Consider the following 55,956-nt stretch of genomic DNA (forward strand, 5'->3'; position numbering starts at 1 on the left):
GAGGTGGTACGGCGTCGGGCGTGGGGGTGCCGACAGGGGGTACGGCCGTGGACGTGTCATGAGGGGGTACGGCGCCCGCGTGGGCCGGAGACGAGACGGCACCCGTCTGCGGAGGTGGTGGCGCGGTGCCCGCGCTGGGGCGCTGAGTCGCGCTGTCGTGGCCCGAGTTGGGGCGCTGGGGAGTGCTGTTGTGCCCTCGGTCAGGTGTGGGTGGGAGTGCGCCGTCTGGTCCGGACTCAGCGGGCAGCGGTCCGTACGGGCCGGGCCCTGGCAGCGGTCTGTCGTGTTCGAGCCCCGCAGGGAGTGGACCCTCCGGGCCGAACCCCGGCGGGAGTGGGCCGAGTTGGTCGAAGATCTCGATCACATCGTCGTCGGGGCTGGGGTCCGGCAGGAGCTCCCTAGCCGCGGCGAGGGCCTTGCGCGCCCCCGTGGCGGTGCGGAATCGCGCTTGTGGGTCCGGCTGCACCAAGGCGGCCACGACCTGCCACAGCGGCTCGGGAACGCCCTCCGGGGCACCCGGGGTGCCATGATCCGCGAAGTACTCGATGAGCGCCTTGGCGTCGGGCTTGGCGCCTTCCAGCAGATAGAGCGCGACCAGACCCACGGCGAACAGGTCGGCGGGGAAGTCCGGCTCCTCGCCGAGCAGTTGCTCCGGTGCGAGGTAACCGGGCGTCCCCACTACGTAGTTGGTCTCCGTCAGCCGTGGCTCGCCCAGACGCATCGCGATGCCGAAGTCGGACAGCCGCAGCCGCGGACGGCCCGTTCCGGTCGCCTCCAGCAGGATGTTGGCAGGCTTGATGTCTCGGTGGACGACCCCCTCCGCGTGCACCGCGGCAAGCCCCGCCAGCAGCTGGTCGAGCAGAGTGCAGACGAACACCGGCGGCAAGGGACCGTAGTCCCCGATGAGATGGACCAGCGAGCCTCCGGCCACCAGATCCATCGTGAAGAGGACCTTGTCGTCGTCGGCCGCCCAGCTGGCGGGAGCGAGCACATGCGGGTGATCGATCCGCAGCGCCTGCTCCCGTACGAAGCGCAACAGCGCGTGCGCATCGCTCTGTTGCAGGACCTTGGCGGCCACATACCTGCGCCGACGGTGGTCCCAGGCGCGCCAGACCGCACCGACTCCCCCGCGTCCGATCGGATCGGCCAGCTCGTACCGGCCGGCGAAGACCTCACCCATGGTCGTGCGTCGCTCCCCCTTCGGCAGTCGGCACGGCTGCCTCATCGAGAGGCCCGGCTGCCTCGCTACCCGCAACCAGCAGGCTCAACAGACCTGCGGATACGGGACGTTCAGCGGCCGGGCCGTGGGCTCAGCTCTGGTGGGACTGGTAGTGCGCGACCGCGTCGGAGGTGCGGCCCGCCCCGTAGACCCGGAGGAACTCTGCCAGTTCCGGGTGGCTCGGGGCGAGGGTGTTCGCCGCCTCGATGATGTCCCCAGCAGCAGACACGGAGCGGAGCAGCGACTGTATCTCGCGTACCACGCGCTTGACCGTGGGAGCCCCCGAACTGCTCGACGACTGCGTGCTGTTGCTGAGCACCGAGCCCCCCTGCGACTTCTTTATCTCATCCATGCGCTCGGTGGCCTCGGCGGCGCTCACGCTGCCGTCGGCGACCTGACCGGCGAGGTCCTGCAGCAACTGCACTCGCTGCACCACCGCCGGGTTACCGATTTTGGCGCGCTGACCACTCATCAGCTGCGACAACATCGGTGCGGACAGTCCCAATACCCCCGCCAGACGAGCCTGGTTGAGCCCCAGGTCGTCTATGAGCCTACGGAAGAGCGCCCCCAGCGGCTCTCCGTACCAATTCCGCTGAAGCTCCCGCGCTCTGGCGGTTGCTTCCTGCTGTGCGGCGTCCATTCGCGTCTCCCCATCGCTTCGTACCGCGGTTCGCTGAAGCGAACCACGTCGAGCATCTTATGGAGAGTGGTCGTTCGCTGGGACCCCAATCCTTTTGCAGGATCCTGGGGGTAACCCGGTACTCTGGGCTGCGACGCTCTTCCGGGAGAAGATTCTCCCGGCGGACGCTTCCCATCCGGGGCCTTAGCTCAGTTGGTAGAGCGCTGTCTTTGCATGGCAGATGTCAGGGGTTCGACTCCCCTAGGCTCCACCCCCGGAAGGCCCCTCCGACCTGCGGAAACGCGGTTGGAGGGGCCTTTCTGTACCGGCTTTGCCTGATCCATGAGCGTCGGTCGCCTCGGCTGGTTCCACTGGTCCCCGGTTCCACGTGAAACATCGCTGTGGGCGGGAGACCTCAGCCTCCCGCCCACAGCGATATCGAAACCTGGCGATGTTGAAACCAGTGGGTGAAAGCCGCCACTAACCGCCACGAACCGGCTCCGTCAGCCGCGCTCGTCGCGCTCCGCCGCCTCCGCCTCTGCCTGCTTCGCCTGGACTTCCGGGTCGAGCGCGTCCTGGCCGCTGCCGTCGACCGAAGCCAGCTGACCGGTGTCCGGCACCTCCGTGGCGGCCGGCGGCTCCACCAGCCAGTCGGGATTGGCCTGCTTGTCCCACCACTTCCAGGCGGCGAAGGCACCGCCCGCCAGGACGCCCAGAACAGCCAGTCCCTTCGCGAGGCGACCGACCCTGGCCCGCCGCTGATGCTTACGGGCCAGCTTCTCGATCTCCTTCGGCGAGACCTGGCCGCGCAGCGCCGCCAGAGCCGCCGCACTACGGGCCGCGGCCTCCTCGCGTACAGGCCCGGCCGCCGTCCTGGCCTGCTCGATCCTCGGCCGGGAGTACTCGGCGGCCTGCCGGGCGGCGACGCGGGCGCGCAGCGCAGCCTCGTGGGCGGCGTAGTCGACCTTCGGCGGCACATGAGTGCGTGCCTGCTCCAGACGCGGCGCGAGATGGGCGTCGTATTGCGTACGAGCCTGATCGGCGGCCTGGTGAGCGGCGGCCGACACCTTCGGCGCGAGCCGTACGCGTGCTTCATGCGCGTAGTGCGTGGCTCGGTCCTTGGCCGTGTCGGCGTAAGGCGCCACCGCTTCCGCGGCGTGCAGCACGCTGCCCTTCGCCGAGCCGGTCGCGGCGCGCACGCTGTCGATGCGGGTCACGGGATCCTCCTCCTCGGTGGCGTACGGGGGGAAGTGCGGAGATCCCCCAGAAAGACACAGTTCACCTTTCCACCCTTATCGGGATCATGCCTGTCGGAGCGCTCCGGGGCATTCGCGAGCGGGCATCCGGGTCATGCTTACCGACTGCACGCGCACGCGGAGTAATAACTGATCAATACGGTGCAACAAGGGCTTGTCGACGACAATGCCACGGATTCACCGGCCCTGCGCCCCTTTGGTACGAAGCAGCTCAGAACGGTGGCGACGCACGACGGGCAGCGCCGACCGTGCGAGGATCGAGAGGTCACAGAGGACAACGGAAGGCAGATCGTGGCTGAGCAGCTCTACGCCACCCTGAAGACCAACCAAGGCGATATCGAAGTCCGGCTCCTGCCGAACCACGCGCCCAAGACGGTCCGGAACTTCGTCGAGCTCGCCAAGGGCGAGCGTGAGTGGACCAACCCCGAGACCGGGGAGAAGACCACGGACAGGCTCTACGACGGCACGGTCTTCCACCGGGTGATCAGCGGATTCATGATCCAGGGCGGTGACCCCCTGGGCAACGGCACAGGCGGCCCCGGCTACCAGTTCGAGGACGAGTTCCACCCCGACCTCGCCTTCGACAAGCCGTACCTGCTGGCCATGGCGAACGCCGGCCCGGGCACCAACGGCTCACAGTTCTTCATCACCGTCTCCCCGACGGCCTGGCTGACCCGCAAGCACACCATCTTCGGCGAGGTCACCGACGCGGCCAGCCAGAAGGTCGTCGACGCCATCGCCTCGACGCAGACCAACCCCCGCACCGACCGCCCCGTCAGCGACGTGGTCATCGAGTCGGTCGTCGTCGAGACCCGCTGAGACCCCGAACCTCAGCTCACAACCGCCAAGGCCAGGGAACCAATGTGCCCCGCCCGTCCGTAGAAGGAAGGGCGGGGCGGTGCATTGGGGTACGCGTCCCAGGGACACCGCCGTGTGCCCGTCGTACGGAGAATGAGGGGACCCCATGGACCAGGTGCCAGGCAGCCCGCAAGGACCGCAGGACGCCCAGAGCCTGCCCACCTGCTATCGGCACCCCGACCGGGAGACCGGCATCAGCTGCACCCGCTGCGAGCGCTCCATCTGCCCCGAGTGCATGATCAGCGCCTCGGTCGGCTTCCAGTGCCCCGAATGCGTACGAAGCGGATCCGGCACAGGCCACTCACCGACCGCCAGCCAGCCCCGCACCGTCGCAGGCGGCACGGTTACCGAGGACCCCCGGCTCATCACCAAGATCCTCGTCGGCCTCAACCTCGCCTTCTTCCTGGTCCAGCTCTCCGTCGGCAGCAGCTTCGAAGAGCGCTTCGAACTCCTCGGGCTCGCATACGTGCCAGGCCTCGGCAGCGTCGAAGGCGTCGCCGAAGGACAGTGGTACCGCCTCGTCACGGCCATGTTCCTGCACGGCAGCGTCATGCACATCGCCTTCAACATGCTCAGCCTGTGGTGGATCGGCGGCCCCCTCGAAGCAGCCCTCGGCCGCGCCCGCTACATCGCCCTCTACGCAATCTCCGGCCTCGCAGGCAGCGCCCTCACCTACCTGCTCGCCGAACCCAACCAGCCCTCACTCGGCGCCTCCGGCGCCATCTTCGGCCTCTTCGGCGCCACCGCCATACTCATGCGGCGCCTCAACTACGACATGCGCCCCGTCATCGCCCTGCTGGTGATCAACCTGATCTTCACCTTCGGGTGGAGCAACATCGCCTGGGAAGCCCACATCGGCGGTCTCGTCGGTGGCGTGGTCATCGGCTACGCGATGGTCCACGCACCGCGTGGACGGCGAGCTCTGATCCAGTACGGCGTCTGCACACTGGTGCTGGTCGCGGTTGTGGTCATGACACTCATCAGGACCGGCCAGCTCACCTGAAGGCCGATGTTGTCCACAGACTGTGCCGGATCTTGTGCATGCTGTGCGGGAACAGGTGTGCCCCTTGTCGCTGACCTGGGTTTTCCCAGGCAGGACAAGGGGCGAACAGACTGCCGGATCCCGGTAGGTCAGTCACACCGGTGTCAACGCCCGATGGGTTATCCACAGATCTTCGGATGTTTTCCACCGCCGCTGTGGACGGTTGTGGATGGCTGTGGATAACTCTCGTGGGCAGGGGAACCGGGACGTGCCGTACAGCTTCCCGACACCTTGGGGCCGCGTTACTTCCACTGCGTCGAAACGGCGAATCCCGCGGCGATGAACCCGAAGCCGACCACGATGTTCCAGTTGCCGAAGGCGTCGATCGGCAGTGAGCCGTCCGTCACATAGAAAACGACGATCCAGGCCAGGCCGATGAGGAACATGGCCAGCATGACCGGGGCGACCCAGCTGCGGCTGGTCAGCTTGATGTTGGTTGCCTGCTTCGCCGGGGGCGGCGTGTAGTCGGCCTTCTTGCGGATACGTGACTTCGGCACGAGGGTCTCTCCTGTCGATGCGCTGCGTGGCCGCGCAGGGAACGTTGGCTGGCTCCGGGGCAGCGTACAAGGGGACTCTTAGGGCTCCCCCGGGCGTCCGTTAGCGTAGTGCTTCCGCGGCGCCGAAGGAGATAAGGGTACGTTGAGCAATTCTGCCGACTCGCCCCAGGCGAGTTCCAGCCCTGCGCGTATGCGGCGATTTCGTCCGGTGCGTGTGCTGACGGCGGCTGTGTTCGCTCTCGCCGGGTTGATCTTCTTCACCAGTTTCAATACGGCCAAGGGCACCAATATCCGGACAGATGCCTCGTTGCTGAAGCTCTCTGATCTCATTCAGGAGCGCAGTCACAAGAACGGCCGGCTCGACGAGAGCAATGCGGCGTTGCGTGAGGACGTCGAGGCGCTGGCCGAGCGGGATGACGGCAGTACGAAGGCGGAGGACGACAGGCTCGCTGCTCTGGAGAAGAACGCGGGTACGCAGAAGCTCAAGGGCAAGGCGCTTACGGTCACGCTGAACGATGCGCCGCCGAACGCCACGGCCAAGCTCCCCGGCTATCCCGAGCCGCAGCCGGACTTCCTGGTCATTCACCAGCAGGATCTGCAGGCCGTGGTCAACGCGATGTGGCAGGGCGGTGCCAAGGGGATCAAGGTCATGGATCAGCGGTTGATCTCCACCAGTGCCGTTCGCTGCGTGGGCAACACCCTGATCCTTCAGGGTCGGGTCTACTCGCCCCCGTACAAGATCACGGCGATCGGTGACCCGGAGAAGCTGCAGAGGGCCCTGACCGGGTCGCCGGCGATCCAGAACTACATGGTGTACGTCAACGTCTATGGGCTCGGCTGGAAAGTCGAGGAGGAAGGGCCAGTGACTCTTCCCGGCTACTCGGGCACAGTGGATCTCCACTACGCGAAGCCTGTGGAGTAAGCGCGCCGGGAGCCGCCGATGCGAGTGATCATCAGGACGTTGAGCGAACTGTGTATCACCGTGGGCAGCGTGATCGTGCTGTTCGTCGCCTACGTGCTCTTATGGACGGGCGTGAAGGCCGACAGCGCGATGGACGACCAGATCGCCAGCCTGCAGGACCGGTGGTCGAAGGGGACGGTCGCGGCCGAGTCCGAGGAGCCCGGGGCCCCGACTCCCGAGAACCCCGAGCCGCCGGCGCCGTACCAGGACGGCGATTCCTTCGCCGTCATGTACATCCCGAGGCTTGGTTTCACGTGGAACAAGCCCGTGCTCGAAGGCACGAAGACCGACACCCTCAAGAAGGGCCTCGGCCACTACGCGAGCACCGCGCAGCTCGGCCAGGAGGGCAACTTCGCCGTCGCGGGCCATCGCCGCACCTATGGGGACCCGTTCAAGGACTTCCCCAAGCTCCGCTCCGGCGACGCGGTGGTGCTGACCGACGGCAGGACATGGTTCACGTACCGGATCGACAAGGGGCCCTACAAAACAGTGCCCACGGACATCGCGGTGATCGACCCTGTGCCACCCAAGTCCGGATACACACGCGAGGGCCGCTATCTGACGCTGACGACCTGTGAACCGGAATGGGGTCGCAGTCACCGGTTGATCGTCTGGGCGCACCTTGATGCCACACAGCCTGTGGAGGCTGGGAAACCTGAGGCACTGCGCCGTTAGTCTGGTGTGGTACGGCGACGGAAGGGACGGCATGTACGGCTGGATCTGGCGGCATCTGCCGGGAAACACCTTGTTGCGGGCGCTGATTTCGCTCGTGCTTGTGCTCGCGGTGGTCTATGTGCTGTTCCAGTACGTCTTCCCGTGGGCCGAACCGCTGCTTCCCTTCAACGATGTGACGGTGGACAACCAGTGAGCGCGCGGATTCTCGTCGTCGACAATTACGACAGCTTCGTCTTCAACCTGGTCCAGTACCTGTATCAGCTGGGCGCCGAATGCGAGGTGCTGCGCAACGACGAGGTGTCGACGGCGCATGCCCAGCACGGCTTCGCGGGTGTACTGCTGTCGCCCGGGCCCGGCACTCCGGAAGAGGCCGGTGTCTGCGTCGACATGGTGCGGCACTGTGCGGCGACCGGCGTCCCCGTCTTCGGGGTCTGCCTGGGCATGCAGTCGATGCAGGTGGCGTACGGCGGTGTCGTGGACCGAGCGCCCGAGCTGCTGCACGGCAAGACCTCGCTCGTCGAGCACGCGGAGCGGGGTGTCTTCGCGGGGCTGCCATCGCCCTTCACGGCGACGCGTTACCACTCGCTGGCTGCCGAGCCGGAGACCGTTCCGGCCGAGCTGGAGGTCACGGCCCGTACGCATGACGGGATCATCATGGGGCTGCGGCATCGTGAACTGCCCGTCGAGGGCGTGCAGTTCCATCCCGAGTCGGTGCTGACCGAGCACGGCCACCGCATGCTGGCCAACTGGCTGGCCGAGTGCGGTGACCCGGAGGCCGTGGCCAGGTCGACGGGGCTTGCCCCGGTGGTGGGCAGGGCCACGGCGTGACCGCCCTGCGCCCCGAGCGCGACAGTGCCGCCCCGTATGGTGAGGACACCGTGTACGGGGCCGCTGGCGCGTATGGAGGCGCTTCAGGGCCGGAGCAGGAGTGGTACGACCCGCAGGGGTACGCGCGGGACTGGTACGGGGAGGAGACGGCTTCGTCGTACGCGGAGCCGCAGTCCTCGCCGTCGTACGAGCCCTCGCACGAGCCTTCGTACGACGAACCCTCTCCGAGGATGCCTTCGCACGGGGAGCCGTCGTACGGGGAGCCGTCGTACGGGGAGGCGTGGCAGGAGGAGGCGTACTCCCAGCCGAATGAGCCCGCTGCGTCGCCCCCTCCCATGCCCCCGATCGATGAAGAGACTGTCGCACTGCGCGTGCCGGACAGCGAGTCCATGCGGGCGGCCAGGGCTGCCGCGCCCGCCCACGCCGATGCCGCCCCCGCCGTCGGTGGCCGTGCGGCCCGCCGTAAGGCCGCCAAGCGGCATGGGCGGCATAGCGGGGCCGATGGGCCGGTGCGGGAGCAGTCGGCGGCGGAGTCGGGCGCGACGCCGCTCTCGCGGATGGAGGCGCGGCGGGCGGCGCGGGCGCAGAAGCCTGGGGCGGCGGTGATGGCCAGCCGGGCGATCGGTGAGGTGTTCATCACCACGGGTGTGCTGATGCTGCTGTTCGTGACGTACCAGCTGTGGTGGACGAATATCCGGGCGGAGGCCCAGGCGGGCAGCGCGGCGAGCAGTCTGCAGAACGACTGGGCGAGCGGTAAGCGGAAGCCGGGGGCGTTCGAGCCGGGGCAGGGTTTCGCCCTTCTGCACATTCCGAAGCTGGACGTCGTCGTGCCGATCGCCGAGGGCATCGACAAGAAGCGGGTGCTGGACCGCGGCATGGTCGGTCACTACGCGGAGGACGATCTGAAGACGGCGATGCCGGAGGAGAAGGCGGGCAACTTCGGGCTTGCCGGGCATCGCAACACCCATGGCGAGCCGTTCCGGTACATCAACCGACTCCAGCCGGGCGATCCGATCGTCGTGGAGACGCAGGACCAGTACTTCGTCTACAAGATGGCGTCGATCCTGCCGGTGACGGCGCCGGGCAATACGGCCGTCCTGGACGCGATTCCCAAGGGGTCGGGTTTCACCACGGCGGGCCGCTACATCACTTTGACGACCTGCACTCCCGAGTTCACCAGCAAGTACCGGATGATCGTCTGGGGCAAGATGGTCGAGGAACGGCCGCGCAGCAAGGGCAAGCCGGATGCGCTCGTCAGTTAAGGACAGATGAAGAGTGGCAGCGACGACCGACCACGAAGAGCAGACCGCGACGTCGGCGCATTCGCCCGCGCCGCGCCGTCGCGGCCCCGGCCGGATCGCGATGGCGGTCAGCGTCTTCGGTGAACTGCTCATCACGGCCGGCCTGATCCTCGGCCTGTTCGTGGCCTACTCGCTGTGGTGGACGAACGTCGTCGCGGACCGTAAGGCCGACAAGCAGGGCGACAAGGTGCGCGACCACTGGGCCGAGGACCGCGGTCCGATCGGCCTGGACACCAAGGACGGCATCGGCTTCCTGCACGTACCCGGGATGAAGAACGGCGAGGTGCTGGTCAAGAAGGGCACCGCCGCCAAGTCCCTCAACGACGGCACCGCCGGCTACTACACCGGCCCGGTCAAGTCCGCGCTCCCGCAGGACAAGAAGGGCAACTTCTCGCTCGCCGCGCACCGCGACGGGCACGGCGCGAAGTTCCACAACATCGACAAGCTGAAGAAGGGCGACCCGATCGTCTTCGAGACCAAGGACGAGTGGTACGTCTACAAGGTCTACGAGATCCTCCCCGAGACCTCCAAGTACAACGTCGATGTCCTCGCCCCCGTCCCCAAGGAATCGGGCAAGAAGAAGCCGGGCCGCTACATCACACTGACGACCTGCACTCCGGTCTTCACCTCCACGTACCGGTACGTGGTGTGGGGGGAGCTGGACCGGGTGGAGAAGGTGGATGACGAGCGGACGCCGCCGGAGGAGTTGCGCTGAATTGTGACAGGCCCCCTTTGAGGAGGTCTGTCGCCTAACATGACGGAGGCCCGAAGCCGCAACTACGACTTGCGACTTCGGGCCCTTTCCGTGGGTGCCAGCTGGTCAGCGCAAGGCAGACAGTTCTGTCCCCCTGCTCCATGCCGCGAGCCGGCTTCGGTCCACCGGTGTGATGCCGCCATCAGCCGCGACGGTCATCGCATCGCGAGTGAAGGTGCATGTGGCCACGTAGAGCGCCACGTCCGCGTTGTACAGGACCTTGGCCGACCCGATGAACTTTTGGACGTGGGAGCTGGTCACAGATACGTAGGGCGCGAATCTCTTGCACTGGACGGCGATGTGTCGTCCGTCGGGGGTACGTCCCGTGATGTCTACGCCCCGGTCTCCACCTCCGCCTCGTACGACGACAGCGGTGCAGCCGTCACGGCGCAGCAGTTGAGCGACGTGCTCCTCGAACTCGCGCCCACTCATGGCGTCTATGAAGGCCATGAAACGGGCGAGGGGCCAGTGTCGGGGGCCTTCCAGCCGCTGCAGTCGGGCGTTGTGCTGTTGAAGCTTGCGCTCGATGCGTTGGACGCCGGTGCGCAGGGCGATCAGTTCCTGGCGGTGCTCGCTCGATGTCTCGATCAGGGCGTTGAACATCGGGACGACGGTTCTGCCGAGGACGTGGCCGATGCGTTGATCGATGCGGTCGTCGAGGGAGGGGGAGGCGGCGTCTCTGTGGACAGGGTTATCCACAGGCCGGGTGCGCGCCAGGTACTCCATGTCGAGGAGGTACTTACGCACCTGACGTGCGACTTCGCTGTCTCGGAGGAGCATGGCGACGTTGAGGACAGCGCGGCGGGAGAAGAGCGCGAGGGATCGTGTGCGTGACTGAAGACCACTGAGGTCCTTGAAGGACCTCAGTTCTTCACCCGTCAGAAGGCGGTAGCCGTTGTGTTCCAACTCCACTCTGTGGTCCTTGACGAGCGACTTGATTGCTTCGAGACCTACTTCGAAGTACGCCGCGACCATCGCCGTAGTCACATGCATGCCGTCCGGCAGCAGTGACAGCACCTTGACTCTGTCGAGCACGTCCGTGCGTTCCAGTGCGCTATCGCGCAGGGTCTTCGATTCCAGTAGAGCCGCTTCGTTGATCACGTTCTGTCCGTCTGCTCGTGGTCCGGCCATACGACCAGGGCAGAGCTCCGATGCCCCACCTCATCGATCAACGAGTCGTCACGTATGAAGACACGATCTACGTGCGAGCAGGTGTTCAGTGAGGGCTTTCGGTGACATGTCAGAGCCCCGGCACCCAAGCTGAACTTGGGTGCCGGGGCTCTGACGTGTGCGGTTGTACGCAGGACAGGGTGGGTGTCAGTCCTCGGTGCGGGCGGAGGCGCCGTTGACGCCGCCGAAGATGCCGCCGCCTCCGTTGTCTCCGCCTCCGTTGTCTCCGCCGCCGTTGTTGAAGCCGACGGTGTTGAGGGTGATCTTCGTGCCGGCGGGGTCGTCGACCTGCTGGCCCGGGTCCGGGTCCTGGTCCTGGACGAGCGCGGTGTCGCTTTGGTCAGCGCCCGGCTGGAACTGGATGTTCGTGAAGCCGGCCTGGTTCAGGATCTGCTTGGCCTGGCCCACGGTCTGGCCGACCACCTGCGGGACCTGGACCTGCTCCTCGTCCTCGGCCTCCTTGCCGATCTGGATGTTCACTGAAGAGTTCGGCTCGACCTGGGAGTTGGCCTCGGGGTCGGTGGCGATGACCTTGCCGATCAGGTTGTCGTCGTCTGTTTCCACGTCGACGCAGACGCCGGTGAGGTTGTTGGCCTCCATCTGTGCCTTGGCCTCGTCACAGGTCCTGCCCGTGACGTCCGGAACGGTTTCCTGCTCCTGCTCCTTGGCGACGGTCAGGGTGATGGTCGAGCCCTTCTCCTCCTCCGAGCCGCCTTCCGGATCCTGGGCGAGGACGAGGCCCGGATTCCGGTCCGACTCCTCGGTCTCCCTCTCGACCTTGAAGCCCTTGTCCTTGAGCTTGGTCTCGGCCTGCTCGAAGGGCAGATCCTCGACGTCCGGCACGGCGACCTTGGGCGCCCCCGTCGACACCGTCAGCGTGATCGTGTCGCCCTTGGTGACGGGGAGCTTCGCCTTCGGATCCTGTGCGCAGACGCTGCCCTTCGGTGTGTCGTCGCAGGGCTCTTTCTTCGTCGTCACGTTCAGGTCGACGTTCTTCGCCATGTCTCTGGCGTCGGCCTCGGTCCGGTTGATGAAGTTGGGTGCCGGGAACGACTCGTTGCCCGTGCCGCCCGTCTCGCTGAAGACCCACCGCCCGATCAGGACCGCGCCGACCAGGACCAGTACACCCGCGACGACCAGCAGGATCGTAGAGGTGTTGCTCTTCTTCGGGCGGCGGCGGTCGCCTCCGTCGAAGCCGTAGCCGCCGTCGTCCGGGTTCATCGGGGGGAGCATGGACGTCTGCTGGCCGCCGGGAGTGGGGCGCAGGGCTGTGGTGGGCCTGTCGTCGGGGTAGCCGCCGTAGCCGACGGAGCCCAGGGCGGCGGTGGCCGCTACGGGCTGGCCGTCGAGGCAGGCCTCGATGTCGACGCGCATCTCGTCGGCGGACTGGTAGCGGTAGTCCGGGTCCTTGACCAGAGCCTTGAGGACGATGGCGTCCATCTCGGACGTGATCTCGGGGTCGAAGTTGCTCGGCGGCTGCGGTTCCTCGCGTACGTGCTGGTACGCGACGGAGACCGGGGAGTCGCCGACGAAGGGCGGCCGGACCGTCAGCAGCTCGTAGAGCAGGCAGCCGGTGGAGTACAGGTCGGACCGGGCGTCGACCTGCTCGCCCTTGGCCTGCTCCGGCGAGAGGTACTGGGCGGTGCCGATGACCGCGGCGGTCTGCGTCATCGTCATGCCGGAGTCGCCCATGGCGCGGGCGATGCCGAAGTCCATGACCTTGACCTGGCCGTTGCGCGTCAGCATGACGTTCGCCGGCTTGATGTCGCGGTGGACGATCTGGTTGCGGTGTGAGTACTCGAGGGCCTGGAGGATGCCGATGGTCATCTCCATGGCGCGCTCGGGCAGCAGTTTGCGCCCGGAGTGCAGCAGCTCGCGCAGCGTGGACCCGTCGACGTACTCCATCACGATGTACGGGATGGAGATGCCCTCGATGTAGTCCTCACCCGTGTCGTACACGGCGACGATCGCGGGATGGTTGAGCGAGGCGGCCGACTGGGCCTCCCGGCGGAACCGGGCCTGGAAGGACGGGTCGCGCGCGAGATCCGCGCGCAGCGTCTTCACTGCCACGGTGCGGCCGAGCCGTGTGTCATGGGCGAGATGTACCTCCGCCATGCCACCACGGCCGAGCACCTGGCCCAGCTCGTACCGGCCGCCGAGGCGACGCGGCTCTTCCATAGCTACCTACCAGCCCTCTCCGTCGGTTCCGACCGCACCCAGTTGTGTGGTCCGGCGGTGTGCTGTCCGGGCATACCGTACCCGGCTCGCCTTTACTGACCTGGCCACAACCGTCACCCGATACAGGACCGGTATCGCAACGTGCACCGATGTGAAGGGGACGTGAGCGGGGTCACTTGCTGTCCAGTACTGCCTTCATCACGCCCTTCGCGATCGGTGCGGCTAGACCGCCGCCGGAGATGTCGTCACGTTCGGCCTGGCTGTCCTCGACGACGACGGCGACGGCGACCGGCGAGCTGCCGTCGTCGGCCTTCGCGTACGAGATGAACCAGGCGTAGGGCGCCAGCTCGTTCTTGACGCCGTGCTGGGCGGTACCGGTCTTGCCGCCGACCTTGACGTTCGGGATCTGCGCCTTGGTGCCGGTGCCCTCGTCGACGACCGTCTCCATCATCGACTGGAGTTTCTGGGCGTTGTCCGGGGAGAGCGGTTTGCTCATTTCCTTCGGTTCGGTCTGCTCGACGGCGTCCAGGCTCGGGGCCGTCAGGCGGTCGACCATGTACGGCTTCATGAGGGTGCCGTCGTTGGCGATGGCCGAGGCCACCATGGCCATCTGGAGCGGGGTCGTGGCGGTGTCGAACTGGCCGATGGAGCTCAGCGCGGTCTGCGGCCTGTCCATGGCGGTCGGGAAGACGGAGGCGCTGGAGCGGACCGGTACGAACTGCTCCTTGTTGAAGCCGAACTTCTCGGCGGTCTCCAGCATCTTGTCCTTGCCGAGGTCGGAGCCGACCTTGCCGAACACGGTGTTGCAGGAGAACTTCAGGGCGTTGCGAAGTGACGCGTCCTTACACGGGATGTTGCCCTCGTTCGGCAGCTCGGTGGTGGTGTCCGGCATGGTCCACGGGTCCGGCGAGTCGGTCTTCGCGTCGGGATCCGTGACCAGCTCGTGTTCGAGGGCCGCGGCCGCGGTGACCGCCTTGAAGGTGGAGCCGGGCGGGTAGGTCTCGCGCAGCGCCCGGTTGAGCATCGGGTCGTCGGGGTTCTGCTTCTTCTGAAGCTTGGTCCAGGCCTTGGTGTCGGTGTCCGTGGAGTTCCCGGCGAACGACGACGGGTCGTACGACGGCGTGGAGGCGAGCGCCAGGATCGCGCCGGTGGACGGGTCGATTGCGGCGACGGCGCCCTTCTTGTCGCCGAGGCCGTCGAAGGCCGCCTTCTGGGCGGCGCCGCTGAGGGTGGTGACGACGTTGCCGCCCTCCTGCTTCTTGCCGGTGATCATGTCGAGGGTGCGGCGGAAGAACAGCCGGTCGTCGTTGCCGGTGAGGATGCCGTCCTCGATGGACTCCAGCTGCGTTGCGCCGAAGGCCTGCGAGGCGTAGCCCGTGACGGGGGACCACATCTCGCCGTTCTTGTAGGTGCGCTTCCACTTGAAGTCGCTGCTCGAGGTCTCGGTGGAGCCGGTGATCGGCTTGCCGTCGACGATGATGTCTCCGCGCGGCTGGGCGTAGCGCTCGATGGAGACGCGGCGGTTGTGTTCGTGCTTCTGCAGCGTGTCCGCCTGGACGTACTGGATCCAGTTGTCGCGGATGAGCAGGGCCATCACGAGGAGCCCGCAGAAGATCGCGATGCGGCGCAGGGGCTTGTTCACGGGCGGACCACCTGGGTCATTTCGGCGTCGGGGTTGGAGGCGGGGGCCGGTGCCGGACGGCGTGCGGTGTCGCTGATGCGGAGCAGGATGCCGACCAGGGCCCAGTTGGCGATCACGGAGGAGCCGCCGGAGGCGAGGAACGGCATCGTCATGCCGGTGAGCGGGATCAGGCCCATGACGCCGCCTGCGACGACGAAGATCTGCAGGGCGAAGGCGCCGGAGAGTCCGGTGGCGAACAGCTTGCCGAACGGGTCGCGGGCGGCCAGCGCGGTGCGGATGCCCCGCTCGATGATGAGGGCGTACAGCAGCAGGAACGCCATGACTCCGGCCAGGCCCAGCTCCTCGCCGACGGTGGCGAAGATGAAGTCCGAGTTGGCGGCGAAGCCGATGAGGTCGGAGTTGCCCTGGCCGAGTCCGGTGCCGAGTACGCCGCCGGAGCCGAAGGACATGATCGACTGGCCGATCTGTTCGCAGGCCCCGGAGGTCTCGTAGCAGCCGAAGGGGTCCAGCCAGGCGGTGACACGGACCTTGACCTGGCTGGCGAAGGTGGAGACGACGACCGCCCCGCCGGCGGACATCAGCAGGCCGATGACGATCCAGCTCGTCCGCTCGGTGGCGACGTACAGCATGATCACGAACATGCCGAAGAACAGCAGCGATGTGCCGAGGTCGTTCTCGAAGATGAGGATGAGCAGGCTCACGGCCCAGAGCGTGAGGATCGGGCCGAGGTCGCGGCCTCGTGGCAGGTACAGGCCCATGAAGCGGCGGCTTGCGAGAGCCAGGGCGTCTCTCTTCACCATGAGATACCCGGAGAAGAAGACCGCGATGATGATCTTCGCGAACTCTCCCGGCTGGATGGAGAAGCCTCCGATGCTGATCCAGATCTTGGCGCCGTTGACGTTGGCGCCAAGGCCGGGAACGAGGGGCAGGAGCAGCAGGACGATGGCGGCGACCATGGAGATGTACGTGTAGCGCTGCAGGATGCGGTGGTCCTTGAGCAGCATCACGACCGCCACGAACAGCGCTATGCCGAGCGCCGAGTAGAGCAGTTGTTTGGGGGCGTCCGGACTGAAGGATCCGAACAGGGATTCGGCACGCTGCTGGAGTCTGGGCGACTGGTCCAAGCGCCAGATGAGCACCAGGCCCAGCCCGTTGAGCAGCGTAGCCACCGGCAGCAACAGGGGATCCGCATACGGCGCGAACTTCCGTACGACGAGGTGGCCGACCGCCGCGAGCAGGCCGAGCCCCAGGCCGTAGCCGAGCAGGCCCGAGGGGACCTGGTCGTTGACGGCCAGGCCCACGTTGACGTAGGCGAACACCGGGATGACGACGGCGAACACCAGCAGCGCCAGCTCGGTGTTGCGCCGGCTGGGCGCGCCGATGGCGCCGATCGTGGACGTATGGTGCGTCGATGGGTTCGTAGTACTGCTCATCGTGTAACGGGGCCTCTCACAGCGTGCGTTGCTTACTGCTTACCGCACAGCGAGACCAGCTTCTGCTCTTCCTCCGAGAGGCTGGGACCGGGTGTGGGAGTGGGTGCGGTGGGGGACGGGTCGGCGGACGGTGATGACTGCGAGGTCGGGCTCTGGGTCGGTGTTGGTGTCGCCTTCGACGCCACGGAGGTCCTTGTGGTTCCCGTGGTGCCGCCTGCTTCGCCTTCACCTGTCTGAGAGTTATTACGGCTCTCGGCCTGCCTGCGTTCGGCGTCCTTCTTGCAAGCTGACGCCTGCGTCGCCAAGTCCTCGATTTTCGACTTGGCGGCGGTGAGGCCGCCCTCGGCGATCGTGGCCTCGACCTGCTTCTGCTGAAACGGCGGCAGGTACTTGAGTTCGATCTCGGGGTGGTCCTTCTCCACCTTCGACAGCGAAACCCAGGCCAGATCCTGGCTGATGCCGCGGTACAGCGCGACGTGCTCGCCCTTGGTGCCGACGTAGTACTGCGTCTGCGTCCAGCGGTAACCGCCGTACAGCCCGCCGCCGATGACGGCGAGCGCGAGCACGCCGTACAGGGATCTCTTCAGCCACTTGCGTCCGCGGCGCGGTTTGACGAAGTCGTCTTCGGTGTAGTCGCCGAAGCCGTCCGTGGGCACGTATCCCGTCGTGTCGCCGCTGCCGGGCGGGCCGAACTCGCCACCGCCCCCTGAGGGCGTGGTGCGGCCGAGGCTGGAGGCGCGGCCAGCGGGCGTCTGCATCGTGCCGTCGTCGTGCAACAACTGCTGCTGCTGGTTCTCGGCGACCGCGCCGACGACGACCGGGGTGTCGGACATCTGGCCCGCGAGGGTGTCCCCGCCGTCGATGTCGAGTACGTCGGCCACGATCACCGTGATGTTGTCCGGGCCGCCGCCCCGCAGCGCGAGCTCGATCAGCTGCTGCACGGTCTCCTGCGGACCCTGGTAGCTGGCGAGGGTGTCCTCCATCGTCTGATGGCTGACCACTCCCGACAGGCCGTCGGAGCAGATCAAGTACCGGTCGCCGGCGCGGACTTCACGGATCGACAGATCCGGCTCGACATGGTCGCCGCTGCCCAGCGCACGCATCAGCAGCGAGCGCTGCGGGTGCGTCGTGGCCTCATCCTCGGTGATGCGTCCCTCGTCGACGAGGCGCTGCACCCAGGTGTGGTCCTGCGTGATCTGGGTCAGTACGCCGTCCCGCAGCAGGTACGCACGGGAGTCGCCGACATGCACGAGACCGAGCCGCTGCCCGGTCCACAGCAGTGCCGTCAGGGTCGTCCCCATGCCCTCGAGCTGGGGGTCCTCCTCGACCATCAGCCGAAGCTGGTCGTTGGCGCGCTGCACGGCCGTGCCCAGCGACGTCAGGATGTCGGAACCCGGCACGTCGTCGTCGAGCGCGACGATGGTGGAGATCACCTCGGAACTGGCGACCTCACCGGCGGCCTGGCCGCCCATCCCGTCGGCGATCGCGAGCAGGCGCGGACCGGCATAACCGGAGTCCTCATTGCCCTCGCGGATCATGCCTTTGTGCGATCCGGCGGCGAAGCGCAGTGACAGACTCATGCGCACCTCGCCCGTCGGCTCCGGGTACATCCGCACGGTGCCCACCCTCCGGTCGGGAGCGCGCCGGGGTCCACCCAGGGGACCGCCGCTGCGTGCTCGCTCCGCTCGCTCATTGTGTCGTACTACTTCCGCAGCTCGATGACGGTCTTGCCGATGCGGATCGGCGCGCCCAGCGGAATCGGCGTGGGGGTCGTCAGCCGGCTCCGGTCCAGATATGTGCCGTTGGTGGACCCGAGGTCCTCCACGATCCACTGGCCGTCACGGTCCGGGTAGATCCTGGCATGCCTGCTGGAGGCGTAGTCGTCATCCAGGACGATCGTGGAGTCGTGCGCACGCCCCAGCGTGATGGTCTGCCCCTGCAGCGCGACCGTCGTTCCCTCGAGGATGCCCTCGGAGACGACGAGCTTGGTGGGCGCGCCACGGCGTTGACGGCCGCCGCCGCTCGCCTGCTGGCGCTGCTGCGGCGGCGCGGCCTGCTGCCGGGCGGCCGCTTGAGGCCGTCCGCTCTCCCGGCGCGAGCCGCGCTGTGTGACACGCGTTCCGAACAGATCGCTGCGGATGACCTGCACGGCCACGATCACGAACAGCCACAGTACGGCCAGGAAACCCAGCCGCATGACCGTGAGGGTCAGCTCTGACATTGCCCCCGCTTCACCCTTCGGCTTGCCGGTAAATGATGGTGGTGCTGCCCACGACGATCCGCGAGCCGTCGCGGAGCGTAGCGCGGGTGGTGTGCTGCCCGTCCACCACGATGCCGTTGGTGGACCCGAGATCCTGGATCGTCGAGGGCGTTCCGGTCCGGATCTCACAGTGCCGGCGCGAGACGCCGGGGTCGTCGATCCGCACGTCGGCGTCGGTGCTGCGGCCCAGCACCAGCGTCGGGCGGGAGATCTGATGGCGAGTGCCGTTGATCTCGATCCAGTGCCGTACGCGCGCACCGGGCAGCGGGCCGGGCGCCGCGGCGCGGCCCTGGGCCATCGGCGACGCGGGGCCGCGACCACCGGGCGGCGGTGCGGGCGGCATGGGGGGAGCGCCCGCCGGCTGGGCGGCAGCCGGAGGCGGGTAGCCGTAACCCCCGGGGCGGGCGGCCGGGCCTCCCGCGGGAGCGCGCTCCGGAGCCTGCTGGTTGGCGGAGGAGGCGAGCGTACGACTGCGCACCCGGTACAGGCCGGTGTCGAGGTCGTCCGCCTTCTCCAGATGGACCTTGATGGGGCCCATGAAGGTGTAGCGCTGCTGCTTCGCGTAGTCGCGCACCATGCCGGCGAGCTCGTCGCCGAGCTGGCCGGAGTAGGGGCTGAGTCGCTCGAAGTCCGGCGTACTCAGCTCCACGATGAAGTCGTTGGGGACGACTGTCCGCTCACGGTTCCAGATCGTCGCGTTGTTGTCGCACTCGCGCTGGAGCGCGCCCGCGATCTCGACGGGCTGGACCTCGGACTTGAACACCTTGGCGAAGGTGCCGTTGACCAGACCTTCGATACGCTGCTCGAATTTCTTCAGGACTCCCATGGGGCACCTCCTCCTTCGTCGCTGTCCTGGTTTTGCTTACTGATCGTATCCACGCGCCGGGAAATCGGCTGGTTCCCCCTGTCGGCACCGTCGACGGGTGTCGGCGCCCACTGAAGTCCCCTCCCGAAGTTCCCTTCGGAGCTCCTCTTCGAACTCCCCCTGGGCACTCCCATGGGAAGGATCGTAGAGGTGGCTTCACCACAGTGTCCCGCACCCGACTGTGGACCCTGTCCGCCTCCTGGGGAGATGGCCGGGACCGGTACGAGGTTGATACGTGAACAGGTTCTGGCCGATACGTACGGGGTGGCAGCGGTGGGGCACAAGGCACCGTGAGGGGCGGCTGCGCAGGTGATGCCGGGGTCTGCCGCCTCGCCCTGCTTCGTTGCTGCCCCCGGAAAGGGATGTGAATCCACCCTTGGCAGCGTGCTAATCTTCTGCATGTCGCCAGGCGCTCCCACCCCTCGGTGAGAGACGGACGACACACCCAATGCGCGGGTGGCGGAATAGGCAGACGCGCTGGATTCAGGTTCCAGTGCCCGCAAGGGCGTGGGGGTTCAACTCCCCCCTCGCGCACAAGAGAAGCCCCGCAGGTCTTGGACCTGCGGGGCTTTCGCGTTGTCCGGGGGCCGGGCGGGCCCGGGTCGCCTCGGGCTCGTCCCGGTCGCGCCGGGGCGTCTCGGGTGAGGACAATCACAGGGCAGACCTGGGAGTTTTCCACAGGTTCGGAGTTGTCCACAGGGCCTCACGCGGATCGGCGCCCGGCGGTACCGTCGTGGCAAGTTGATGTTCGTGCACGGGGGAGGCGGTCCAAGTGAGCGAGAGCGGTGGCGCGGTGGCAGCGCGGGCTGAGCAGACGGGACAGACGGGACGGGCCAGAGTCGCCGATGTGCGCGGGTTCGCGCCGTGGCCGGCTCAGGGATCTCCCAAGGAAGAGGGCAAGGCCTTGCGGGAACAGGTCTCGCGGGCAGCGCACGCCTCCCTGGGCGGGAACGGTGACCGGCCGGGCGCCGTGACCGCCGTGGAGGAGTCCAACCGCGGCCGCATCCCCGAGCTCACGGCGATACGGGTCGGAAGAATGGCGGCCACGCCCTTCGCCTTCCTGCGCGGCTCGGCCGGACTCATGGCGTACGACCTGGCGCGTACGCCCATGACGGGCATCGGCGCGCAGATCTGCGGGGACGCGCACGCGGCGAACTTCGGCCTCTACGCGGACGCGCGCGGCGGCCTCGTCATCGATCTGAACGACTTCGACGAGACGGTGCACGGGCCCTGGGAGTGGGACCTCAAACGGCTCGCGACCTCGCTGGTCCTCGCGGGCCGGGAGGCGGGAGCCGGCGAGGACACCTGCCGCAAGGCGGCGCACTTCGCGACCGGCTCCTACCGGCGCACCATGCGGCTGCTCGCGAAACTCCCAGCCCTGGACGCCTGGAACGCCATCGCGGACGAGGAACTGGTCTCGCACACCGACGCCCACGATCTGCTGGGCACCCTGGAGCGGGTCTCGGAGAAGGCGCGGGCCAATACCAGCGGCCGTTTCGCCGCGAAGTCGACGGAGCCGGTCGAGGGCGGTGGGCGCCGCTTCGTCGACGCGCCACCGGTGCTGCGGCGCGTACCCGATGCGGAGGCAGCCGGGGTGGCGGCGTCACTGGAGGAGTACCTGACCACGCTCTCCGAGGACCGCCTCCCGCTCCTCGCGCGGTACGCGGTGCACGACGTCGCGTTCCGCGTGGTCGGCACGGGAAGCGTGGGCCTGCGCTCGTACGTGGTGCTCCTGCTGGACCACCGTGGCGAACCTCTCGTCCTCCAGGTGAAGGAGACCCGACCCTCCGCCCTGCTGCCGCACCTGAGCACGGCGGGCCTGACCGTGCCGGAGGCCGAGCACGAGGGCCGCCGTGTCGTCCTCGGCCAGAAGCGTATGCAGGTCGTGAGCGACATCCTGCTCGGCTGGACCTCGGTCGACGGGCTGCCTTTCCAGGTACGCCAGTTCCGCAACCGCAAAGGCAGCGTCGACCCGGCGGCCCTCGCCGCCGACCAGATCGACGACTACGCCCGCATGACAGGCGCCCTGCTGGCCCGCGCCCACGCCCACAGCGCCGATCCCCGTCTGATCGCGGGCTACTGCGGCAAGAGCGAGGAATTGGACGAGGCGATCACGTCCTTCGCGGTGGCCTACGCGGACCGCACGGAGGCGGATCATGCGGAGCTGGTGGGGGCTGTGAAAGCGGGGAGGGTCGCGGGGGAGTTGGGAGTTTGAGTGGGCCGTCGGCTCGTGACCTAGGCTGGGTGGGTGATGACGCCGGAAGCTGAGCAGTCCCCGTCCGAGCCGCCTGTTGAGGAGGGGGCTGCGGGGCTGTCGGCGGATGATGTTCCGACGGCCGCGGACGAGGCATCGGCCGGTGAGGGTTTCGCCGACGAGCGGTCCACGAGCGGGCATTCCGCCGATGAGGAGTCCGCGAGCGAGGATTCCGCCGACGAGGCTTCCGGTGAGGAGCAGGTGCGGCCCGAGGAGCGGCTCGAGCGAGCCGTGCGTGCGGCTGAGCAGGCTTTGATCGAGTACGAGATCGCCGTGGAGACCTTCCGCGTCGAGGTGGAGAACTTCTCCCGCTTGCACCACCAGAAGCTCGGGCCGATGTACGCGCGGCTCGACGAACTGGAAGCGCAGATCGCCGAGGCCCGGGCCGCCCGCACCGGCGACCCGGAGGACGTGACCAAGGCGCAGGAGGCGCGGGCCAGAGTCATGCCCATGCCGGGGATCGAGGAACTGTTCCACGACTGGCTCGACTCGGACGGGCTGTCCCCGGAGGCCTCGGCCATGCTGACCGAGCAGCCGGTGCGGCCACCGCAGCGCGTGCGCCCGAGCGACGAGGCCCGCAAGCTCTACCGCGAACTGGTCCGCAAGGCGCACCCCGACCTGGCGCGGGACGACTCCGAGCGCCGGCGGCGCGACGAGTTCATCGCCCGGGTCAACGCCGCGTACGCCCGCGGGGACGAGGCACTGCTCCAGGAGCTGTCCGAGGAGTGGGCCGCCGGGCCCGTACCCAAGGAATGGCGCCCGAGCCGCGCCGAGGAGCTCTACGTCCGCCTCGAATGGCTCGCCGAGCGCAAGGAGCTGCTCAGCCTCGTGGCCCGTGACCTGGAGGAGAGCGCGATCGGCGCGATGCTCAAGCTCGCCCCGGACGACCCCGACCGGCTGCTGGAGGAGATCGCCGAGCAGCTGCTGACGCAGGTGAGCGAGCGCGAGGCGGAGCTGGCGGGGCTGCTCGGCTAGTTTCACCGGCCTGTCGGTCGGCTTCACCCGGGGTGCGTGGCTCCGCGTGAGGCGCCCCCGGCGCAGGTGGTGGGCGGGTCGGGTAGCGTCGGGCGTATGCAATTCGGAGCTGGTGTGCCCACGGTCGAGGTCGGGGATCTCGCGGACGGAGCCTTTCTGCTGGACGTCCGGGAGGACGACGAGTGGCAGGCCGGTCACGCGGCGGGGGCGCTGCACATCCCCATCAGTGAATTCGTGGCGCGCTACGGCGAGTTGACCGAGGCGGCGCCACAGGACGGCAGGATCCACGTGATCTGCCGCTCAGGCAGTCGTTCCGCGCAGGTCGCGATGTACCTCGTCCAGCAGGGCATCGACGCGGTGAACGTCGGCGGCGGTATGCAGGTCTGGGCCGCCACGGGGCGCCCTGTCGTGGACGACAAGGGCCAGCCGGGTTTCGTGCTTTAGCGCTCCGCTGGGTTGGGCGGGCGAAGCTGCGGGTTCGTTGTGGCTTCTCGCGCCCGCGCGGCGGAGCCGCAGATTGATACAGCCCCGCGCCTCCAGAGAGGCCTGCGGCCTCTCTGGAGGCGCGGTATCGCATGGACTTCAGCAGTCCGCTTAGGAGTCCTTGCAGAAAGATCTTCTTGTGGCACGGTGGAGAGGTATGTGTTCCCGTGCTGTGTGGGGGTGACCATGGCACGGCGGAAGCCGTGGGAGGTCAGTGACGAGTTGTGGGCGGTGATCGAGCCGCTGCTGCCGAAGCATGAGCGACGGTTCCGGTATCCGGGGCGCAAGCGGATCGATGACTGCAGGACGCTGCAGGGGGTGCTGTTCGTGCTGTACACCGGCATCCAGTGGGAGTACCTGCCGCAGGAGTTGGGGTTCGGCTCGGGTCCTACCTGCTGGCGGCGGCTGGCCGAGTGGCAGGAGGCCGGGGTGTGGGAGGACTTGCAGCGGGTGCTGTTGGACCGGCTGCGGGCGGCGGACCACCTGGACTTCTCCCGCGTTGCGGTCGATGCCTCGCACGTGCCGGCCAAGCGGGGGCGAAGCAGCCCAAAAGTCGGTCCGAGTCCGGTTGACCGTGCGCGGCCGGGCTCGAAACATCACGTGCTGACCGACGCGCACGGCACCCCGCTGCGGGTATCGCACACCGGCGGGCACCGCAACGATGTCACCCAGCTTCTGCCGCTGGTCGACAGCGTGCCGCCGGTGCGGGGCAAGCGGGGCCGGCCCCGGCGCAAGCCCCGCACCCTGTATGCCGACCGCGGCTACGACCACGACAGCTACCGCCGCCGTCTGCGCGAGCGCGGCATCGTCCCGAAGATCGCCCGGCGCGGCCAGCCGCACGGCTCGGGCCTGGGCCGGGTGCGATGGGTTGCCGAGTCCGCCATCGCCTGGCTACACGGCCCTCGCCGCTTACGAACCCGCTGGGAGACCCGAGACGACATGCACGACGCCTTCCTCCAACTCGCCCACTGCATGACCCTCGCCCGCAAGATCGCAGCTTTTTGAAAGGACCCCTTAGAGACACGTCACGCACGGCGCCCCGTGAGGCGCCCGGCCCTCAGCGGCTTCGGCGACCATGCGCTGCCGTCTGCCGGTCACCCCAGTGCATGCGCCGCCAGCAGGTCGCCCAGCGTTTCCTCGTGGGCTGCCGCCGGGCCGAGAGAGAGTTCCAGGTGCTTGGCCCAGGCGTGGTAGCGGTGCAGCGGGTAGTCGGTGTCGGCTCCGAAGCCTCCGTGCAGATGTTGCGCGGTCTGCACGACGCGTCGTACGCCCTCGGAGGCCCAGATCTTGGCCACGGCGATGTCGCCGGACGCGGGTAGTACCCCGCCCGCCCCCGTGCTGATCCGCCACGCGGCCTGCCAGAGGGTCGCCTCCATCGCGCGCAGGTCGATGTAGCGGTCGGCGGCCTGTACGGCCACTGCCTGGAACGTGGCGACCGGGAATCCGAACTGCTCCCGTTTGCTGGTGTATTCACTCGTCATCCCCAGGACGCGCTCGCCCAGGCCGAGCGCCAGCGCACACGTTCCGGTGGCGAGCAGATCCCGCAGCGATTCCCAGGCGCCGTCGGCGTCGATGACGTTGCGAGCGGTGAGGCGTACGGAGTCCAGCCGGAGTTCGCCGAGCCGCTCTCCTGTGGTGGAGACCTGCTCGGCGAGCGTGGCGCCTTCGTGGCCGCGCGGTACGAGGGCGAGCACGGCGCGGCCCGAGCCGGTGCTCAGCGCGGGTACGACGACGAAGTCCGCGTTGCAGCCCCAGGGCACCGCTGTCTGCACCCCGTCCAGCACCCACGCGTCGCCTTCCCGGCGCGCGGTGACGGCCAGTTCGGCGCCGTCGTGTCCGGTACGGCCGTTCGCGGCGACGGTCAGCACGACTTCGCCCCGCCCGGCCCGCGCCAGCAGTTTCGTCTTCAACTCCTCACCGCCGTACGCCTGCACGGCCAGCGCCGCCGCACTGCTTTCCAGTAGCGGCACCCGCGCGAGCACCTTCGCCGACTCGCGCAGCACCAGGCACAGCGCGATGGCGTCCAGCCCCGCCCCGCCGTAGCGCGCGTCGAGCAGCAGGCTCAGCAGGTCGGCGTCGGCGAGCTTGCCCCACAGCGTCCGGTCGAAGTCGTCCGCGACGGCGCCCGCGGTGAGTGCGGGCGAGGGCACCCCGTCCGGCGCCACTCCGGCGAACACCGCCTTCGCCGCTTCCACGGCCGCCTGCTGCTCCTCGCTGAAGCTGAAGTCCACAGCCTGTCCTCCCACGCGTACCTGATCCATCGGACGGAGCTGATGGGACCGACGATGGATCTGACGGAGCGTCAAGGTAGAACAGGTTCTATGAAAAGGGAACGGTGCGGCAGCCGCGGGAGCCGTCGGCGAGTGAAGCTCAACATCCGCCGAACGTCACCCGGACGAAGCTCACCCGTCGAAGCTCACCGGTCGAAGTCCAACTCCACCTTTTCCGTGGCCGGATGGGACTGGCACGCCAGCACATACCCCGCTTCCGTCTCCTCCGGCTCCAGCGCGAAGTTGCGGTCCATCCGCACCTCGCCGGAGACCAGGAACGCCCGGCAGGTCCCGCACACCCCGCCCCGGCAGGCGTACGGCGCGTCGGGGCGGTTGCGCAGCACCGTCTCCAGGAGCGGTTCGCCGTCCCGCACCGGCCAGGTGCCCGCGCGCCCGTCGAGCCGCGCGGTCACCGTGCTGTGCGCGGGAGTCGGCACGGTGGCGGTCGGCGCGGCCCCGTCGTCCACATGGAAGATCTCCTCGTGGATGCGGCTCCGTGACACCCCGAGATCGCGCAACGCCCGCTCCGCCCCCTGCACCAGGCCGAACGGCCCGCACAGGAACCAGCCCGCCACCGCGTCGACCGGCAGCAGCGCCGGCAGCAGCCCCGTGAGCCGCTCCCGGTCGAGTCGCCCGGAGGGCAGACCGGCCTGCTGCTCCTCCCGGGAGAGCACCGTCACCAGCTGGAACCGCTCCGGAAAGCGGTCCTTCAGATCGGCGACCTCCTCGAGGAACATCGTCGAGGCGGACGTACGGTCGCTGCGTATGAGGCAGAACCGCGCCTCGGGCTCCCGGGCCAGCAGTGTCGCGACGATCGACAGCACGGGTGTGATGCCACTGCCGCCGACCATCGCCGCGTACAGCCCGGGCGCCGGTTCGAGTGTGAAACGGCCGGCCGGTGTCATCACCTCCAGCTCGTCGCCGACACCGATCTCCTTGAGGGCGTACGTCGAGAAGGACCCGCCCTCGACGAGCCGCACCCCTACCCGCAGCGTCCGCGGGCCGTCGCCCTCCGCGGAAGCGGGGTCGGGCGCCGGCGAGCAGATCGAGTACGTACGCCGTATCTCCGTGCCGTCGACCGTGTGCCGCAGTGCCAGGTGCTGGCCCGGTGCGTACCGGTACTCCTCGCGCAGCTCCGGCGGTACCGCGAAGGTCAGGGCGACGGAGTCGTCGGTGAGCCGGTCGACCGCGGCCACCGGGAGTGTGTGGAAGCGGGCCATCACAACTCCTTGAAGTGGTCGAACGGTTCACGGCAGGACAGACAGCGCCGCAGCGCCTTGCAGGCGGTGGACGAGAAGCGGCTGAGCAGTTCGGTGTCGGCGGAGCCGCAGTGCGGACAGCGCACGGGGTCCGCCTCCGGGCCCACAGCCGGTGGGGTTTCGGCTGCCCCGCCCGGAGTGTGCGCGGCCGTCCGCGTCGGGCCGAGCGATATCGGAACCGGTCCCGTCGCCCGCTGCGTGCGCGGCGGTGCTATCCCGAACTCCCGTAGCTTGCGGCGTCCTTCGTCCGAGATGTCGTCCGTCGTCCAGGCAGGGGAGAGCACGGTCTGGACGGTCACTTCCGGCACCCCGTGCTCGTGCAGCACCCTCTCGATATCCGCCGACATGGCCTCGATGGCCGGGCAGCCGGTGTAGGTGGGCGTCAGCTCGACCTCGACCGCACCGCCCCCACGGACGTGGACCGCGCGGAGCACGCCCAGCTCTTCCAGGGTGAGGACCGGCAGCTCGGGATCGGGCACGGAACCGGCGAGCTTGTGCAGCTCTTCCTCGAGGATCGTCTTCTGTCCTTCGAAGGGTGTCGTTCTGGTCACCATGACGCCCCCGGGTGGCTGCGGTGCAGATGCTGCATCTCGGCGAGCATCCGTCCGAAGGGTTCCGTATGCAGTCCCTGTCGCCCGGCGCCCGCGGTCCACGCCCCGGACCGCGGTCCCTCCGGAACGTCGAGGGTCGCCCGGCGCAGTACGGCGGAGACGGACTCGAGCCAACTGGTCTCCAGATCCTTCCAGTTGACGTCTACCCCCTCGACCGGATGGAACATCTCGGCGGTGTACCGCCACAGCGCCTCGCACGCTTCCCGCATCCGCCGATGGCTCTCGGCCGTGCCGTCGCCCAGTCGCAGCGTCCACTGCTCGGCGTGGTCCTGGTGGTAGGCGACCTCCTTGACGGCCTTGGCCGCGAGCGGGGCGAACTGGCCGTCCCCGGCGGCGAGTTCCGCGTACAGCAGTCGCTGGTAGGTAGAGAAGTACAGCTGGCGGGTGATCGTGTGGGCGAAGTCTCCGTTCGGCTGCTCGACGAGCTGGAGGTTGCGGAAGTCGCGCTCCTCGCGGAGGTACGCCAGCTCGTCCTCGTCGCCTGCCATCGACAGGAGGACCCGTGCCTGGCCGAGCAGGTCGAGGGCGATGTTGGCGAGGGCCACTTCCTCTTCGAGGACGGGCGCCTTGCCCGCCCACTCCCCCAGTCGGTGCGAGAGCACCAGGGCGTCGTCGCCGAGGGCGAGGGCGGCCGTGGAACCGGCGGTGACCGTCACAGGTGCTTCACCCCTTCCGGGATGTCGTAGAACGTCGGGTGGCGGTATGGCTTGTCGGCGGCCGGTTCGAAGAAGGGGTCCTTCTCGTCCGGTGAGGAGGCCGTGATCGCGGTGGAGGGGACGACCCAGATGGAGACGCCTTCGCCGCGCCGGGTGTACAGATCGCGGGCGTTGCGCAGCGCCAGCTCGGCGTCCGGCGCGTGCAGGCTGCCGGCGTGGGTGTGCGAGAGTCCGCGACGCGAGCGTACGAAGACCTCCCACAGGGGCCAGTCGTTGGTGGTCACCGCGCCTCCCCGTTGCTTGCGGCGCGTTTGCCGGCGTATGCCGCGGCCGCTTCCCGTACCCATGCGCCTTCTTCGTGTGCTTGCCTGCGCTGGGCTATCCGCTGTTCGTTGCACGGGCCGTTGCCCTTGAGGACCTCCCAGAACTCCGTCCAGTCGATCGCTCCGAAGTCGTGGTGCCCCCGCTCCTCGTTCCACTTCAACTCCGGGTCGGGGAGCGTGAGTCCGAGGGATTCGGCCTGGGGGACGCAGATGTCCACGAAGCGCTGACGCAGTTCGTCGTTCGAGTGCCGCTTGATCTTCCAGGCCATCGACTGCGCGGAATGCGCGGACTCGTCGTCGGGCGGGCCGAACATCATCAGCGAGGGCCACCACCAGCGATTCACCGCGTCCTGTGCCATCTCGTGCTGCTCCGGCGTGCCGCGGCTGAGGGCCAGCAGCAGCTCGTACCCCTGGCGCTGGTGGAAGGACTCCTCCTTGCAGATGCGGACCATCGCGCGCGCGTACGGACCGTATGAGCAGCGGCACAGGGGCACCTGGTTGGTGATCGCGGCGCCGTCCACCAGCCAGCCGATGGCGCCTACGTCCGCCCAGGTCAGTGTCGGGTAGTTGAAGATCGATGAGTACTTCTGGCGGCCGGTGTGCAGCTTGTCGAGCAGCTCGTCGCGGCTGGTGCCGAGCGTTTCCGCCGCGCTGTAGAGGTAGAGCCCGTGTCCGGCCTCGTCCTGGACCTTGGCCATCAGGATCGCCTTGCGGCGCAGGGAGGGTGCGCGCGTGATCCAGTTGGCCTCCGGCTGCATGCCGATGATCTCGGAGTGGGCGTGCTGCGCGATTTGCCGGACCAGCGTCGAGCGGTAGGCGTCGGGCATCCAGTCGCGCGGCTCGATGCGCTCGTCGGCGGCCACGGCGGCGTCGAAAACAGCCTCGTACGCCGCTGTCCGCGCGGCCTCGTCCGCCGTCCCGTCCGCCTGTGCGCGGGCGGTGCGGTGCTCGGCTGCTGTCGCCATGTGGTCCCCCTCGACCTTGATCAAGCTACCGACCGATCGTTCGGTTCGTCCGATTCAATGGTGGGACGAGGGCCGTAAGGTGTCAACCGCTGTGGATAACCCGCTGTGGACAACGTCACGGTGGTGGTCGCTGTGTTCGCCGGGGCTGTGCCGGGAGGGCGGGCTTAAGTACCGTGCCGGTGCGAACGTCGCGGCGCGGCATCCCGCGGGTGGTACGGCACCGGGCCGGCCTGCGACGGAATATGGCGGACATCGGGAAACGGGGCGGAATGGACGCGTACGACGAGGGCTCGAACCCCCGGCACGAGCCGCCGGACGAGCCCGAGCCCGCCGCCATCGACTCTCACCCGCCGGACGACCGCGCAGCGCCTGCCGGGCTCTCGCCGGACGAGCGCGCGGCAGGCGCCGCACCCCCGCCGAACCACCCAGCGCCCCCGCAGTACGACTCCGCGCACTCTCCCCCCAACGGCATAGCCGCCCTTTCCCTCCGCTACCAGATCGCCGTCGCCCTGGCCCTCGCCGTCGTCACGGTCGCCGCCTGTGTGCACCTCGGCATGATGTTTCTGCACGTCGCGCCCTCGAACACGGTCACCAAGCAGCATGGACAGGCGATCGACGAGTGGGTCTACCCCGAGTTCGAGCAGAACTGGAAGCTCTTCGCCCCCAACCCGCTGCAGCAGAACATCGCCGTCCAGGTCCGCGCCGAGGTGCGGGCCACTGACGGCGGCATCCGGACGACCCGCTGGTACGACCTATCCGCACTGGACGGCGCGGCCATCGACGGCAACCTGCTGCCCAGCCACACCGAGCAGAACGCCCTGCGCCGCGCCTGGGACTTCTACGTGGGCACGCACGACAACGAGAACCGTCCCGACGGCCTGCGCGGCGCCCTCTCCGAGCGCTATCTGCGCCGCCTTGTGGTGCTGCGCCTGGACCGTGAGCAGGCGGGCGGCCAGGGTGCGGTCGTCCAGCAGGTCAAGGTCCGCTCCCGTACGACCAATGTGCCGCCTCCTCAGTGGAGCACGGAGAAGGTGTCCGACAAGCCCGCCTTCCGCGAACTGCCCTGGTGGCCGGTGACCGAGGCCGACCGGGCGGCAGGCACGCGCGACACGAGGACAGAGGCGGGGGCCCAGTGAGCAGCGACGACCGCACCGGCACTCTCGAGAGCGCATCCCGCCTCGACCGGAAGCTCGCACGCGGCATCTCCCGGGTCACCGGTGCTGCGCTCGGCCCATATCAGACCGCCGTCATACGCATCGGCTTCGCCGCCACCTGGCTGGTGTTCCTACTGCGGGAGTTCCCGCACCGCCGGGACATGTACGGACCGGACGGGCCCTGGAGCTGGGACCTCGCCCAGCAGCTCATCGCGGACAATCGCGCGTTCACGGCCCTGATGTGGTCCGACAGCCTGATCTGGTTCGAGATCGTCTACGTACTGGCCGTGCTGTCGAGCGCCCTGCTGATGCTGGGCTGGCGGACCCGCGCCATGTCCGTGCTCTTCATGATCGGCGTGCTCTCGCTGCAGAACCGCAGCGTCTTCATGGGTGACGGCGGGGACAACGTCATCCACCTGATGGCGATCTACCTGGTGTTCACGCGCTGCGGCCAGGTGTGGTCCCTGGACGAGCGGCGGGAACGTCGCGGACGTGAGGCACGCGCGCGTGGAGAGCGTTCCGGCCCGGACAGGGTGGGCCCCGCCCTGTGGGGCGTGCTCGGATTCCTGCTGGCCGCGGCCACGCTCGCGGGGAAGGTCGACGGCGGCTTCCTGGGCGGCTGGCTGACGTTCTTCTGGGGGCTGTGGGCGGCGCAGGGCCTGTGGTGGCTGGTCTCACACCGGGCGCGGACCGCCGAGCCGCGGATCTTCCTGGACGTCCTCGCCAACCTCCTCCACAACGCCGCCCTGTTCATGATCATGGCCGAGGCGTGCCTGATCTACGCGACCGCCGGCTGGTACAAGATCCAGGGCTCACGCTGGCAAGACGGCACCGCCGTCTACTACCCGCTCCACCTCGACTACTTCTCGCCCTGGCCCGCCCTCGCCGAACTGCTGACCGCGAACGGCACGCTGGTGATGCTGGTGACGTACGGGACGGTCGTCGTGCAGGTCGCCTTCCCCTTCACGCTGTTCAACCGGCGGGTGAAGAACGTCCTGCTGGCAGCCATGATCACTGAGCACGCCGTGATCGCCGTGGTGCTCGGCCTGCCGTTCTTCTCGCTCGCCATGATCGCGGCGGACGCGGTCTTCCTGCCGTCGTCCTTCCTGCGCCGCCTCGGCAGATGGGCGGCACGCGCGCGCGTGCGGCTGTTTTCCCGTGGCAGCCGCCCTACGATCCCGGGGCCCCGCAAGGGTGATCAGCGCACCCCGGAGAAGGCCGAGCACCCGCACGTAGGCTTCACCGCATGACGGCCCTCCACGACCCCGTACGCGCCTGGCACCGGCTCGCCGACACCTCCGTACTGCTCGACGGCTTCCACGCCCTCAAGCACGCCGTACGCTTCCACGCCGAGGTCCCGGTGGCCGTCACCGCCGACCGGCGGGCCGCCCTCGCGCTGGCCGAGGAACTGGCCCCGGACGTACGGGACACGCTCGACGGGCTCCTGGCTCAGGTCCCGGAGGACGTCTTCAAAGCCCTCGTCCCCCGGCCGCACCCCACCGCGGTGGCCGCTTTGGCGGTACGTCCCTCCCGTGCGGCCAACCTGGAGACGCTGGCCCGAACCCCCTGGCCCGCCCCCGTCGTGGTGCTCGACAATCCGCGCAACCTGGGCAACGCCGGAGCCGTGATCCGTCTCGCCGCCGGCTTCGGGGCGACCGGTGTGGTCACGACCGGAACCCTCGATCCCTGGCATCCCACGGTCGTACGCGGCGGGGCGGGGCTGCACTTCGCGACGGCCGTGGAGCGGCTCGCCGTGCACGAACTGCCTCCGGGCCCGGTGTTCGCCCTCGACCCGGAGGGCGAGGACATCCGTGGCCTCAAGCTCCCGGACGACGCCCTGCTCGCCTTCGGCTCCGAACGCAGCGGACTGTCGCCGGAACTGCGCGCCCGCGCCGACCACTTGGTGTCCCTGCCGATGCGCCCCCAGGTCTCCAGTTACAACCTCGCCACCAGTGTGGCCATGACCCTGTTCCACTGGAGCGCGGCTGGGGGCGCGGCCGGAAGCGTGCCCGTGCCGGGCGGTCCTGACGTCCGCCCGGCCTGACCCTCCGAAGGTGCAGGCTCACGCCTCCCGGCGCACCTCCACCACCCGGAAGCGGTTCGCCACGAACGCCCCGTCGCACAGCGCCGCGTTCGCCGCCGGGTTGCCGCCCGAGCCGTGGAAGTCCGAGAAGGCCGCCGTCTGGTTGACGTACACCCCGCCGGTCAGGTTCAGCGAGAGCTGGGCGCACTCCTCCAGGCAGGCCTCCTGGACGGCCTGCTCGACCTCCTGGGAAGTCGTGTACGCGCCGACCGTCATGGCGCCCTTGTCCCTGATCGTCCGCCGCAGCAGCTCCACGCCCTCCTCGGCCGAGTCGACCGCGACCGCGAAGGAGACCGGCCCGAAGCACTCGCTCATGTAGGCCGCCTCGGCATCGGGCTTGGCGCCGTCCAGCTTCACGATCACGGGCGTACGGACGACCGCGTCCGGGAAGTCCGGGTTGCGGATCTCCCGTGAGGCCAGGGCGACTTCGCCGAGGCCCGACGCGGCCTCCAGGCGGGCCTTCACGTCCGGGTTCACGATCGCACCGAGCAGGGCGTTCGCGCGGGCGTCGTCCCCTAGGAGTCCGCCGACCGACTTGGCGAGATCGGCGACCACCTCGTCGTACGACTTGGGGCCCTCCTCCGTACGGATGCCATCGCGGGGGATCAGCAGGTTCTGCGGGGTCGTGCACATCTGGCCGCTGTAGAGGGACAAGGAGAAGGCGAGGTTCGACAGCATCCCCTTGTAGTTGTCGGTCGACTCCACGATCACCGTGTTGACGCCGGCCTTCTCCGTGTAGACCTCCGCCTGCCGGGCGTTGGCCTCCAGCCAGTCGCCGAACGCCGTCGAGCCCGTGTAGTCGATGATCCGGATCTCGGGGCGGGTGGCCAGGTTCTTGGCGATGCCTTCGCCGGGGCGCTCGGCGGCCAGCGCCACCAGGTTCGGGTCGAAGCCCGCCCCGGCGAGCACCTCGCGTGCCACCTGGACGGTGAGGGCGAGCGGCAGCACCGCGCGCGGATGGGGCTTGACCAGGACCGGGTTGCCCGTGGCCAGGGAGGCGAACAGGCCCGGATAGCCGTTCCACGTAGGGAAGGTATTGCAGCCGATCAGCAGGGCGATACCGCGCGGCACCGGCATGAACTGTTTGTTCAGCGCCAGGGGCTCACGCTTGCCCTGAGGCTTCGTCCACTCCGCGGTGTCCGGAGTTCGGACCTGCTCCACATACGCGTACGCCACCGCCTCCAGGCCGCGGTCCTGGGCATGCGGGCCGCCCGCCTGGAACGCCATCATGAAGGCCTGGCCACTGGTGTGCATGACCGCGTGCGCGAACTCATGCGTCCGGTCGCTGATCCGCTTGAGGATCTCCAGGCACACCACCGCGCGCATCTCAGCGCCCGCGTCGCGCCACGCGCGCTGCCCGGCCTTCATGGCGGGCAGCAGGACGTCGATGTCCGCGTGCGGATACGTGACCCCCAACTCGATGCCGTACGGGGAGACTTCGCCGCCCACCCAGTCGTCGGTGCCGGGCTGGCCCAGGTCGAGGCGGGTGCCCAGGAGGGCATCGAAGGCGGCCTTGCCCTCCGCCAGGCTCAGGCTGCCGTCCTCGCCGTACGCCTTGGGGTGCTCGGGGTGCGGGGACCAGTACGCGCGCGTGCGGATCGTTTCCAGCGCCTGATCGAGGGTGGGCCGGTGCTGGGCGATCAGCTGGTGCGCGGTGAGTTCGGCGGCCATCAGGGACCAACTCCTCGTCTCTAGAGCTCTTCATTGAGCTCGCGACCTGGGCGGAAATATTGAGAGGCGTGACGCGAAGCGTCTCGTTCAGGGTGGTGGTGGGCGACGGGTGGGCAGTCAGAGTTAGAGTAACCGAACGATCGGTCGGGACAAGAGGGTCCGCCGAAGCTGTGGAAAACCCCGTGCGGGAGGATCGCGAGCATGACAGCACTCGACCTCGCCGCGCCGGTGGCCGTCGTCGGCACGGGCACCATGGGCCAGGGCATCGCCCAGGTCGCACTGGTCGCGGGCCATCCCGTGCGGCTGTACGACGCCGCCCCCGGCCGGGCCCGGGCCGCGGCCGAGGCCATCGGCGCCCGCCTCGACCGGCTGGTCGAGAAGGACCGGCTGACCGGCGCCGACCGGGACGCCGCGCGCACTCGCCTCAGCCCCGCCGAAACCCTGGCCGAGCTGGCCGACTCGCATCTCGTCGTCGAGGCCGTCCTGGAACGGCTCGACGTCAAGCAGCAGCTGCTGCGCGAGCTTGAGGAGATCGTCACGGAGAACTGCCTGCTCGCCACCAACACCTCCTCCCTGTCGGTGACCGCCATCGGTGGCGCCCTGCGCAACCCCGGCCGCTTCGTCGGCCTGCACTTCTTCAACCCCGCGCCGCTGCTGCCGCTCGTGGAGGTCGTCTCCGGGTTCGCGACGGACGTCACGTCGGCCACATGCGCGTACGAGACGGCACGCGCCTGGGGGAAGACCTCGGTCGCCTGCGCCGACACCCCCGGCTTCATCGTCAACCGCATCGCGCGGCCTTTCTACGCCGAGGCCTTCGCGGTCTACGAGGCCCAGGCCGCCGACCCCGCCACGATCGACGCCGTCCTGCGCGAATCCGGTGGCTTCAAGATGGGCGCCTTCGAGCTGACCGACCTCATCGGGCAGGACGTCAACGAGTCGGTCACCCGCTCCGTGTGGGAGGCCTTCTTCCAGGACGTGCGGTTCACGCCCTCGCTCGCCCAGCGGCGGCTCGTCGAGTCGGGCCGGCACGGCCGCAAGACGGGACGCGGCTGGTACGCGTACGGGGACGACGCGGAGCGGCCCGAGCCGCACACCGCGGAGAAGGCCCAGCCGCCCGCGTACGTCGTCGCCGAGGGAGGCCTGGGCCCCGCGGCCGAACTGCTCCCGCTGATCCGCGAGGCGGGCATTCAGGTCCGCGAGGACGAGGAGGACCACGGCACCCGCCTGGTGCTGCCCAGCGGCGGACAACTGGCCCTCGCGGACGGACAGACCTCCGTCGAGTTCCGAGACGTCGTCTACTTCGATTTGGCGCTCGACTACCGCAAGGCGACCCGGATCGCCCTGTCCGCCTCGCAGGACACCCAGCCGGGGACTCTCGCCGAGGCCACCGGGCTCTTCCAGGCGCTCGGCAAGGACGTCAGCGTCATCGGGGACGTACCCGGGTCGATCGTCGCCCGCACCGTGGCCCGCATCATCGACCTGGCGCACGACGCGGTCACCAAGGGGGTGGCCACCGAGGAGGACATCGACACGGCGATGCGCCTGGGCGTCAACTACCCGCTGGGGCCCTTCGAATGGAGCCGCAAGCTCGGCAAGAGCTGGGCCTACGACGTCCTGGAGGAGCTGCATCTGCGCGACCCCTCCGGACGGTACGCGCCGTCCCTCGCGCTCTACCGCCATGCGTACGCCTCCGAGAAGCGGGAGGGCACCCCATGACCACCGCCAAGCGCGACACGTACACACCGGAGACGCTGCTCTCCGTTGCCGTGCGGGTTTTCAACGACCGCGGCTACGACGGCACGTCCATGGAGCACCTCTCCAAGGCGGCCGGCATCTCCAAGTCGTCGATATACCACCATGTCGCGGGCAAGGAGGAGCTGCTGCGGCGGGCCGTGAGCCGGGCGCTGGACGGCCTCTTCGGGATCCTCGACGAGGAGCACGCGCGCGTGGGGCGTGCCGTGCGGCGACTGGAGTACGTCACCCGGCGCATGGTCGAGGTGCTCACCGCCGAACTGCCGTACGTGACGCTCCTGCTGCGGGTACGCGGCAACACCGGCACCGAGCGCTGGGCCCTGGAACGGCGCCGGGAGTTCGACCACCGGGTGGCCGAACTCATGAAGGAAGCGGCGGCCGACGGCGACGTGCGCGCGGACGTCGAGTTCGGGCTCGCCACCAGGCTGGTCTTCGGGATGATCAACTCGCTCGTCGAGTGGTACCGGCCCGACGGCCGGGGCGTGGGTGAGCGCGAAGTCGCCGACGCGGTCGTTCGGTTGGTCTTCGAAGGGCTCCGCAAGGAGGAGTGAGGGCGGGGCCGCACGGCCCGAAGAAGCCGGGCCGCGGGCGGGAAGTTCAGCCCTCCGGCTCCACGTCCTCCTCCTCGAAGACGAGCAGCGTCCGGGTGCTGAGGACCTCCGGGATGGACTGGAGGCGAGTCAGCACCAGGTCGCGCAGATTCCTGTTGTCCGGTGTGTGCACCAGGAGCAGTACGTCGAAGTCCCCGCTGACCAGGGCGATATGGGCCACCTCGGGGAGCGCGCGCAGTTGTTCGCGCACCGTGCGCCAGGAGTTCTGCACGATCTTCAGGGTGATGTAAGCGGCGGCTCCCTTCCCGGCCCGCTCATGGTTGATGCGGGCGCCGAAGCCGAGGATCACGCCGTCCTCGATGAGCCGGTTGATGCGCGCGTACGCGTTGGCCCGGGACACATGGACGCGCTCGGCGACGGACCGTATGGAGGCGCGGCCGTCCGAGCGCAGCATCTGGAGGATGTCCTGATCGATGGCGTCCAGCGGACGCGGAGGGGTGTCGGCGCGGCCGTCCTCCGGTCCCTCGGCCATTTGTTCAGGTGCCATGTCCCCCCGCCTCCATACCATGGACGTACTGCATCCATCCCAGGCTGTGGAGAACCGTTTGTCCACAGCCTGAAGCTGCCTGTAGCCAAAATGTGCCGACGACCGAACAATCGGTAGGTGAGGCGCATCACAGCCGGTGTGCCGTCGAACCGCTCCCACGAGGAGGTGCCGTCATGACGGTCATGGAGCAGCGGGGCGCCTATCGGCCCACCCCGCCGCCTGCCTGGCAGCCCCGCACCGACCCCGCCCCACTGTTGCCGGACGAGGTTCCGTACCGCGTCCTCGGCACGGACGCGGCGGCCGAGGCCGACCCGGAGCTGCTGCGTCGTCTGTACGGGGAGCTGGTGCGCGGCCGTCGCTACAACACGCAGGCCACCGCCCTCACCAAGCAGGGCAGGCTGGCGGTCTACCCCTCCTCCACCGGCCAGGAGGCCTGCCAGGTCGCTGCCGCGCTCGTCCTCGAAGAGCGCGACTGGCTCTTCCCCAGCTACCGCGACACGCTCGCCGCCGTCGCCCGCGGACTCGACCCCGTCCAGGCCCTGGGCCTCCTGCGGGGCGACTGGCACAGCGGATACGACCCCCGCGAGCGCCGTATCGCGCCCCTGTGCACCCCTCTCGCAACCCAACTCCCGCACGCCGTGGGCCTCGCACACGCCGCACGTCTTCAGGGCGACGACGTGGTCGCGCTCGCCCTGGTCGGTGACGGCGGCACCAGTGAGGGCGATTTCCACGAGGCGCTGAACTTCGCCGCCGTCTGGCAGGCCCCGGTCGTCTTCCTCGTCCAGAACAACGGCTTCGCGATCTCCGTCCCGCTCGCCAAGCAGACCGCCGCGCCGTCCCTCGCCCACAAGGCGGTCGGCTACGGCATGCCGGGCCGCCTGGTCGACGGAAACGACGCGGTCGCGGTGCACCAGGTCCTCGGCGAAGCCGTGGCCCACGCGCGCGCGGGAGGCGGACCGACGCTCGTGGAGGCGGTGACGTACCGCATGGAAGCCCACACGAACGCCGACGACGACAAGCGCTACCGCGCCGACTCGGAGGTCGAGGCCTGGCGCGCACACGACCCGATCGCCCTCCTGGAGCACGCGTTGACCGAGCGCGGACTCCTCGACGAGGCCGGCATCCAGGCCGCGCGCGAGGACGCCGAGGCGATGGCCGCGGATCTGCGCGAGCGCATGAACCAGGACCCGGCGCTCGACCCGATGGACCTCTTCGGGCACGTCTACGACCGGCCCACGACCCAACTCCTGGAGCAGGAGGCACAGTTGCGGGCCGAACTGGCCGCCGAGGAGCGGCATCACGAGTCGGAGGGAGCGCCGCGATGACCACGGTCGCCGTGAAACCGGCCACCATGGCGCAGGCCCTCGGCCGCGCCCTGCGCGACGCGATGGCCGCCGATCCGGCCGTCCACGTCATGGGTGAGGACGTCGGCACCCTCGGCGGTGTCTTCCGGGTCACCGACGGGCTCACCAAGGAGTTCGGCGAGGACCGCTGTACGGACACGCCGCTGGCCGAGGCGGGCATCCTGGGGACGGCGGTCGGCATGGCCATGTACGGGCTGCGGCCGGTCGTGGAGATGCAGTTCGACGCCTTCGCGTACCCCGCCTTCGAGCAGTTGATCTCGCATGTGTCGCGGATGCGCAACCGCACCCGCGGGGCGATGTCGCTGCCGCTCACGATCCGTGTCCCCTACGGGGGAGGCATCGGCGGCGTCGAGCACCACAGCGACTCCTCCGAGGCGTATTACATGGCGACTCCGGGGCTCCATGTCGTCACGCCCGCGACGGTCGCCGACGCGTACGGGCTACTGCGTGCCGCCATCGCCTCCGACGACCCCGTCGTCTTCCTCGAACCCAAGCGCCTGTACTGGTCGAAGGACTCCTGGAACCCCGAGGAGCCAACGGCCGTTGAACCGATAGGCCGCGCGGTGGTGCGGCGCTCGGGCCGGAGCGCCACGCTGATCACGTACGGGCCGTCCCTGCCTGTCTGCCTGGAGGCGGCCGAGGCGGCGCGGGCCGAAGGCTGGAACCTCGAAGTCGTCGATCTGCGCTCCCTGGTGCCGTTCGACGACGAGACGGTCACCGCGTCCGTACGGCGCACGGGGCGGGCCGTCGTGGTGCACGAGTCCGGGACCTTCGGCGGACCGGGAGGGGAGATCGCCGCGCGGGTCACCGAGCGGTGCTTCCACTACCTGGAGGCGCCGGTACTGCGGGTGGCCGGGTTCGACATCCCGTACCCGCCGCCGATGCTGGAGCGGCACCATCTGCCCGGCGTCGACCGCATCCTGGACGCGGTCGCGCGGCTGCAGTGGGAGGCGGAGAACTGATGCCCCAGGTCCTCGAATTCAAGCTGCCCGACCTCGGCGAAGGGCTCACCGAGGCGGAGATCGTCCGCTGGCTCGTCCAGGTCGGCGATGTCGTGGCTGTCGACCAGCCGGTCGTCGAGGTCGAGACGGCCAAGGCGATGGTCGAGGTGCCGTGCCCGTACGGCGGCGTGGTCACGTCCCGCTTCGGCGAGGAGGGCATGGAACTGCCCGTCGGAGCACCGCTGTTGACGGTGGCGGTCGGAGCGTCCGCCTCCGGTGACGCGGACGAGGGATCCGGCAATGTACTCGTGGGGTACGGCACGGGAACGCCGCCCGCGCGGCGCGGACGGGTGCGGCCGAGCGCCCCGGCGTCTGCCGGGCGGCGGCCGCCGGGCCGACCCACGGAGGGGCCTGGCAGCGCCGACGGGGCGTCGGCCGGTCGCGGTGCGGAGACGGCGTCCGCAGACCGGGGTACGGACAGCGGTGCCATGGGAGCGGCGGCGCACGAGGCCGCCGCCCGCCGTCTCGCGCAGGACGTGGCTTCCACCGAGGGCCGACCGGGCGACGGGAGCGGACGCCGTGCTGATGGTCCGGTGCCGGTGATCTCCCCGCTCGTGCGGCGGCTGGCCAGGGAATACGGTCTGGATCTGCGGGAGTTGGCCGGATCCGGACCCGACGGACTGATTCTGCGGGCAGACGTGGAGCACGCGGCGCGCGGCGCTAGTGCACGCGGCCGGGGGACGGAGACCGGGGGTGTGTCGTACGCGCCGACAGGGCCGGAGCCCTCAGTCGCCCCCCACGCGCACGTGCCTGCCGCGCCCGCCGGTGAGGCACCCGCGCACGCGGCAAGCGTTCCCGCAGCCTCCGGCACCCGCATCCCCCTGCGAGGCATACGCGGTGTCGTCGCCGACAAGCTCGCCCGGAGCCGTCGCGAGATCCCCGACGCGACCTGCTGGGTGGATGCCGACGCGACGGAACTCCTGAACGCGCGCGTGGCAATGAACGCGGCCGGCGGACCGAAGATCTCTCTCCTCGCGCTGCTCGCCCGCATCTGCACCGCAGCCCTCGCCCGTCATCCCGAGCTCAACTCCAGGGTCGACATGGACGCTCGGGAGGTCGTACAGCTCGACGAAGTGCACCTCGGGTTCGCGGCGCAGACCGAGCGGGGGCTCGTCGTGCCGGTGGTGAAGGACGCGCACACGCGGGACGCCCAGTCGCTGAGCGCGGAGTTCGGGCGCCTCACCGAGGCGGCGCGGACCGGGACGCTCACGCCCGGGGAACTCACCGGCGGGACCTTCACCTTGAACAACTACGGCGTGTTCGGCGTCGACGGCTCCACGCCGATCATCAACCACCCCGAGGCGGCCATGCTCGGCGTCGGCCGGATCGCCCCCAAGCCCTGGGTGCACCAGGGCGAGCTGGCGGTGCGGCAGGTCGTCCAGCTCTCGCTCACCTTCGACCACCGGGTGTGCGACGGCGGCACGGCGGGCGGTTTCCTGCGGTATGTCGCGGACTGCGTGGAGCAGCCGGCGGTGCTCCTGCGTTCCCTGTGATCGCGGTGGCACGCATACTCGTGGGGTGACCGCGTACCAGCCCTCCGGCGATGCCGGCACCCCCGGCGACTTCGGCGTCGAAGTACACGACGCCGTCGTGCTCGCCGGGGGTGCCGCCCGGCGGCTCGGCGGCGCCGACAAGCCCGGTGTGCGCGTGGGCGGTCGGCCGCTGCTCGACCGGGTCCTGGCCGCCTGTTCCTCCGCCGCCACCACCGTGGTGGTGGCCGAACGCAGGGCCACCGCGCGTCCGGTGCTGTGGGCGCGCGAGGACCCGCCCGGCGCGGGTCCGCTGGCCGCTCTCGACACCGGGCTGCGGCGCACCTCGGCCCCGTATGTCCTGGTGCTCTCCGCCGATCTGCCGTTCCTCGACGAGGAGACGGTACGACGGCTGCTGGCGGCCCTTCGGTCGACCGACACGGAAGGTGTGCTGCTCACCGACCCCGATGGCCGCGACCAGCCGCTCGTGGCCGCGTACCGGAGTGCGGCGCTGCGCCGTGAGCTGGCGGCGCTCGGCGTCGAGCACGGTGGTCTGGCCGGGCTGCCGCTGCGGCTGCTCACCGGTGCGCTCGATCTGACCCGTATCACCGACCCCGTCGCGTCCTTCGACTGCGACACCTGGGACGACATCGCTGCCGCCCGGGCACGTATCAGGGAGCATGGGCACGTGTTGGATGAATGGATTTCCGCCGTCAAAGAAGAGCTGGGCATCGACCTCGAGGTCGACACCGGCGCCCTGCTCGATCTCGCCCGCGATGCCGCACACAATGTGGCCCGGCCCGCGGCCCCGCTGACGACGTTCCTCGTCGGATACGCGGCGGCGCAGACCAAGGGAGGCCCGGAGGCAGTGGCCGAGGCTACCCGCAAGGCGACAGCGCTCGCGCTGCGCTGGGCGGAGGAGGACGCCAGGGCGGCCCCGTCCGAGCCCGGGTCCGCCACCGCCACCGAGGCCCGCCCGGACGCCGGATGACCGCACACGGGCAGTACGAGGACGTCGACCTCGACGTGGAGGAGGCCCTCGCCTTGGTCAAGGACAGGGATGCCCACCGGCCCGGCGAGGCCACCCCCTGGCCACAAGCACGCGCCACCGCAGCGCGAGCCCTCCGTGCCCCGGCCGCCCCAGTCTCCGTCCCGCTCGACGCCGCGCTGGGTCTCGTCCTCGCCGCCCCTCTCACTGCCCTCACCGACCTCCCGTCGTTCGACACCTCCGCGATGGACGGCTGGGCGGTCGCCGGACCCGGCCCGTGGCACGTACGGCCCGAAGGGGTGCTCGCCGGGCACGCCGAGCCGGCGCCGCTCACCGACGGCGAGGCGGTCCGGATCGCAACCGGCGCACGCATCCCGCAGGACGCCACCGCTGTCCTGCGCAGCGAACACGGCCGCACCGACGACAAGGACCGGCTGCACGCGACCCGGGACGTCGTGCACGGCCAGGACATCCGGCCGCGCGGCCAGGAATGCCGCTCCGGTGACGCCCTCCTGCCTCCCGGGACGCTGGTCACCCCGCCCGTGCTCGGGCTGGCGGCCGCCGCCGGATACGACACCGTCTCCGCCGTCCCGCGCCCACGCGCCGAAGTCCTCGTCCTGGGCGACGAGTTGCTCACGGAGGGCCTGCCCCACGAAGGACTCATCCGTGACGCGCTCGGCCCCATGCTGCCGCCCTGGCTGCGCGCACTCGGCGCGGACGTCATCGCGGTGCGCAGGCTCGGTGACGACGCCGAGGCCCTGCACAAGGCGCTGCAGCACTCCGAAGCCGACCTCATCGTCACCACCGGCGGCACCGCCGCGGGCCCGGTCGACCACGTCCACCCCACCCTGCGCCGCATCGGCGCCCAGCTCCTCGTGAACGGCGTCAAGGTGCGCCCCGGCCACCCCATGCTGCTGGCCCGTACCAGGGAGAACCAGCACCTCGTCGGTCTGCCCGGCAACCCCCTCGCCGCCGTCTCCGGCCTGCTCACCCTCGCCGAACCCCTGCTGCGTACGCTCGCGGGACGCCCGGCCCCGGAGCCGTACACGCTGCCCCTGCGGGACGAGGCGCACGGGCATCCGTACGACACCCGGCTGATCCCCGTCGTGTTGCGCGAGGAGCGGGCCGTGCCGCTGCACTACAACGGCCCGGCCATGCTGCGCGGCATCGCCGTGGCCGACGCGCTCGCGGTCGTTCCGCCCGGCGGTGGCCGTCCCGGCCAGGAGCTGGAGATCCTCGAACTGCCGTGGGCGACGGCCGACATGGCGGCAGGTCTCGTATGAACCGGCTCGGGGTGACTCTCATATGAACCGGATCGGGGAGTGTTTCACGTGAAACTTCCGGGCCATGACGCGATCGCCCGCCAGGCCGACGAACGTCTCGTGACCCAGCGGGTGAGGCTTCCCCGCCGAACCGTGGAACACCCGTTTCGCCAGGTCGCCAAGCGCGTCGTCATCGCGCTGCTGATCCTGGTCGCGACCGGCTTCCTCGTCTACCTCGACCGCGACGGCTACAACGACAACTCCGACGGCGGCGTCGACCTGCTCGACGCCTTCTACTACGCGACGGTCACCCTCTCGACCACCGGGTACGGCGATATCACCCCGGTCAGCGACGCCGCTCGGCTCACCAACATCTTTGTGATCACGCCGCTGCGCGTGCTCTTCCTGATCATCCTGGTCGGCACCACTCTCGAGGTCCTCACCGAGCGCACCCGGGAGGAATGGCGACTGAACCGCTGGAGGACGGCCTTGCGAGACCACACCGTTGTCATCGGCTTCGGGACGAAGGGGCGGTCGGCGATCCAGACCGTGTGTGCGACGGGGCTGAAGAAGGAGCAGGTCGTGGTCGTCGACCCCAGTACGAAGGTGGTCGACGCGGCGACGGCCGACGGGTACGCCGGTGTGGTCGGCGATGCCACGCGCAGCGATGTCCTGCTCCGGGCCGAGGTGCAGAAGGCGCGGCAGATCATCATCGCGACCCAGCGCGACGACACAGCCGTACTCGTGGCGCTGACGGCCCGGCAGCTCAACCGCGGGGCGAAGATCGTGGCCGCGGTCCGCGAGGAGGAGAACGCGCCGCTGCTGCGCCAGTCCGGCGCCGATGTCGTCATCACCAGCGCGAGCGCGGCCGGCCGGCTGCTCGGGCTCTCGGTGCTCAGCCCCAGCGCGGGCATGGTCCTGGAGGACCTCATCCAGCAGGGCAGCGGGCTCGACATCGTCGAACGGCCCGTTGTGAAGGCCGAGGCGGGGCGCGGGCCGCGGGACGTGGACGACCTGGTGGTCAGTGTCGTACGAGGGCATCGTGTGCTCGGATACGACGATCCGGCCCTCGGGAAGCTCCAGTTGACGGACCGTCTGATCACCATCGTGCGGAAGTCGCCGCATACGCAGGTCGCGCCCGATACCAAGCGCCTGCCCGGGATCGAGCCACCGGCAGGAGGGGTCATCGGCCGGCCGAAACCCCGGGAGTAGCCTCGCCGCATGCGTGCGATCACGATTCCTGAACCTGGCGGGCCCGAGGCACTGGTGTGGGACGCGGTCCCGGATCCGGTGCCCGGAGAGGGCGAAGTGCTGGTCGAGGTGGTGGCCGGGGCGGTCAACCGCGCCGATCTCCTCCAGCGGCAGGGCTTCTACGACCCACCGCCCGGCACCTCCCCGTACCCGGGACTCGAATGTTCCGGACGCATCGCCGCGCTCGGCCCCGGCGTCTCGGGATGGGCCGTCGGCGACGAGGTGTGCGCGCTGCTCGTGGGCGGCGGGTACGCCGAGAAGGTCGCCGTACCGGCAGGACAGCTGCTGCCCGTACCCGAGGGCATCGGGCTTCAGCAGGCGGCCGCGCTGCCGGAGGTGACCTGCACCGTCTGGTCCAACGTTTTCATGATTTCCCACCTCCGCCCCGGCGAGACCCTCCTCGTGCACGGCGGAGCGAGCGGCATCGGCACCATGGCGATCCAGCTGGCCAAGGCGGTCGGCGCGAAGGTCGCCGTCACGGCGGGCAGCAAGGAGAAGCTGGACCACTGCGCCGATCTGGGCGCGGATGTGCTGATCAACTACCGCGAGCAGGACTTCGTCAAGGAGATCAGGACCGCTACGGACGGTGCGGGCGCGGACGTCATCCTCGACATCATGGGCGCCAAGTACCTGGACCGGAACGTCAAGGCGCTCGCCACCAACGGCCGCCTCGCGATCATCGGCCTGCAGGGCGGCGTCAAGGGCGAGCTGAACCTCGCCGCGCTCCTGGGCAAGCGGGCCGCCATCACCGCGACCTCGTTGCGGGGCCGGCCCGTCGCAGAGAAGGCGGCGATCGTCGCGGCCGTACGCGAGCACGTCTGGCCGCTGATCTCCGGCGGCCATGTACGCCCGGTCGTCGACCGTGAGCTGCCGATGAGCGAGGCAGCCGCGGCGCACCGCGTGCTGGAGGAGAGCGGGCACATCGGGAAGGTGCTGCTGACGCTCCCGTAAGACAGCTTCAGCGCCCTGCCCTGCGGCGTCTCAGCCGCGCCGTACGCGCAGGCCGAGGAACGCGAGTCCCAGGCCGAGCCCGATGAGCACCAGGCCGCTGCCCAGGGAGAACACGCGCCACACGGGTTCCGAGGAAGAGGACGACGGCGCGGCGTGCCGTGACGGCTCAGGGCCCACGTCGGCGCCCACGTCGGCGTCGACGCCGGTCTCCGGGCCGACCGGGATATCCGGCACTTCGGGGACGCCGGGGTCCATTTCCGTGCGTATGCCGGGGGCTTCCTCCCCCGGTACCGCCTGCCGCCCCGGCCGCTGCCGCCCCACGCCCGCACCGCTGCCGGCGCGCGACTCGGCGGGGAGGGGGTCGACGGCGTACGAAGCAGCCGGCGGGGCGACCATCAAGGCGGACGGGGCGGACGGGGCGGACGACGCGTACGAGACAGGTGCGGGTGCCGTCCCCAGGACCAGCAGCAGGCCCCCTGTACCCAGACCCAGCGTGCGAAGCCACGGAGTCATGTCGGTGACCCCCTCCCGAAGCTCGGGCGCCCAGACGCATCAAGCGTCACACGCGCCCCGCATTCCGGCATCTGGTCGCATTCGGTGATGGATCTCTTTCGTGAGGGGGCACCAAGGTGGTGAGGTGTACGCGTGCGAGAGAATGGCGGCATGGAGATGCCGAGGAACGAAAGGTCGCCGGAGAACCCACAGATCCTGGTCGTGGGCCAGGACGGTATGGCTCTCGGTGGCGGAGGAGACGACGACTCCCGCGAGGTCCCGGTGACGGAGATGGTGGAGCAGCCCGCCAAGGTCATGCGCATCGGGAGCATGATCAAGCAGCTGCTGGAGGAGGTGCGGGCGGCACCTCTGGACGAGGCGAGCCGGGTCCGCCTCAAAGAGATCCACGCCAGCTCGGTGAAGGAGCTGGAGGACGGTCTCGCTCCCGACCTCGTCGAGGAACTGGAGCGGCTGTCCCTGCCGTTCACGGAACAGGCGGTCCCCTCCGACGCGGAGTTGCGCATCGCGCAGGCCCAGTTGGTGGGCTGGCTGGAGGGCCTCTTCCACGGAATCCAGACGACCCTGTTCGCCCAGCAGATGGCGGCCCGCGCCCAGCTGGAGCAGATGCGCCGCGCCCTGCCGCCGGGGGTCGGCGGCGAGGGCGACGAAGAGCCGCCCATGGGCGGCCGCTCGGGCGGGCCGTACCTGTGAGCGCGGCACAGGTAGAGGCGTAGGTGTAGATCCGTACACGTAAAGCGGCGGCGCGCAGACGAAAGGGGCCCGGCATGGATGCCGGGCCCCTTCGCGTGGCCGTTCGCATGTCAAGCCGCTTGCGTGTCCGTCCCGGCCTGTCTGTCTGTCCGGAGGATCAGCGGTCCGGAGGATCAGGCAGGATTGCCCGTCGAGACGCCGAGTTCGATCTTGGGCATATTGTTGGGGTCGACGTCGGTGTCCTTCGCGGGGAACTGGTTCATGATCGTGCCGTCGCCGTAGGTGTTCTCTTCGACCGGCTTCTCCGAGTACTGCCAGCCCGCCTGCTGCATGCACTTCTTCACCGAGTCGATGTTCTTGAAGGTGAAGTCGGGCAGTTTGATCTTGTTGGGGTCGTTGTACGACTCGTCCGGCTCCGTGCACTCGTCCGGCTCCATCGTCTTCGACGGGTCCGGTCCCTTGTACCCGGCCTCCTGCTGCTGCGTAGGCGAGGCGCTGGCGTCGCCGCCACCGCCCTCCTCGTCGCCGCCCATGTTCAGCGCCACGATCAGGCTGACGACGGCGGTGAGCGCGACGATGGCCGAGCCGATGATCACCGGCAGGTTGCTCTTGCGGCCGCCGCCGCCCGGGGAGGGCGCCGAGGGCTGCTGCGGGGAGATCGTGTACGGCGGCGGGGTCGACATGCCCTGCTGCGGGGAGTACGCCGCGGTCTGCGCAGGCGTCGGGTAGCCGCCCTGCTGGGGATAGCCGTAGGCCGGGGACTGCGGCGCGGGCGAGGGCGTCGGCGGGCCGTACGGACTAGGCGTGTACGGCGTCTGGACGTTCCCCGACGCGCTCGGGCCCGTCTGGTCGACCGGCGGGAAGACCGCGGAGCCGACCCCGGCGCCGCTCGACGTCTGCGCGCCCGGGACGATGCTCGGCGCGGCCGTGTGCAGCGACTGGGCCACGCGCTGGCACTCGTCGCGCATCGCCTCGGCGCTCGGGAAGCGCTCGTTCGGGTTCTTCTTCAGCGCGCGGGCGATCAGTGAGTCCACGGCCGGCGGCAGCGAGCGGTTGATCGAGGAGGGCGCGACGGGCTCCTCCTGGACGTGTGCGTACGCGATCGCGAGCGGCGAGTCCGCCTCGAACGGGAGCCGCCCGGTGACCAGTTGGAAGAGCATGATGCCGACGGAGTACAGGTCCGAGCGGGCGTCCACGCCCCGGCCCAGCGCCTGCTCCGGCGAGAGGTACTGCGGGGTGCCGACCACCATGCCGGTCTGGGTCATGGAGGTGACGCCGGACTGCATGGCGCGGGCGATGCCGAAGTCCATCACCTTGACGACGTTCCGCTTCGTCATCATCACGTTGCCCGGCTTGATGTCGCGGTGGACGAGGCCCATCTCGTGGCTGATCTCCAGCGCCGCCAGCACATCCGCGGTGATCTTCAGTGCCTTGTCGGAGGGCATCGCGCCGTACTGCGCCATGTCCGCATCGAGGACGGAGCCGAGCGGCTTGCCCTCGATGTACTCCATGACGATGTACGGCGTGGTCACACCGTCAAGATCGTCCTCGCCGGTGTCGAAGACCGAGACGATGTTCGTGTGCGTGAGTTTCGCCACTGCCTGGGCCTCGCGGCGGAAGCGCTCGCGGAAGGCTTGTTCGCGTCCCAGCTCTGTGTGAAGTGTCTTGATCGCTACTTGTCGGTCGAGCACCGAGTCGTATGCGAGATGGACCGAGGCCATGCCGCCTTCGCCGAGCAGATCACGCAGCTGATAGCGGCCGCCGGCGACCGCACGCCCCGCGTACCGGCCCTGTGCGCCGTCCTGGCTCATGTTCTGCGTCCCCCATTGGCGTGCGCCGTCGCGCGGGCGAAAGCTGCTGATGTGCTCCCGCGGTCGGTGATCCTTTGACCCATTCCCGGCCAAGTCTGCCGGAGGGCACTGACACGTCAAGCGCGGTGCCCGATCCGTGACCGTACGCGAAAGAAGCGTCGCGGAAGCGTTACAGGTGCCGTGCGGTCGGTACACAGAATTTGCACCCGAAGACCGGCTACGGGTTTCATGACCCGTCCATCTCGGACCGGCGCCTCGTGTGGAGGCTGTAGCGTGGCCCGTTGGAGACGGTAACAACCACCGCGCGGACGCGGGTGAAACGACGGCGAGGACTGATGGCACAGCAGCAGCGCGCTCAGGGCCCGTCCGACCCCGAGGCGACTGGCGGCGGTATGTCAGATGCGCCGGACATGTGGGGTAACGGCGGGCTTGTCGGGGATGGCCGGTATCGGCTGACCCGCAGACTCGGCCGGGGCGGCATGGCCGAGGTATTCGCAGCCGAGGACGTACGCCTGGGACGCACGGTCGCGGTCAAGCTGCTCCGCTCCGACCTGGCCGAGGACCCGGTGTCCAAGGCCCGCTTCACGCGCGAGGCCCAGTCGGTGGCGGGCCTCAACCACCATGCGGTGGTGGCGGTCTACGACTCCGGCGAGGACACGTTCGCCGGCAACACCGTGCCGTACATCGTCATGGAGCTCGTCGAGGGCCGCACGATCCGCGATCTGCTGATCAACGCCGAGGCCCCCGGCCCCGAGCAGGCGCTGATCATCGTCTCCGGTGTGCTTGAGGCGCTGGCGTACTCGCACCAGCACGGCATCGTGCACCGCGACATCAAGCCCGCGAACGTGATCATCACCAACACCGGTGCGGTGAAGGTGATGGACTTCGGCATCGCGCGCGCCCTGCACGGCGCGCAGTCGACGATGACCCAGACCGGCATGGTCATGGGCACGCCCCAGTACCTCTCGCCCGAGCAGGCGCTCGGCAAAGCGGTCGACCACCGCAGCGACCTGTACGCGACGGGCTGTCTGCTCTACGAACTTCTCGCGCTGCGGCCGCCGTTCACGGGTGAGACCCCGTTGTCGGTGGTCTACCAGCACGTCCAGGACATTCCGGTGCCTCCCTCCGAGGCCTCGGACGTGGCGCCGCCGGAGCTGGACGGACTGGTCATGCGCTCCCTCGCGAAGGAGCCGGACGACCGGTTCCAGACCGCCGAGGAGATGCGCGGCCTCGTCCAGTACGCGCTGCAGATGCTGTACGACCAGGGCGGCCACACCGGCACCTGGAACACCGGCCCCGTGATGCTGCACGAGGGCGGCAGCACCCCGGCGATGGGCATGGCGGGTACGAACGTCATGCCGCACCAGAGCGACTCGGGCACCTCTCAGATCCCGGCACCGATTCTGCCGAACCGCAGAGGTGACGACGGGGGCTTCGACGGCAACGGCCACGGCAACCGGGGCGGCGGGCGCGGCAAGCTGTGGATCCTGGCCGTGCTCGCGGTGATCGCCATCGGTGCGGGCGTCGCGCTGGCCCTCCAGGGCGACGGCGACGGCAGTGGCGGGGGCGGCGACCCCACGAAGTCGCCGACGACCTCGCAGACCGACAAGGACCCGACGCCGAGCGAGAGCCCCTCGTCCGAGGCGACGGACGAGGCCTCGCAGGACGACGGTGCCGGCACGGGTGATGACCCGGACTACACGCCGCCGACGAACGACCCGACGGACGAGCCGTCCCAGGAGCCGTCGCAGGAGCCGACCGAGCCCACGGACCAGCCCACGACTCCGCAGCCCTCGGAGACGGAGCCGACGGACGAGCCGACGGACGAACCGACGGACCCGGATCCCTCGCTGCCGTCGGAGGATCCGACGGACCCCGTCGACGATGGCACTACCGGCGGCTGATCGGCCTCGAAGCACCCTCCACGCGCGCGTGCGGCCCGAAAACGGGCTCCACGCGCGCGTGCCGTTCGGGCGGCTTCCTGGCGCCCAGTGAGGGGCGCGGGGAGGGCGCGAGGCCAAGTGTGCTCACTGCTCCACCAAGGCGAACTCTTCCCGTCCCCTGGGTGACCGGGATAACGTGCCGGTGTTCCGGCCTCCTGCAAGGCTGTGACCAGCGGCTGTTCCCGACCTGCGCGATCTGTTAGGAAATCCGACTAAAAACTACTTGGATATCCAAACAAAATCGCAGGTCAGGAGGGGTTTCCCACGGGTGTGGGGCACTGGGTAACGTGCTTGTTGCAGGGCGCTCGCCGGGGCACCTGTCACGCCTGTTCCCGGCCGAGGGCACCTACCCGTGCACGGGTACTGGAACAGGCGAGCCGCACTGGTCACCCGGCAATCCCGGGGGGCCGGACCGACGGAGGAGCACACGTGACCGTGGAGAGCACTGCCGCGCGCAAGCCGCGACGCAGCGCCGGTACGAAACGCACCAGCGCCAAGAAGCCACCGAGCCCGAGCACCGAGCTCGTGCAGCTGTTGACGCCGGAGGGTAAACGCGTCAAGCACGCCGAGTACGACCCGTACGTCGCCGACATCACCCCCGAAGAGCTGCGCGGTCTGTACCGCGACATGGTGCTCACCCGCCGCTTCGACGCCGAGGCGACCTCGCTGCAGCGTCAGGGCGAACTGGGCCTATGGGCCTCGCTGCTCGGCCAGGAGGCCGCCCAGATCGGCTCCGGGCGGGCCCTGCGCGACGACGACTACGTCTTCCCGACCTACCGCGAGCACGGCGTCGCCTGGTGCCGCGGCGTCGACCCGACCAATCTGCTCGGCATGTTCCGCGGCGTGAACAACGGCGGCTGGGACCCCAACAGCAACAACTTCCACCTCTACACGATCGTCATCGGCTCGCAGACCCTGCACGCCACCGGCTACGCGATGGGCGTGGCCAAGGACGGCGCGGACTCGGCCGTGATCGCGTACTTCGGAGACGGCGCCTCCAGCCAGGGCGATGTTGCCGAATCGTTCACCTTCTCCGCGGTCTACAACGCACCCGTCGTGTTCTTCTGCCAGAACAACCAGTGGGCCATCTCCGAGCCCACCGAGAAGCAGACCCGCGTCCCGCTCTACCAGCGCGCACAGGGCTACGGCTTCCCGGGCGTACGCGTCGACGGCAATGACGTACTGGCTTGCCTGGCCGTCACCAAGTGGGCCCTGGAGCGGGCCCGCCGGGGCGAGGGACCCACGCTCGTCGAGGCGTTCACGTACCGCATGGGCGCGCACACCACCTCCGACGACCCGAGCCGCTATCGGCACGACGACGAGCGGATTTCGTGGGAGGCGAAGGACCCGATCCAGCGCCTGCGCAGCTATCTCGCGTCCGAAACTGACACGGATGAGGGATTTTTCGGGGAACTCGAAGCCGAGAGCGAGGCGTTGGGCAGGCGAGTGCGCGAAGTGGTACGTGCCATGCCGGACCCGGACCACTTCGCCATCTTCGAGAACGTGTACGCGGACGGGCACGCGCTCGTCGACGAGGAGCGGGCCCAGTTCGCCGCCTACCAGGCGTCGTTCGTTGCGGAAGGGGAGGGTGAGTAGCGATGGCGGCAGAAAAGATGGCGCTGGCCAAGGCGATCAACGAATCGCTGCGTACGGCCCTCGACGCCGACCCCAAGGTCCTGATCATGGGCGAGGACGTCGGCAAGCTCGGCGGTGTCTTCCGGGTCACCGACGGTCTGCAGAAGGACTTCGGCGAGGACCGGGTCATCGACACCCCGCTCGCCGAGTCGGGCATCGTCGGCACGGCGATCGGCCTCGCGCTGCGCGGCTACCGCCCGGTGGTGGAGATCCAGTTCGACGGCTTCGTCTTCCCGGCGTACGACCAGATCGTCACGCAGCTCGCGAAGATGCACGCGCGGGCGCTCGGCAAGATCAAGATGCCGGTCGTCATCCGCATTCCGTACGGCGGCGGAATCGGCGCCGTCGAGCACCACTCGGAGTCCCCGGAGGCGCTGTTCGCGCATGTGGCGGGCCTGAAGGTGGTCTCGCCGTCGAACGCGAGCGACGCCTACTGGATGATGCAGCAGGCCATCCACAGCGACGACCCGGTGATCTTCTTCGAGCCCAAGCGGCGTTACTGGGACAAGGCCGAGGTCGACCCCGAGGCGATCCCCGGGCCGCTGCACAAGGCCCGTGTGGTGCGCGAGGGCAGCGACCTGACGCTTGCCGCGTACGGCCCGATGGTGAAGGTCTGCCAGGAGGCCGCGAACGCCGCCCAGGAGGAGGGCAAGTCGCTGGAGGTCCTGGACCTGCGCTCGGTCTCGCCGATCGACTTCGACACCGTCCAGGCCTCGGTCCAGAAGACCGGCCGCCTGGTCGTGGTCCACGAGGCCCCGGTGTTCTTCGGCTCCGGAGCGGAGATCGCCGCGCGCATCACGGAGCGGTGCTTCTACCACCTGGAGGCACCCGTCCTGAGGGTCGGCGGCTACCACGCCCCGTATCCGCCGGCGCGCCTGGAGGACGAGTACCTGCCGGGCCTGGACCGGGTGCTCGATGCCGTCGACCGCTCGCTGGCGTACTGAGGAGAGGGTCGTGACGACGATGACGGAAGCGTCCGTGCGGGAGTTCAAGATGCCCGACGTGGGCGAGGGACTCACCGAGGCCGAGATCCTCAAGTGGTACGTGCAGCCCGGTGACACCGTCACCGATGGGCAGGTGGTCTGCGAGGTCGAGACGGCGAAGGCGGCCGTCGAGCTGCCGATTCCGTACAACGGGGTCGTGCGGGAGCTCAGGTTCCCCGAAGGGACGACGGTCGACGTGGGCACGGCGATCATCACCGTCGACGAGGGGGGCGGGGCTGCCTCCGGTGGGGCTGCTCCGGCGGCGGAGTCCGAGACATCAACGGAGACTCCGGCTGCGACCCCGCCCGCGCCGGAGGCGCAGAAACCCGAGGGGCGCAAACCGGTCCTGGTCGGGTACGGCGTGGCCGAGGCGTCGACGAAGCGGCGTCCCCGTAAGGGGGTTCCGGTTCAGCAGGCCCAGGGGCAGGCCCAGACCCGGGCAGGGGCCCAGCGGCCCGCGGCGGCGGCTGCGGCTGCGGTCCAGGGCGAACTGAACGGGCACACGAGTCCTGTGGACCGCCCCTCTCCGGTGGGCGGTACGCCTTCGGCCGGCAGTCCGCCCTCGCCCGGCAGTACGACTCCGGTGGGCCGCCCGCTGGCGAAGCCGCCGGTGCGCAAGCTGGCCAAGGACCTGGGCGTGGACCTGGCGACGGTCACCCCGTCCGGGCCGGACGGGGTCATCACGCGCGAGGACGTGCACGCGGCGTCGGCGCCCCCGGCTCCCGAGCCGGTGCAGACGCCCGTCGCCGCGCCGACGCCGGCACCGGCGGCGGTGTCGCACGAGGGCGCCCGTGAGACCCGTATCCCCATCAAGGGCGTCCGCAAGGCCACGGCGACCGCGATGATCGACTCGGCGTTCACGGCGCCGCATGTCACGGAGTTCGTGACGGTCGACGTGACCCGCACGATGAAGCTCATCGAGGAGCTCAAGCAGGACAAGGACCTCGCGGGCCTGCGCGTGAACCCCCTCCTGCTCATTGCCAAGGCCCTCCTGGTGGCGATCAAGCGGCATCCTGAGGTGAACGCGTCCTGGGACGAGGCGAACCAGGAGATCGTGCTCAAGCACTACGTGAACCTGGGCATCGCGGCGGCCACCCCCCGCGGCCTGATCGTCCCGAACATCAAGGACGCCCACACCAAGACGCTGCCCGAACTGGCGCAGGCACTCGGCGAGTTGGTGTCAACAGCCCGCGAGGGCAGGACATCCCCCGCTGCCATGCAGGGCGGTACGGTCACGATCACGAACGTCGGAGTCTTCGGCGTCGACACGGGCACGCCGCTCCTCAACCCTGGCGAGTCCGCGATCCTCGCCGTCGGCCAGATCAAGCCCCAGCCCTGGGTCCACAAGGGCAAGGTGAAGCCGCGCCAGGTCACCACGCTGGCGCTCAGCTTCGACCACCGCCTGGTGGACGGGGAGTTGGGCTCCAAGGTGCTGGCGGATGTGGCGGCGATCCTGGAGCAGCCGAAGCGGCTGATTACCTGGGCCTGACGGTCGTCGGTTGGACAGATTCCACGCAGAGAGGCGGTCGCAAGTTGGGATTGCGGCCGCCCCCTCTGTCGGTCCCGCTTCAGTGGCCCGGGGCAGGGCTGGTTGAGCACGGCGGGCTGCACCTCGGCCTCCTCAAGGGGGCTCGTCCCCACTCTCTACCTGCGGGGATGCTGAGACAGTGACTTCCAGTCACTGTCTCGAGAAAGTCTCGATGCTCCTCCGGTATGGCGGAGGGCGCCCGGTGTCTGCGGATGAGGAACACGCGGAGAGGGCTGCCCAGTCGTCACCATGACGGGGCAGCCCACTTGTGGACCCTGTGCCGAGTTCAGACGGCTGTGCTTCCCACCATGAGGATCTTGATGGCGACGGTCCCGCCGTCGATCTCGTACGTGGCTCGGTAGGCGCCGACACGCAGTCGTCGCAGGCTGGTGCCGCCGAGTTTGCTGCTTGTGGCGGGCTCAGGATTCCGGGCAAGTTCGTTGATCGCTTTGACCAGTGGCTTCACCGAGTCACCGTCGCGCGCCCGGAGTCGCTTGAGGCCCTCGGACGCGGTCCTCTCCCAGATGATCGTGTATGTCAAGGGACTTCCGATCCGGCGGCGATGGCCTCGATCTGTTCCGGGGTGGACGTCGGGCCGCCCACGGCGCGCGCATACAGGGAGACGGTCACGTCGGCGAAGTCGATCGCCGCCCGGCGGGTCTCCTCGTCCGACGCCGAGTCGGCGAGTGCCTGGGTCCACCAGTGGTTGAGGAAGGCGTCGAAGCTGCCGGAGTCGGTCAGGGCGCCCAACTCCGTGTAGAAATCGGCCCGGTGGTCGAGCCGCAGGGCTGTCCCGATGCCGTCAACGGTGCGTTGGACGACCTCGCCCGTGAATCCGTTGGCTTCCCGAGCCTCTGCCACTGCGACCTGCCACTCGGCTGCCATCTGCATCCCCTTTCGCCGTGCCGCCAAGGTACCGTCGCGGCACCCTCGCAGACGGCCGAGCAGCCTACGCATTCGGCGCTCCCGGAATGTCCAGCTCTGCCCACACCGTCTTTCCCACGGTGAGCTTCTCCACGGCCCATCGGCTGGAGAGCGTACGAACGATGAGCAGCCCGCGCCCGAACTGGTCGCCGTCGTCCGCCGTGCGGGGTTCCGGCAGGCGCTCGCCTTTCGGGTCGGTGACGGCGATACGGAAGGCCTTGGCGGTGAGCGAGGTCTCCACTCGGAACAGTCGGTCGTGCAGGCAGCCGTACAGCAGGGCGTTGATGCACAACTCGCTTGTCAGCAGCGCCGCGTCGGCGGCTACGCCGGATTGGCCCCAGTCGACTGCGAGCTGGGCGACGCGTCTGCGGGCGACGGGGATGTTCTGCGGATACGGGGTGTAGCTGATGGCGTCGTGACGGTCCGGGTCACAGGAGCCGGTCATCGGCGTGCACCTCCTTGTGCGGGGCTGGATGCTCGGGGTGGCCGTCAGATTGGTGGGGGGCTCTGCCGTACAAGCCCTGGGGTGGG

General features: G+C 69.3%; 53 protein-coding genes and 2 tRNA genes. 31 read left to right on the plus strand and 24 right to left on the minus strand.

What is annotated here, in order from left to right:
• Both G6048_RS08535 and G6048_RS08540 read right to left on the minus strand, forming a co-directional pair.
• Positions 1–1,180 (minus strand): serine/threonine-protein kinase (locus G6048_RS08535; RefSeq protein WP_165338847.1); only part of this gene is annotated, 1,180 nt, incomplete at its 3' end.
• Between the two features lie 130 nt (positions 1,181–1,310).
• Positions 1,311–1,859, minus strand: coding sequence for a helix-turn-helix domain-containing protein (locus tag G6048_RS08540; RefSeq protein WP_165338848.1), 549 nt, complete (start codon positions 1,857–1,859; stop codon positions 1,311–1,313).
• Positions 1,860–2,036: 177 nt separating this feature from the next.
• Between G6048_RS08540 and G6048_RS08545 the strand changes: the two genes are divergently transcribed.
• Positions 2,037–2,109, plus strand: a tRNA-Ala gene (locus G6048_RS08545).
• Between the two features lie 232 nt (positions 2,110–2,341).
• Here G6048_RS08545 and G6048_RS08550 read toward each other — a convergent pair.
• Positions 2,342–3,055 (minus strand): DUF5324 family protein, encoded by a 714-nt coding sequence (locus G6048_RS08550; RefSeq protein WP_165338849.1) that lies wholly within the window; start codon positions 3,053–3,055, stop codon positions 2,342–2,344.
• 330 nt (positions 3,056–3,385) lie between these two features.
• On the opposite strand from G6048_RS08550, the gene G6048_RS08555 reads away from it, so the two are divergent.
• Both G6048_RS08555 and G6048_RS08560 read left to right on the plus strand, forming a co-directional pair.
• Positions 3,386–3,913 carry a peptidylprolyl isomerase gene (locus G6048_RS08555; protein WP_165338850.1) on the plus strand — a complete coding sequence of 176 codons (528 nt, stop codon included), beginning with the start codon at positions 3,386–3,388 and terminating at the stop codon, positions 3,911–3,913.
• A gap of 145 nt (positions 3,914–4,058) precedes the next feature.
• Positions 4,059–4,955 (plus strand): rhomboid family intramembrane serine protease, encoded by an 897-nt coding sequence (locus G6048_RS08560; protein ID WP_165338851.1) that lies wholly within the window; start codon positions 4,059–4,061, stop codon positions 4,953–4,955.
• A 281-nt stretch (positions 4,956–5,236) separates the two neighbouring features.
• Here G6048_RS08560 and crgA read toward each other — a convergent pair whose 3' ends face one another.
• Complete coding sequence (gene crgA, locus G6048_RS08565) at positions 5,237–5,491, minus strand: cell division protein CrgA (protein ID WP_165338852.1); 255 nt, start codon at positions 5,489–5,491, stop codon at positions 5,237–5,239.
• Positions 5,492–5,633: 142 nt separating this feature from the next.
• Here crgA and G6048_RS08570 point away from each other — a divergent pair, with 142 nt between their 5' ends.
• Genes G6048_RS08570 through G6048_RS08595 form a run of 6 tightly spaced genes read left to right on the plus strand, consistent with a single transcriptional unit; the run spans position 5,634 to position 9,971 of the window.
• A complete protein-coding gene (locus G6048_RS08570; RefSeq protein WP_206341341.1) occupies positions 5,634–6,413 on the plus strand; it encodes a DUF881 domain-containing protein in 780 nt (259 codons plus the stop codon).
• Positions 6,414–6,431: 18 nt separating this feature from the next.
• A complete protein-coding gene (locus G6048_RS08575; RefSeq protein WP_165338853.1) occupies positions 6,432–7,127 on the plus strand; it encodes a class E sortase in 696 nt (231 codons plus the stop codon).
• 31 nt (positions 7,128–7,158) lie between these two features.
• Positions 7,159–7,320 carry a hypothetical protein gene (locus G6048_RS08580; protein WP_206341342.1) on the plus strand — a complete coding sequence of 54 codons (162 nt, stop codon included), beginning with the start codon at positions 7,159–7,161 and terminating at the stop codon, positions 7,318–7,320.
• Positions 7,317–7,955 (plus strand): aminodeoxychorismate/anthranilate synthase component II, encoded by a 639-nt coding sequence (locus G6048_RS08585; protein WP_165338855.1) that lies wholly within the window; start codon positions 7,317–7,319, stop codon positions 7,953–7,955. The genes G6048_RS08580 and G6048_RS08585 overlap by 4 nt, the downstream gene beginning before the upstream one ends.
• A complete protein-coding gene (locus G6048_RS08590) occupies positions 7,952–9,217 on the plus strand; it encodes a class E sortase (protein WP_165338856.1) in 1,266 nt (421 codons plus the stop codon). Before G6048_RS08585 ends, G6048_RS08590 begins: the two co-directional genes overlap by 4 nt.
• A gap of 13 nt (positions 9,218–9,230) precedes the next feature.
• The gene (locus G6048_RS08595; protein WP_165338857.1) at positions 9,231–9,971 is read left to right on the plus strand and encodes a class E sortase; all 741 of its coding nucleotides are present in this window, start codon (positions 9,231–9,233) and stop codon (positions 9,969–9,971) included.
• A 105-nt stretch (positions 9,972–10,076) separates the two neighbouring features.
• On the opposite strand, the gene G6048_RS08600 is transcribed toward G6048_RS08595, so the two are convergent.
• The 7 genes from G6048_RS08600 to G6048_RS08630 all read right to left on the minus strand — a co-directional run bounded on the left by G6048_RS08600 (position 10,077) and on the right by G6048_RS08630 (position 19,519).
• Positions 10,077–11,141, minus strand: a complete 1,065-nt coding sequence (locus G6048_RS08600) for a restriction endonuclease (RefSeq protein ID WP_206341343.1) — start codon at positions 11,139–11,141, stop codon at positions 10,077–10,079.
• A gap of 186 nt (positions 11,142–11,327) precedes the next feature.
• Positions 11,328–13,358, minus strand: coding sequence for a Stk1 family PASTA domain-containing Ser/Thr kinase (pknB, locus tag G6048_RS08605; protein WP_165338858.1), 2,031 nt, complete (start codon positions 13,356–13,358; stop codon positions 11,328–11,330).
• Positions 13,359–13,530: 172 nt separating this feature from the next.
• Complete coding sequence (locus tag G6048_RS08610; protein WP_165338859.1) at positions 13,531–15,000, minus strand: peptidoglycan D,D-transpeptidase FtsI family protein; 1,470 nt, start codon at positions 14,998–15,000, stop codon at positions 13,531–13,533.
• Positions 14,997–16,433: an FtsW/RodA/SpoVE family cell cycle protein gene (locus G6048_RS08615; RefSeq protein WP_165338860.1), complete on the minus strand. Its 1,437-nt coding sequence runs from the start codon at positions 16,431–16,433 to the stop codon at positions 14,997–14,999. Before G6048_RS08615 ends, G6048_RS08610 begins: the two co-directional genes overlap by 4 nt.
• A gap of 32 nt (positions 16,434–16,465) precedes the next feature.
• Positions 16,466–18,013 carry a Stp1/IreP family PP2C-type Ser/Thr phosphatase gene (locus G6048_RS08620; protein WP_235989545.1) on the minus strand — a complete coding sequence of 516 codons (1,548 nt, stop codon included), beginning with the start codon at positions 18,011–18,013 and terminating at the stop codon, positions 16,466–16,468.
• A 122-nt stretch (positions 18,014–18,135) separates the two neighbouring features.
• The gene (locus tag G6048_RS08625; protein WP_165338862.1) at positions 18,136–18,654 is read right to left on the minus strand and encodes an FHA domain-containing protein FhaB/FipA; all 519 of its coding nucleotides are present in this window, start codon (positions 18,652–18,654) and stop codon (positions 18,136–18,138) included.
• A 10-nt stretch (positions 18,655–18,664) separates the two neighbouring features.
• Positions 18,665–19,519 (minus strand): FhaA domain-containing protein, encoded by an 855-nt coding sequence (locus G6048_RS08630; protein ID WP_165338863.1) that lies wholly within the window; start codon positions 19,517–19,519, stop codon positions 18,665–18,667.
• 489 nt (positions 19,520–20,008) lie between these two features.
• Here G6048_RS08630 and G6048_RS08635 point away from each other — a divergent pair.
• The 5 genes from G6048_RS08635 (at position 20,009) to G6048_RS08655 (ending at position 24,275) form a co-directional block, all read left to right on the plus strand.
• Positions 20,009–20,092, plus strand: a tRNA-Leu gene (locus G6048_RS08635).
• 238 nt (positions 20,093–20,330) lie between these two features.
• Positions 20,331–21,773 carry a DUF2252 domain-containing protein gene (locus tag G6048_RS08640; RefSeq protein ID WP_165338864.1) on the plus strand — a complete coding sequence of 481 codons (1,443 nt, stop codon included), beginning with the start codon at positions 20,331–20,333 and terminating at the stop codon, positions 21,771–21,773.
• A gap of 33 nt (positions 21,774–21,806) precedes the next feature.
• Positions 21,807–22,787, plus strand: a complete 981-nt coding sequence (locus G6048_RS08645) for a hypothetical protein (protein ID WP_165338865.1) — start codon at positions 21,807–21,809, stop codon at positions 22,785–22,787.
• A gap of 114 nt (positions 22,788–22,901) precedes the next feature.
• A complete protein-coding gene (locus tag G6048_RS08650; protein ID WP_165338917.1) occupies positions 22,902–23,231 on the plus strand; it encodes a rhodanese-like domain-containing protein in 330 nt (109 codons plus the stop codon).
• 225 nt (positions 23,232–23,456) lie between these two features.
• Positions 23,457–24,275, plus strand: coding sequence for an IS5 family transposase (locus G6048_RS08655; protein WP_165338866.1), 819 nt, complete (start codon positions 23,457–23,459; stop codon positions 24,273–24,275).
• 89 nt (positions 24,276–24,364) lie between these two features.
• Here G6048_RS08655 and G6048_RS08660 read toward each other — a convergent pair whose 3' ends face one another.
• From G6048_RS08660 to paaA, 6 genes are all read right to left on the minus strand, one after another.
• Positions 24,365–25,501 (minus strand): acyl-CoA dehydrogenase family protein, encoded by a 1,137-nt coding sequence (locus G6048_RS08660; RefSeq protein WP_165338867.1) that lies wholly within the window; start codon positions 25,499–25,501, stop codon positions 24,365–24,367.
• A gap of 185 nt (positions 25,502–25,686) precedes the next feature.
• A complete protein-coding gene (locus tag G6048_RS08665) occupies positions 25,687–26,760 on the minus strand; it encodes a 2Fe-2S iron-sulfur cluster-binding protein (protein ID WP_165338868.1) in 1,074 nt (357 codons plus the stop codon).
• Positions 26,760–27,353 carry a 1,2-phenylacetyl-CoA epoxidase subunit PaaD gene (gene paaD, locus G6048_RS08670; protein ID WP_165338869.1) on the minus strand — a complete coding sequence of 198 codons (594 nt, stop codon included), beginning with the start codon at positions 27,351–27,353 and terminating at the stop codon, positions 26,760–26,762. The genes G6048_RS08665 and paaD overlap by 1 nt, the downstream gene beginning before the upstream one ends.
• The gene (gene paaC / locus G6048_RS08675; RefSeq protein ID WP_165338870.1) at positions 27,347–28,066 is read right to left on the minus strand and encodes a 1,2-phenylacetyl-CoA epoxidase subunit PaaC; all 720 of its coding nucleotides are present in this window, start codon (positions 28,064–28,066) and stop codon (positions 27,347–27,349) included. The genes paaD and paaC overlap by 7 nt, the downstream gene beginning before the upstream one ends.
• Positions 28,063–28,350 carry a 1,2-phenylacetyl-CoA epoxidase subunit PaaB gene (gene paaB / locus G6048_RS08680; RefSeq protein WP_165338871.1) on the minus strand — a complete coding sequence of 96 codons (288 nt, stop codon included), beginning with the start codon at positions 28,348–28,350 and terminating at the stop codon, positions 28,063–28,065. Before paaB ends, paaC begins: the two co-directional genes overlap by 4 nt.
• Positions 28,347–29,354 (minus strand): 1,2-phenylacetyl-CoA epoxidase subunit PaaA, encoded by a 1,008-nt coding sequence (paaA, locus tag G6048_RS08685; RefSeq protein ID WP_165338872.1) that lies wholly within the window; start codon positions 29,352–29,354, stop codon positions 28,347–28,349. Before paaA ends, paaB begins: the two co-directional genes overlap by 4 nt.
• 269 nt (positions 29,355–29,623) lie before the next feature.
• Between paaA and G6048_RS08690 the strand changes: the two genes are divergently transcribed.
• The 3 genes from G6048_RS08690 to G6048_RS08700 are packed head-to-tail and all read left to right on the plus strand — an operon-like array spanning position 29,624 to position 32,552.
• Positions 29,624–30,490, plus strand: a complete 867-nt coding sequence (locus G6048_RS08690) for a DUF5819 family protein (RefSeq protein ID WP_165338918.1) — start codon at positions 29,624–29,626, stop codon at positions 30,488–30,490.
• Positions 30,487–31,758 carry an HTTM domain-containing protein gene (locus tag G6048_RS08695; protein ID WP_328825714.1) on the plus strand — a complete coding sequence of 424 codons (1,272 nt, stop codon included), beginning with the start codon at positions 30,487–30,489 and terminating at the stop codon, positions 31,756–31,758. Before G6048_RS08690 ends, G6048_RS08695 begins: the two co-directional genes overlap by 4 nt.
• Positions 31,755–32,552, plus strand: a complete 798-nt coding sequence (locus G6048_RS08700) for a TrmH family RNA methyltransferase (protein ID WP_165338874.1) — start codon at positions 31,755–31,757, stop codon at positions 32,550–32,552. Before G6048_RS08695 ends, G6048_RS08700 begins: the two co-directional genes overlap by 4 nt.
• An 18-nt stretch (positions 32,553–32,570) precedes the next feature.
• Here the strand turns inward: G6048_RS08700 and paaN are convergent, their stop codons facing one another.
• On the minus strand, positions 32,571–34,262 hold the full coding sequence (gene paaN / locus G6048_RS08705) for a phenylacetic acid degradation protein PaaN (RefSeq protein ID WP_165338875.1): 1,692 nt from the start codon (positions 34,260–34,262) through the stop codon (positions 32,571–32,573).
• A 201-nt stretch (positions 34,263–34,463) separates the two neighbouring features.
• Between paaN and G6048_RS08710 the strand changes: the two genes are divergently transcribed.
• Entirely contained in the window at positions 34,464–35,978 is a 1,515-nt protein-coding gene (locus G6048_RS08710; RefSeq protein WP_165338876.1) for a 3-hydroxyacyl-CoA dehydrogenase, read from the plus strand.
• Entirely contained in the window at positions 35,975–36,565 is a 591-nt protein-coding gene (locus tag G6048_RS08715; protein WP_165338877.1) for a TetR/AcrR family transcriptional regulator, read from the plus strand. Before G6048_RS08710 ends, G6048_RS08715 begins: the two co-directional genes overlap by 4 nt.
• Positions 36,566–36,611: 46 nt before the next feature.
• On the opposite strand, the gene G6048_RS08720 is transcribed toward G6048_RS08715, so the two are convergent.
• A complete protein-coding gene (locus G6048_RS08720; protein ID WP_165338919.1) occupies positions 36,612–37,097 on the minus strand; it encodes an Lrp/AsnC family transcriptional regulator in 486 nt (161 codons plus the stop codon).
• Between the two features lie 188 nt (positions 37,098–37,285).
• Between G6048_RS08720 and pdhA (G6048_RS08725) the strand changes: the two genes are divergently transcribed.
• The 7 genes from pdhA (G6048_RS08725) to G6048_RS08755 are packed head-to-tail and all read left to right on the plus strand — an operon-like array spanning position 37,286 to position 45,398.
• A complete protein-coding gene (gene pdhA / locus G6048_RS08725) occupies positions 37,286–38,437 on the plus strand; it encodes a pyruvate dehydrogenase (acetyl-transferring) E1 component subunit alpha (protein WP_165338878.1) in 1,152 nt (383 codons plus the stop codon).
• Positions 38,434–39,438, plus strand: a complete 1,005-nt coding sequence (locus G6048_RS08730; protein ID WP_165338879.1) for an alpha-ketoacid dehydrogenase subunit beta — start codon at positions 38,434–38,436, stop codon at positions 39,436–39,438. The genes pdhA (G6048_RS08725) and G6048_RS08730 overlap by 4 nt, the downstream gene beginning before the upstream one ends.
• Positions 39,438–40,970 carry a dihydrolipoamide acetyltransferase family protein gene (locus G6048_RS08735; protein ID WP_165338880.1) on the plus strand — a complete coding sequence of 511 codons (1,533 nt, stop codon included), beginning with the start codon at positions 39,438–39,440 and terminating at the stop codon, positions 40,968–40,970. The genes G6048_RS08730 and G6048_RS08735 overlap by 1 nt, the downstream gene beginning before the upstream one ends.
• Positions 40,971–40,995: 25 nt before the next feature.
• On the plus strand, positions 40,996–41,937 hold the full coding sequence (locus G6048_RS08740) for an NTP transferase domain-containing protein (protein WP_328825715.1): 942 nt from the start codon (positions 40,996–40,998) through the stop codon (positions 41,935–41,937).
• The gene (locus G6048_RS08745; RefSeq protein WP_165338882.1) at positions 41,934–43,217 is read left to right on the plus strand and encodes a molybdopterin molybdotransferase MoeA; all 1,284 of its coding nucleotides are present in this window, start codon (positions 41,934–41,936) and stop codon (positions 43,215–43,217) included. The genes G6048_RS08740 and G6048_RS08745 overlap by 4 nt, the downstream gene beginning before the upstream one ends.
• A 39-nt stretch (positions 43,218–43,256) precedes the next feature.
• Complete coding sequence (locus G6048_RS08750) at positions 43,257–44,408, plus strand: potassium channel family protein (RefSeq protein ID WP_328825717.1); 1,152 nt, start codon at positions 43,257–43,259, stop codon at positions 44,406–44,408.
• 9 nt (positions 44,409–44,417) lie between these two features.
• On the plus strand, positions 44,418–45,398 hold the full coding sequence (locus tag G6048_RS08755; protein ID WP_165338884.1) for an NAD(P)H-quinone oxidoreductase: 981 nt from the start codon (positions 44,418–44,420) through the stop codon (positions 45,396–45,398).
• Positions 45,399–45,428: 30 nt separating this feature from the next.
• On the opposite strand, the gene G6048_RS08760 is transcribed toward G6048_RS08755, so the two are convergent.
• A complete protein-coding gene (locus G6048_RS08760) occupies positions 45,429–45,911 on the minus strand; it encodes a hypothetical protein (protein WP_165338885.1) in 483 nt (160 codons plus the stop codon).
• Between the two features lie 150 nt (positions 45,912–46,061).
• Between G6048_RS08760 and G6048_RS08765 the strand changes: the two genes are divergently transcribed.
• Positions 46,062–46,601 (plus strand): bacterial proteasome activator family protein, encoded by a 540-nt coding sequence (locus G6048_RS08765; RefSeq protein WP_165338920.1) that lies wholly within the window; start codon positions 46,062–46,064, stop codon positions 46,599–46,601.
• A 173-nt stretch (positions 46,602–46,774) separates the two neighbouring features.
• Here the strand turns inward: G6048_RS08765 and G6048_RS08770 are convergent, their stop codons facing one another.
• Positions 46,775–48,412, minus strand: coding sequence for a protein kinase domain-containing protein (locus tag G6048_RS08770; protein WP_165338886.1), 1,638 nt, complete (start codon positions 48,410–48,412; stop codon positions 46,775–46,777).
• Positions 48,413–48,747: 335 nt separating this feature from the next.
• Here G6048_RS08770 and G6048_RS08775 point away from each other — a divergent pair, with 335 nt between their 5' ends.
• From G6048_RS08775 to G6048_RS08790, 4 genes are all read left to right on the plus strand, one after another.
• Entirely contained in the window at positions 48,748–50,316 is a 1,569-nt protein-coding gene (locus G6048_RS08775) for a protein kinase domain-containing protein (protein WP_165338887.1), read from the plus strand.
• Between the two features lie 468 nt (positions 50,317–50,784).
• Positions 50,785–51,951: a pyruvate dehydrogenase (acetyl-transferring) E1 component subunit alpha gene (gene pdhA, locus G6048_RS08780; protein WP_033320385.1), complete on the plus strand. Its 1,167-nt coding sequence runs from the start codon at positions 50,785–50,787 to the stop codon at positions 51,949–51,951.
• Between the two features lie 2 nt (positions 51,952–51,953).
• The gene (locus G6048_RS08785) at positions 51,954–52,934 is read left to right on the plus strand and encodes an alpha-ketoacid dehydrogenase subunit beta (protein WP_165338888.1); all 981 of its coding nucleotides are present in this window, start codon (positions 51,954–51,956) and stop codon (positions 52,932–52,934) included.
• 10 nt (positions 52,935–52,944) lie between these two features.
• Positions 52,945–54,462 (plus strand): dihydrolipoamide acetyltransferase family protein, encoded by a 1,518-nt coding sequence (locus G6048_RS08790; protein ID WP_165338889.1) that lies wholly within the window; start codon positions 52,945–52,947, stop codon positions 54,460–54,462.
• Positions 54,463–54,787: 325 nt separating this feature from the next.
• On the opposite strand, the gene G6048_RS08795 is transcribed toward G6048_RS08790, so the two are convergent.
• From G6048_RS08795 to G6048_RS08805, 3 genes are all read right to left on the minus strand, one after another.
• The gene (locus tag G6048_RS08795; RefSeq protein WP_165338890.1) at positions 54,788–55,042 is read right to left on the minus strand and encodes a type II toxin-antitoxin system RelE family toxin; all 255 of its coding nucleotides are present in this window, start codon (positions 55,040–55,042) and stop codon (positions 54,788–54,790) included.
• Positions 55,039–55,386, minus strand: coding sequence for a hypothetical protein (locus G6048_RS08800; RefSeq protein WP_165338891.1), 348 nt, complete (start codon positions 55,384–55,386; stop codon positions 55,039–55,041). The genes G6048_RS08795 and G6048_RS08800 overlap by 4 nt, the downstream gene beginning before the upstream one ends.
• Positions 55,387–55,450: 64 nt before the next feature.
• Complete coding sequence (locus tag G6048_RS08805) at positions 55,451–55,870, minus strand: ATP-binding protein (RefSeq protein WP_165338892.1); 420 nt, start codon at positions 55,868–55,870, stop codon at positions 55,451–55,453.
• Between the last annotated feature and the right edge of the window lie 86 nt (positions 55,871–55,956).

It is taken from the genome of Streptomyces ureilyticus, assembly GCF_011045025.1.
Classification (GTDB): domain Bacteria; phylum Actinomycetota; class Actinomycetes; order Streptomycetales; family Streptomycetaceae; genus Streptomyces; species Streptomyces ureilyticus.

Excerpts from the sequence above, each read along its gene's own strand:
- G6048_RS08540 (WP_165338848.1), bottom strand. The coding sequence starts at position 1,859 with ATGGACGCCGCACAGCAGGAAGCAACCGCCAGAGCGCGGGAGCTTCAG.
- G6048_RS08560 (WP_165338851.1), top strand. The coding sequence starts at position 4,059 with ATGGACCAGGTGCCAGGCAGCCCGCAAGGACCGCAGGACGCCCAGAGC.
- G6048_RS08575 (WP_165338853.1), top strand. The coding sequence starts at position 6,432 with ATGCGAGTGATCATCAGGACGTTGAGCGAACTGTGTATCACCGTGGGC.
- G6048_RS08580 (WP_206341342.1), top strand. The coding sequence starts at position 7,159 with ATGTACGGCTGGATCTGGCGGCATCTGCCGGGAAACACCTTGTTGCGG.
- G6048_RS08600 (WP_206341343.1), bottom strand. The coding sequence starts at position 11,141 with ATGGCCGGACCACGAGCAGACGGACAGAACGTGATCAACGAAGCGGCT.
- pknB (WP_165338858.1), bottom strand. The coding sequence starts at position 13,358 with ATGGAAGAGCCGCGTCGCCTCGGCGGCCGGTACGAGCTGGGCCAGGTG.
- G6048_RS08615 (WP_165338860.1), bottom strand. The coding sequence starts at position 16,433 with ATGAGCAGTACTACGAACCCATCGACGCACCATACGTCCACGATCGGC.
- G6048_RS08620 (WP_235989545.1), bottom strand. The coding sequence starts at position 18,013 with ATGAGTCTGTCACTGCGCTTCGCCGCCGGATCGCACAAAGGCATGATC.
- G6048_RS08625 (WP_165338862.1), bottom strand. The coding sequence starts at position 18,654 with ATGTCAGAGCTGACCCTCACGGTCATGCGGCTGGGTTTCCTGGCCGTA.
- G6048_RS08630 (WP_165338863.1), bottom strand. The coding sequence starts at position 19,519 with ATGGGAGTCCTGAAGAAATTCGAGCAGCGTATCGAAGGTCTGGTCAAC.
- G6048_RS08655 (WP_165338866.1), top strand. The coding sequence starts at position 23,457 with ATGGCACGGCGGAAGCCGTGGGAGGTCAGTGACGAGTTGTGGGCGGTG.
- G6048_RS08665 (WP_165338868.1), bottom strand. The coding sequence starts at position 26,760 with ATGGCCCGCTTCCACACACTCCCGGTGGCCGCGGTCGACCGGCTCACC.
- paaD (WP_165338869.1), bottom strand. The coding sequence starts at position 27,353 with ATGGTGACCAGAACGACACCCTTCGAAGGACAGAAGACGATCCTCGAG.
- paaA (WP_165338872.1), bottom strand. The coding sequence starts at position 29,354 with ATGGCGACAGCAGCCGAGCACCGCACCGCCCGCGCACAGGCGGACGGG.
- G6048_RS08690 (WP_165338918.1), top strand. The coding sequence starts at position 29,624 with ATGGACGCGTACGACGAGGGCTCGAACCCCCGGCACGAGCCGCCGGAC.
- G6048_RS08700 (WP_165338874.1), top strand. The coding sequence starts at position 31,755 with ATGACGGCCCTCCACGACCCCGTACGCGCCTGGCACCGGCTCGCCGAC.
- paaN (WP_165338875.1), bottom strand. The coding sequence starts at position 34,262 with ATGGCCGCCGAACTCACCGCGCACCAGCTGATCGCCCAGCACCGGCCC.
- G6048_RS08710 (WP_165338876.1), top strand. The coding sequence starts at position 34,464 with ATGACAGCACTCGACCTCGCCGCGCCGGTGGCCGTCGTCGGCACGGGC.
- G6048_RS08715 (WP_165338877.1), top strand. The coding sequence starts at position 35,975 with ATGACCACCGCCAAGCGCGACACGTACACACCGGAGACGCTGCTCTCC.
- G6048_RS08720 (WP_165338919.1), bottom strand. The coding sequence starts at position 37,097 with ATGGCCGAGGGACCGGAGGACGGCCGCGCCGACACCCCTCCGCGTCCG.
- pdhA (WP_165338878.1), top strand. The coding sequence starts at position 37,286 with ATGACGGTCATGGAGCAGCGGGGCGCCTATCGGCCCACCCCGCCGCCT.
- G6048_RS08730 (WP_165338879.1), top strand. The coding sequence starts at position 38,434 with ATGACCACGGTCGCCGTGAAACCGGCCACCATGGCGCAGGCCCTCGGC.
- G6048_RS08735 (WP_165338880.1), top strand. The coding sequence starts at position 39,438 with ATGCCCCAGGTCCTCGAATTCAAGCTGCCCGACCTCGGCGAAGGGCTC.
- G6048_RS08745 (WP_165338882.1), top strand. The coding sequence starts at position 41,934 with ATGACCGCACACGGGCAGTACGAGGACGTCGACCTCGACGTGGAGGAG.
- G6048_RS08755 (WP_165338884.1), top strand. The coding sequence starts at position 44,418 with ATGCGTGCGATCACGATTCCTGAACCTGGCGGGCCCGAGGCACTGGTG.
- G6048_RS08760 (WP_165338885.1), bottom strand. The coding sequence starts at position 45,911 with ATGACTCCGTGGCTTCGCACGCTGGGTCTGGGTACAGGGGGCCTGCTG.
- G6048_RS08765 (WP_165338920.1), top strand. The coding sequence starts at position 46,062 with ATGGAGATGCCGAGGAACGAAAGGTCGCCGGAGAACCCACAGATCCTG.
- G6048_RS08770 (WP_165338886.1), bottom strand. The coding sequence starts at position 48,412 with ATGAGCCAGGACGGCGCACAGGGCCGGTACGCGGGGCGTGCGGTCGCC.
- G6048_RS08775 (WP_165338887.1), top strand. The coding sequence starts at position 48,748 with ATGGCACAGCAGCAGCGCGCTCAGGGCCCGTCCGACCCCGAGGCGACT.
- G6048_RS08785 (WP_165338888.1), top strand. The coding sequence starts at position 51,954 with ATGGCGGCAGAAAAGATGGCGCTGGCCAAGGCGATCAACGAATCGCTG.
- G6048_RS08800 (WP_165338891.1), bottom strand. The coding sequence starts at position 55,386 with ATGGCAGCCGAGTGGCAGGTCGCAGTGGCAGAGGCTCGGGAAGCCAAC.
- G6048_RS08805 (WP_165338892.1), bottom strand. The coding sequence starts at position 55,870 with ATGACCGGCTCCTGTGACCCGGACCGTCACGACGCCATCAGCTACACC.